48 protein-coding genes and 1 pseudogene (2 of these 49 cut by a window edge) are annotated in these 57,671 nt (G+C 60.0%); 24 read left to right on the top strand and 25 right to left on the bottom strand.

Translation table 11 applies throughout. The annotated features are described in order from the left end of the window. From BHC62_RS02515 to BHC62_RS27195, 6 genes and pseudogenes are all read left to right on the top strand, one after another. Positions 1–540 carry the 3' end of a DUF1631 domain-containing protein gene (locus BHC62_RS02515; protein WP_070994128.1) on the top strand. 1,620 nt of this gene lie to the left of the window's left edge, so only the last 540 of its 2,160 coding nucleotides appear in the window; its start codon lies beyond the left edge, outside the window; it ends in the stop codon at positions 538–540. Positions 541–602: 62 nt separating this feature from the next. After that, positions 603–1,166, top strand: a complete 564-nt coding sequence (gene ampD, locus BHC62_RS02510; RefSeq protein WP_029291979.1) for a 1,6-anhydro-N-acetylmuramyl-L-alanine amidase AmpD — start codon at positions 603–605, stop codon at positions 1,164–1,166. Beyond that, positions 1,163–1,999 carry a regulatory signaling modulator protein AmpE gene (gene ampE / locus BHC62_RS02505; protein ID WP_070994127.1) on the top strand — a complete coding sequence of 279 codons (837 nt, stop codon included), beginning with the start codon at positions 1,163–1,165 and terminating at the stop codon, positions 1,997–1,999. Before ampD ends, ampE begins: the two co-directional genes overlap by 4 nt. Positions 2,000–2,292: 293 nt before the next feature. Further along, positions 2,293–3,384 (top strand): annotated as a pseudogene (locus tag BHC62_RS29240) (methyl-accepting chemotaxis protein); the annotation flags it as partial. Further along, positions 3,361–4,290 carry a methyl-accepting chemotaxis protein gene (locus tag BHC62_RS29235; protein ID WP_371128902.1) on the top strand — a complete coding sequence of 310 codons (930 nt, stop codon included), beginning with the start codon at positions 3,361–3,363 and terminating at the stop codon, positions 4,288–4,290. The pseudogene BHC62_RS29240 and the gene BHC62_RS29235, both read left to right, overlap by 24 nt. A gap of 129 nt (positions 4,291–4,419) precedes the next feature. Beyond that, positions 4,420–4,860 (top strand): hypothetical protein, encoded by a 441-nt coding sequence (locus tag BHC62_RS27195; protein WP_029291972.1) that lies wholly within the window; start codon positions 4,420–4,422, stop codon positions 4,858–4,860. On the opposite strand, the gene BHC62_RS02495 is transcribed toward BHC62_RS27195, so the two are convergent. Both BHC62_RS02495 and cra read right to left on the bottom strand, forming a co-directional pair. Further along, positions 4,780–5,583, bottom strand: a complete 804-nt coding sequence (locus BHC62_RS02495) for a TatD family hydrolase (protein WP_070994125.1) — start codon at positions 5,581–5,583, stop codon at positions 4,780–4,782. The genes BHC62_RS27195 and BHC62_RS02495 overlap by 81 nt on opposite strands. Positions 5,584–5,585: 2 nt before the next feature. Further along, entirely contained in the window at positions 5,586–6,581 is a 996-nt protein-coding gene (cra, locus tag BHC62_RS02490) for a catabolite repressor/activator (protein WP_070994124.1), read from the bottom strand. Positions 6,582–6,875: 294 nt separating this feature from the next. On the opposite strand from cra, the gene ptsP reads away from it, so the two are divergent. From ptsP to BHC62_RS02475, 3 genes are read left to right on the top strand one after another with little or no spacing between them, the layout of a single operon-like run. Further along, entirely contained in the window at positions 6,876–9,734 is a 2,859-nt protein-coding gene (gene ptsP, locus BHC62_RS02485) for a phosphoenolpyruvate--protein phosphotransferase (protein ID WP_070994123.1), read from the top strand. After that, positions 9,735–10,676, top strand: a complete 942-nt coding sequence (gene pfkB / locus BHC62_RS02480) for a 1-phosphofructokinase (RefSeq protein WP_029291966.1) — start codon at positions 9,735–9,737, stop codon at positions 10,674–10,676. Between the two features lie 11 nt (positions 10,677–10,687). Further along, entirely contained in the window at positions 10,688–12,394 is a 1,707-nt protein-coding gene (locus tag BHC62_RS02475) for a PTS fructose-like transporter subunit IIB (RefSeq protein ID WP_070994122.1), read from the top strand. Between the two features lie 341 nt (positions 12,395–12,735). On the opposite strand, the gene BHC62_RS02470 is transcribed toward BHC62_RS02475, so the two are convergent. The 6 genes from BHC62_RS02470 to BHC62_RS02445 form a co-directional block, all read right to left on the bottom strand. Further along, the gene (locus tag BHC62_RS02470) at positions 12,736–15,261 is read right to left on the bottom strand and encodes a sulfite reductase flavoprotein subunit alpha (protein WP_083335406.1); all 2,526 of its coding nucleotides are present in this window, start codon (positions 15,259–15,261) and stop codon (positions 12,736–12,738) included. 313 nt (positions 15,262–15,574) lie between these two features. Continuing rightward, the gene (locus BHC62_RS02465; RefSeq protein WP_032861941.1) at positions 15,575–16,738 is read right to left on the bottom strand and encodes a type III PLP-dependent enzyme; all 1,164 of its coding nucleotides are present in this window, start codon (positions 16,736–16,738) and stop codon (positions 15,575–15,577) included. 425 nt (positions 16,739–17,163) lie between these two features. Continuing rightward, positions 17,164–18,321, bottom strand: coding sequence for a betaine/proline/choline family ABC transporter ATP-binding protein (locus BHC62_RS02460; protein ID WP_029291958.1), 1,158 nt, complete (start codon positions 18,319–18,321; stop codon positions 17,164–17,166). Then, positions 18,318–18,971, bottom strand: coding sequence for an ABC transporter permease (locus BHC62_RS02455; protein ID WP_027604864.1), 654 nt, complete (start codon positions 18,969–18,971; stop codon positions 18,318–18,320). Before BHC62_RS02455 ends, BHC62_RS02460 begins: the two co-directional genes overlap by 4 nt. A gap of 13 nt (positions 18,972–18,984) precedes the next feature. After that, a complete protein-coding gene (locus BHC62_RS02450; protein WP_029291956.1) occupies positions 18,985–19,878 on the bottom strand; it encodes a glycine betaine ABC transporter substrate-binding protein in 894 nt (297 codons plus the stop codon). A gap of 20 nt (positions 19,879–19,898) precedes the next feature. Beyond that, positions 19,899–20,651, bottom strand: a complete 753-nt coding sequence (locus BHC62_RS02445) for an ABC transporter permease (RefSeq protein ID WP_262375158.1) — start codon at positions 20,649–20,651, stop codon at positions 19,899–19,901. 295 nt (positions 20,652–20,946) lie between these two features. Between BHC62_RS02445 and BHC62_RS02440 the strand changes: the two genes are divergently transcribed. Then, complete coding sequence (locus BHC62_RS02440) at positions 20,947–22,530, top strand: peptide chain release factor 3 (protein WP_029291952.1); 1,584 nt, start codon at positions 20,947–20,949, stop codon at positions 22,528–22,530. A gap of 178 nt (positions 22,531–22,708) precedes the next feature. On the opposite strand, the gene BHC62_RS02435 is transcribed toward BHC62_RS02440, so the two are convergent. The 14 genes from BHC62_RS02435 to BHC62_RS02375 all read right to left on the bottom strand — a co-directional run bounded on the left by BHC62_RS02435 (position 22,709) and on the right by BHC62_RS02375 (position 42,441). Beyond that, positions 22,709–23,056: a hypothetical protein gene (locus BHC62_RS02435; RefSeq protein WP_029291949.1), complete on the bottom strand. Its 348-nt coding sequence runs from the start codon at positions 23,054–23,056 to the stop codon at positions 22,709–22,711. 251 nt (positions 23,057–23,307) lie between these two features. Beyond that, positions 23,308–25,566 carry a TonB-dependent siderophore receptor gene (locus tag BHC62_RS02430; protein WP_070994120.1) on the bottom strand — a complete coding sequence of 753 codons (2,259 nt, stop codon included), beginning with the start codon at positions 25,564–25,566 and terminating at the stop codon, positions 23,308–23,310. Between the two features lie 355 nt (positions 25,567–25,921). Then, the gene (locus BHC62_RS02425) at positions 25,922–26,893 is read right to left on the bottom strand and encodes a peptide ABC transporter ATP-binding protein (protein WP_029291946.1); all 972 of its coding nucleotides are present in this window, start codon (positions 26,891–26,893) and stop codon (positions 25,922–25,924) included. After that, entirely contained in the window at positions 26,893–27,861 is a 969-nt protein-coding gene (locus tag BHC62_RS02420; RefSeq protein ID WP_029291945.1) for an ABC transporter ATP-binding protein, read from the bottom strand. The genes BHC62_RS02425 and BHC62_RS02420 overlap by 1 nt, the downstream gene beginning before the upstream one ends. 10 nt (positions 27,862–27,871) lie before the next feature. After that, entirely contained in the window at positions 27,872–28,783 is a 912-nt protein-coding gene (locus tag BHC62_RS02415; protein ID WP_029291943.1) for an ABC transporter permease subunit, read from the bottom strand. A gap of 10 nt (positions 28,784–28,793) precedes the next feature. Beyond that, complete coding sequence (locus BHC62_RS02410; RefSeq protein WP_032860135.1) at positions 28,794–29,804, bottom strand: ABC transporter permease subunit; 1,011 nt, start codon at positions 29,802–29,804, stop codon at positions 28,794–28,796. Positions 29,805–29,877: 73 nt separating this feature from the next. Further along, positions 29,878–31,473 carry an ABC transporter substrate-binding protein gene (locus BHC62_RS02405; RefSeq protein ID WP_070994119.1) on the bottom strand — a complete coding sequence of 532 codons (1,596 nt, stop codon included), beginning with the start codon at positions 31,471–31,473 and terminating at the stop codon, positions 29,878–29,880. Between the two features lie 81 nt (positions 31,474–31,554). Further along, positions 31,555–32,958 (bottom strand): OprD family porin, encoded by a 1,404-nt coding sequence (locus tag BHC62_RS02400; protein WP_070994118.1) that lies wholly within the window; start codon positions 32,956–32,958, stop codon positions 31,555–31,557. Positions 32,959–33,127: 169 nt separating this feature from the next. Beyond that, positions 33,128–34,732 carry an ABC transporter substrate-binding protein gene (locus BHC62_RS02395; protein WP_070994117.1) on the bottom strand — a complete coding sequence of 535 codons (1,605 nt, stop codon included), beginning with the start codon at positions 34,730–34,732 and terminating at the stop codon, positions 33,128–33,130. A 305-nt stretch (positions 34,733–35,037) separates the two neighbouring features. Then, positions 35,038–36,663, bottom strand: coding sequence for an ABC transporter substrate-binding protein (locus BHC62_RS02390; RefSeq protein WP_070994116.1), 1,626 nt, complete (start codon positions 36,661–36,663; stop codon positions 35,038–35,040). 257 nt (positions 36,664–36,920) lie between these two features. After that, a complete protein-coding gene (locus BHC62_RS02385; RefSeq protein ID WP_070994115.1) occupies positions 36,921–38,522 on the bottom strand; it encodes an ABC transporter substrate-binding protein in 1,602 nt (533 codons plus the stop codon). A gap of 111 nt (positions 38,523–38,633) precedes the next feature. Beyond that, complete coding sequence (locus BHC62_RS28800; RefSeq protein WP_256324225.1) at positions 38,634–39,596, bottom strand: hypothetical protein; 963 nt, start codon at positions 39,594–39,596, stop codon at positions 38,634–38,636. Next, complete coding sequence (locus BHC62_RS28795) at positions 39,597–41,426, bottom strand: hypothetical protein (protein WP_371128900.1); 1,830 nt, start codon at positions 41,424–41,426, stop codon at positions 39,597–39,599. A 304-nt stretch (positions 41,427–41,730) separates the two neighbouring features. Continuing rightward, entirely contained in the window at positions 41,731–42,441 is a 711-nt protein-coding gene (locus BHC62_RS02375; RefSeq protein ID WP_029291927.1) for an SIMPL domain-containing protein, read from the bottom strand. Positions 42,442–42,666: 225 nt separating this feature from the next. On the opposite strand from BHC62_RS02375, the gene BHC62_RS02370 reads away from it, so the two are divergent. Together BHC62_RS02370 and BHC62_RS02365 are read left to right on the top strand one after the other, a co-directional pair. Further along, a complete protein-coding gene (locus BHC62_RS02370) occupies positions 42,667–43,929 on the top strand; it encodes an ATP-binding protein (RefSeq protein ID WP_029291925.1) in 1,263 nt (420 codons plus the stop codon). After that, positions 43,922–44,482, top strand: a complete 561-nt coding sequence (locus BHC62_RS02365) for a response regulator transcription factor (RefSeq protein WP_029291924.1) — start codon at positions 43,922–43,924, stop codon at positions 44,480–44,482. The genes BHC62_RS02370 and BHC62_RS02365 overlap by 8 nt, the downstream gene beginning before the upstream one ends. Before the next feature lie 121 nt (positions 44,483–44,603). On the opposite strand, the gene BHC62_RS02360 is transcribed toward BHC62_RS02365, so the two are convergent. Next, positions 44,604–45,041 carry a YhcB family protein gene (locus BHC62_RS02360; RefSeq protein ID WP_029291922.1) on the bottom strand — a complete coding sequence of 146 codons (438 nt, stop codon included), beginning with the start codon at positions 45,039–45,041 and terminating at the stop codon, positions 44,604–44,606. 147 nt (positions 45,042–45,188) lie between these two features. On the opposite strand from BHC62_RS02360, the gene BHC62_RS02355 reads away from it, so the two are divergent. From BHC62_RS02355 to zapE, 3 genes are all read left to right on the top strand, one after another. After that, complete coding sequence (locus tag BHC62_RS02355) at positions 45,189–45,818, top strand: alpha/beta hydrolase (protein ID WP_029291919.1); 630 nt, start codon at positions 45,189–45,191, stop codon at positions 45,816–45,818. Between the two features lie 24 nt (positions 45,819–45,842). Then, positions 45,843–47,198, top strand: a complete 1,356-nt coding sequence (locus tag BHC62_RS02350) for a tryptophan--tRNA ligase (protein ID WP_070994114.1) — start codon at positions 45,843–45,845, stop codon at positions 47,196–47,198. A gap of 79 nt (positions 47,199–47,277) precedes the next feature. Further along, a complete protein-coding gene (gene zapE / locus BHC62_RS02345) occupies positions 47,278–48,372 on the top strand; it encodes a cell division protein ZapE (RefSeq protein ID WP_029291916.1) in 1,095 nt (364 codons plus the stop codon). A 130-nt stretch (positions 48,373–48,502) separates the two neighbouring features. Here zapE and BHC62_RS02340 read toward each other — a convergent pair whose 3' ends face one another. Continuing rightward, positions 48,503–49,423: a GlxA family transcriptional regulator gene (locus BHC62_RS02340; RefSeq protein WP_169851207.1), complete on the bottom strand. Its 921-nt coding sequence runs from the start codon at positions 49,421–49,423 to the stop codon at positions 48,503–48,505. Between the two features lie 220 nt (positions 49,424–49,643). Here BHC62_RS02340 and BHC62_RS02335 point away from each other — a divergent pair, with 220 nt between their 5' ends. After that, on the top strand, positions 49,644–50,780 hold the full coding sequence (locus BHC62_RS02335) for an acyl-CoA dehydrogenase family protein (protein WP_029291912.1): 1,137 nt from the start codon (positions 49,644–49,646) through the stop codon (positions 50,778–50,780). Positions 50,781–50,893: 113 nt separating this feature from the next. On the opposite strand, the gene BHC62_RS02330 is transcribed toward BHC62_RS02335, so the two are convergent. Then, on the bottom strand, positions 50,894–51,934 hold the full coding sequence (locus BHC62_RS02330) for an NADP(H)-dependent aldo-keto reductase (RefSeq protein WP_029291910.1): 1,041 nt from the start codon (positions 51,932–51,934) through the stop codon (positions 50,894–50,896). A gap of 247 nt (positions 51,935–52,181) precedes the next feature. Between BHC62_RS02330 and rplM the strand changes: the two genes are divergently transcribed. From rplM to BHC62_RS02290, 8 genes are all read left to right on the top strand, one after another. Beyond that, complete coding sequence (gene rplM, locus BHC62_RS02325) at positions 52,182–52,610, top strand: 50S ribosomal protein L13 (RefSeq protein WP_029291908.1); 429 nt, start codon at positions 52,182–52,184, stop codon at positions 52,608–52,610. Between the two features lie 14 nt (positions 52,611–52,624). Then, a complete protein-coding gene (gene rpsI / locus BHC62_RS02320; RefSeq protein WP_003171743.1) occupies positions 52,625–53,017 on the top strand; it encodes a 30S ribosomal protein S9 in 393 nt (130 codons plus the stop codon). Positions 53,018–53,284: 267 nt separating this feature from the next. Continuing rightward, positions 53,285–53,878, top strand: coding sequence for a ubiquinol-cytochrome c reductase iron-sulfur subunit (gene petA, locus BHC62_RS02315; protein ID WP_029291905.1), 594 nt, complete (start codon positions 53,285–53,287; stop codon positions 53,876–53,878). Then, on the top strand, positions 53,878–55,089 hold the full coding sequence (locus BHC62_RS02310) for a cytochrome bc complex cytochrome b subunit (protein ID WP_003188526.1): 1,212 nt from the start codon (positions 53,878–53,880) through the stop codon (positions 55,087–55,089). The genes petA and BHC62_RS02310 overlap by 1 nt, the downstream gene beginning before the upstream one ends. Then, positions 55,089–55,868: a cytochrome c1 gene (locus tag BHC62_RS02305; protein WP_029291902.1), complete on the top strand. Its 780-nt coding sequence runs from the start codon at positions 55,089–55,091 to the stop codon at positions 55,866–55,868. The genes BHC62_RS02310 and BHC62_RS02305 overlap by 1 nt, the downstream gene beginning before the upstream one ends. A gap of 150 nt (positions 55,869–56,018) precedes the next feature. Next, positions 56,019–56,636, top strand: a complete 618-nt coding sequence (locus BHC62_RS02300) for a glutathione S-transferase N-terminal domain-containing protein (RefSeq protein WP_027604841.1) — start codon at positions 56,019–56,021, stop codon at positions 56,634–56,636. Positions 56,637–56,653: 17 nt separating this feature from the next. Next, positions 56,654–57,070, top strand: coding sequence for a ClpXP protease specificity-enhancing factor (locus BHC62_RS02295; RefSeq protein WP_029291899.1), 417 nt, complete (start codon positions 56,654–56,656; stop codon positions 57,068–57,070). A 150-nt stretch (positions 57,071–57,220) separates the two neighbouring features. Next, on the top strand, positions 57,221–57,671 hold the 5' portion of the coding sequence (locus BHC62_RS02290) for a FadR/GntR family transcriptional regulator (protein WP_029291897.1). Its footprint extends 299 nt past the window's final position; the window shows 451 of its 750 coding nt (coding positions 1–451); it begins with the start codon at positions 57,221–57,223; the stop codon falls past the right edge of the window.

The following is a 57,671-nucleotide window of genomic DNA, read 5'->3' as shown; positions in this document are numbered from 1 at the left end:
AGTGTCAGCCTGAGTGAGCACACCGAGGCCGGTCGTCGCTTGCTGGAGCAATTACCCGCGCTGCTCAAGGCCCTGCGTGAGGGGTTGAGCGAGGCGGCGTTCGACTCCTTTGTCACCCGGGAGTTTTTTATCCAGTTACAGGCGCTGCATACCCAGGCGTTCCAGGGCACGACGCCGCCCAGCGTGGCGCTGGTCGAAGTGCGCGGGGATGCGAGCGCCGAAATGCCTTCGCAGGCGCTCAGCCTGGCGGAGGATGATCCCGATCTGCTCAAGGTTCGGCAATTGCACATCGGCAGTTGGGTCGAGTTCCGCGAAGATGAAGAAAACACCCTGCGCTGCAAGCTGACGGCGATTATCGCCCCGGCCAACAGCTACATCTTCGTCAATCGCACGGGCCTTAAGGTCCTGGAAAAAACCTGCACGGAGTTGGCCCTGGAGTTCAAGCGTGGCGGGGTCCGTACCCTGGATGACGCGCTGTTGTTCGACCGCGCCCTGGCGTCGGTGATCGGCAATCTGCGGCAACTCAATCGCGCCAAGTGATCGCAACCACCAGGCTGATCACGGCATACTGAGTGCTCCTAAGTCTTGCGCAAGGAACCTGTATGCAGTTGGACCCCACCAGCGGTTGGTGCCAGGGCATTGCCCATTGCCCGTCGCCCAACTTTAATGAACGCCCAAACGGCGAGATTTCCCTGTTGGTGGTGCATAACATCAGCTTGCCACCGGCCCAGTTCGCCACGGGTAAAGTGCAAGAGTTTTTCCAGAATCGCCTGGATGTCACGGAACATCCCTACTTTGCAGGCATCGCTGACCTACGGGTATCCGCGCATTTTCTGATTGAGCGTGAGGGTGCGGTGACGCAATTTGTTTCCTGTCAGGACCGAGCCTGGCATGCGGGTGTCTCCTGTTTCGAGGGGCGCGAAACCTGCAATGACTTTTCCCTGGGCATCGAGCTGGAAGGGACCGACGACCAGCCCTTTACCGATGCCCAGTACCAATCCTTGATCGAACTGAGCCGCCAATTGCTGGTCGCCTACCCGGGCATCACGCTCCAGCGCATTTGCGGTCATAGTGACATCGCCCCAGGACGCAAGACCGATCCTGGACCGGCTTTTGATTGGGCGCGTTTTCGTGGCGCCTTGCAGGATGGAGGACATGCACAATGAGTTTCCTGGTGTTGGTGCTGGCGGTATGGATCGAGAAGTTCTCTGCCTTGCGTCAGCGGGTGCAGCGCGATGGCGGTTGGCTGCGCGAACTGGCCCGGCTTGAGTCGAGCGCTCGGTTGGGCAAGCAGCCTTGGTTGATCCTGGCGCTGCTGGTGTTGCTGCCGGTGGCGCTGCTGGGGCTGTTCTTGCTGGTCCTGGAACCGGTGGCTTATGGCTTGCTGGCGCTGCCGGTGCATTTGCTGGTGGTGATCTACAGCCTGGGGCGCGGTGATCTGCTCGGCCAGTTGGGACCGTTCCGCGATGCCTGGCGCCGGGGTGACCTGCAAGCGGCTGAACATGTTGCCGAACGTGACCTGGCCATTGGCGCCGACAGCGGCGAGCAACTGCTGGAGCGGGTCCAGGGACATTTGCTGTGGCAAGCCTACCAGAGCTTTTTTGCGGTGATTTTCTGGTACTTCCTCCTCGGCCCGGTGGTGGCACTGGCTTACCGCTTGCTGGCGCTGGCCAGTGAACACAGTCAGAACCCATTGGTGGCCGAGCGTGCCGGGCAATTGCGCCATGCGTTCGACTGGTTGCCGGTGCGGTTGCTGGCGGCGAGTTTTGCCTTGGTGGGCAACTTTGTCGCGGTCAGCCGGGTGATGCTGCATGAGCTGCTGAACTGGGATATCAGTGCAGCGCAACTGGTGGAAAAGGTTGGCCTGGTGGCCGGCGAGATTCCGACGCCGGTGGTCGGTGCCGAAGGCATCAACAGCCTGGATCGCTTGTGGGAACTGCTGCTGCGCGCTGCAGTGTTGTGGTATGCCGGGTTTGCGATCTGGACTGTTTTGCCCTGAGAAGCGCCCTTTGTAGGAGCAAGCTCGCTCCTACAGAAGGCGATGACCGCTTAACTGACTGGCAATTAGGGCAAGCCCGCTCCCACAGAGAATCTGTTGTGGCTTCAAAAAATCGGTTGGCGGCTAAGCTCCGCCGATCGCGTTAACCTTAAGTTACAAAACTCCCCGCCGATTTAAGCTATACAGACAGCGCGCCCAATAGTGGCTTTCTGCCGCTGCCCTGCGCCTTCAATAAAAATAAAAGAAAAGGGAGTTCATCTGTGAAGAGCTTGCTCTATCCCGCCATCGCGTTGATGAATCGCCTGAGCTTCGGCATGAAGTTCAGCCTGATCAGTGTGTTGTTTTTCCTGCCGATGCTGGTGACCAACTATTACCTGGTCCGGGATTCCTGGCGTGAGTTCCAGGGCACCCAGGTTGAGTTGCGGAGCCTGGACCTGCTGGGCAGCAGCCTGATCCTGCGCCGCGACCTGGAAACCCTGAACAATCAGGTACAAATCAACGCCACCCTCGGCCAGGCGGGCAAGGCGGGCGATATCGAAAGCCAGATCAGCACACTGGAACAGCGTGTCCTTGAACGCCTGCAAGGCTTCCAGGCGATGACGGTCGACCCCGAGCAGGTTGCGGTGTTCGAGGGCAAGCGCGACGAGATGATCGCGGCCTTCAAGGTCCAGCAAAGCGAATCCTCGTTGTTGAGCAAAAGTGCGCTGATCGGCAAATTGCTCAACAAGGCGCAGATGTTCAGCCAGATCATCGCCAGCCAGTCGGGGTTGAGCCGTGATGTGCAGGGCGATGTGCGCCAACTCAGCGAACTGGTGACCAGCGTCACCCCGCAAGTCACCCAGACCTTGGGCGAGGGCCGGGCCATGGGCGCGTACTCCCTGGGCCAGGGTTTTCTCAACTCATCGTCCAGCACGCGCTTTGACGAACTGCTGCAGCAATTGGAGAAGCTCCAGGCCGAATACGGCCTGAAAGTGCAGGACGCCCTGGGCTCCAGCAAGGCCGCCCATGGTTCCCTGGACGCTCTGGCCCAAGCCAGCCAGGCCAGTCTCAAGCAGGGCAGCGAACTGTTCGAGGAACAGGTAGTGATGGCCGAAACCCTGGAGACGCCGTGGCAGGCTTTCTATGATCAAGTGACTGCCTTGATGGCCAAGACCTACCAACTGGACGACGCGACCCTGTCCTTCCTCGACCAGCAATTACAACAACGCCTGGCCCAGAACCGTACGCACATGGTGCTGCTGGTGGCGGCGCTGGCGGCGGTGTTTTTGTTGATCTTCTATTTGTACGGCGGCTTCTATGCCTCGACGCGCACCACCCTGCGCCGCCTGGGGGCGATGATGGATAAGGTCGCCGCCGGGGATATGACGGTCAGCTTCAAGTCCCAGAGCCGCGATGAGCTGGGTGAGTTGGGTGAAGTGTTCAATGGCACCGTGGCCAAAATCCACGACCTGATCGAACGGGTCGGGCAGACCGTCCAGGAAGTCGAGCATCAGGCCGGGCAAGTGGAGTCGGTTTCGGCGCGCAGCAACCAGGCGGTGTCGGGCCAGCGCAGTCAGATCGAACAGGTGGCCACGGCCATGAACCAGATGTCGGCGACCGCCCACGAAGTGGCGCGCAGTGCGGCGGCGGCTGTCAGCAGTGCCCACAGCGTCAACGATGAAACCCTCAGCGGGCGTGGCCTGGTGCAATCCCAGCAGGGCAGCATCGCGCAACTGGCGTCGGAGATCGACCAGTCAGTGCTGGTGATCAATCAATTGGCCATCGACAGCCAATCCATCAGCAGCGTGCTGGAGGTGATCAAGAGCATTGCCGAACAAACCAACCTGCTGGCGTTGAACGCGGCCATCGAGGCGGCGCGGGCGGGTGAGCAAGGGCGCGGGTTTGCGGTGGTGGCCGATGAGGTGCGCACCCTGGCCCGGCGCACCCAGCACTCCACCGAAGAAATCGAGCAAATGATCGCCAAGCTGCACCAAGGCGTCGGCGCGGCCGTGAAGGCCATGGGCAGTAGCCATAAAATGGCCAGCGGTACGGTCGGCCAGTCGGAAAAAGTCCAGTTGGCCCTGGAGAACATCCTGGGCGCGGTAGGCATGATCGTCGATCAGAACCAGCAAATCGCCGCGGCGGTGGAGCAACAGACGGCGGTGGCCCACGACATTGACCAGAATATTGTCGAGATCAATCGGGCTGGCGAGCACGCGGCCCAGGGCGCGCACCAGACCGAAGAGGCCAGCCGGCAACTGTCCCTGCAGGTGATTGAACTGAAAAAGCTGATCGGTGCATTTCGCGTGTAGGACGCAGACGTAGGCTTTGTCTGTTGGATGTGTGGTGCATGTCCTGTTTTCCCGCGTGAGCTTCTCTCGCAACGAGATTGGGTGAGAATTTGTTTCACACCCCATCCAGCGCTCCCGGGAGGCAGGGTCATGACCGAGACTACCCTTGGCGTGAAAGGGCATTGCGCCCATTGCGATATCACCTTTGCACTCAAGCCCTGGCAGCTCAATGCCATTGCTCTGAACGAGCCTTTTGATTGTCCGTATTGCCACAAAGTCCTGCAGCTCAATTGCCCCCGGCAACTGCGCCAGTTGAAGTCCCTGGACAACCTGGCTTTGCTGCGCCCCAGCATGCTCGTGTTGACCTGCGTGGCTTTATTGGTGGCCCTGGTGGTCGAGTGGGTCGGCCTGATCAGCAGGGTCGGACAACTGAACGTGTCGCTGGTGGCGATCCTGATTCACTTCCTGACCCTGCGCCATGCCCGCCACCGGCATCGCATGACCCTGACGCTACAGGCGGTCAACCCCATCATCGAGCGGCCAGTTGAACAGTTCGCAGGCGTTGCGGGTGCTCGCTTCGGCCAACGCTGAAGGGCTGATGCCCATCCGCTCGGCCAGGGCAGTGCAGATGGCCGGCAGGTGCTGCGGGCTGTTGCGTTGGCCGGGGTACATGGCGGGCGCCATATCCGGCGAGTCGGTTTCCAGCACCACTGATTCCAGCGGCAGTTGGGCGATGACCTTGTGCATGCGCAAAGCCTGGGGCCAGGTCGGCGCGCCGCCCAGGCCCAGCTTGAACCCCAGCTTGATGTATTCGCGGGCTTCTTCGCGGCTGCCGGCGAAGGCATGGATAATCCCGCCCCGGGGCAAGCGGATGCGCTTGAGGGTGGCGATGACGGCCGCGTGGCTGCGCCGCACATGCAACAGCGCCGGCAGTTGGAAGTCCACGGCCAACTGCAATTGGGCTTCAAACAGGACTTGCTGGCGCTCGCGGTCCAGGTGCTCGAGAAAGTAATCCAGGCCGATCTCGCCGACGGCGCACAGCTGGCGATGCCCCTTGAGGCGTGTCAGCCAATCCCCCAGTTCGACCAGGTCTGTGGGGCGATGCTCATCCAGGTACACCGGATGCAGGCCAAATGCCCCGTACAGGTCCGGGTCCTGTTGGGTCAGGTCCCATAACCGTTGCCAATTACGCTGGTACACCCCCAACACCACCATGCGCCGCACGCCGAGCTGACGGCTGTGCTTGAGCACCTCGTCGCGATCTGCGTCGAAGTCCTCGAAGTCGAGGTGGGTGTGGCTGTCGACCAGCTCCATGCCTATATCTCGTGAATCCGCTGCTTGAAAGTCCGGCCGATGGCATGCACACCCGGCTGGTAGTGCTGCTCTTCAATCGCCGCCAGTGCCAGGCGCAGGGCCGTGTCGGCGATCAGCGCGTGTTGCTGGGCCATGGCGTTGACTGGCAGCGGCAGGAAGTCCAGTAATTGGGTGTCACCGAAAGTGCCGAGGCGTAGCGATCGGGACTTGAGCGGGAAGTCATGCAGCGCATCAAACACCCCTTGCAGTAGCACGTAGGAAGTGGTCACCAACGCATCGGGTAAATGCCCCAGGCGTTGCAGGAGTTCTTCCATCAACTGGCGGCCACAGTCGCGGCTGAAGGCATCGCCATGCTCGATCAGAATATCGCCCTTGAAGTCGTGCAGGGCTTGCTGGAAACCTGCCGCACGTTCCTGGCTGATGCTCAATTCGGGGTGGGCGCCGATCAACGCGATCTGCCGGGGCAGCGGTTGCAGCAGGCTGCTGGTCAATTGCTGGCAGGCCTGGCGGTCATCGCTGACCACCGAGCAGAACTGCTCAGGCGCCATCACCCGGTCGATGGCGATCACCGGCAGGCCCTTGGCTTGCAGCTCGCGATAACTGTCATCGCTGGCGGGCAGGCAACTGGCGACGAACAGGGCATCGCAACGCCGCGCGCGGAACAGTTGCAGCAACTGGCGCTCGCTGTTGGCATCATCGTCGGAACTGGCGATCAGCAACTGATAGCCACGGGCCCGTGCGCCTTGTTCCAACAGCTTGGCGATCCGTGCGTAACTGGGGTTTTCCAGGTCCGGCAGGATAAAACCCAAGGTGCGCGTGTGTCGGCTGCGCAACCCGGCGGCCTGGGGATTGGGGGTAAAGCCATGCTCCTCGACCACCGCGCGCACCCGTTCGACGGTGGCGCTGCTGATCCGTTGCTGTTCGGCCTTGCCATTGATGACGTAGCTGGCGGTGGTCACGGACACACCGGCTATACGTGCGATATCACTGAGTTTCAAACCGGGATTTCCTTGTTTTTTAGAGCTTGCCCCGACATTTTGTCCAATCGTAACCGATTACTGCAGGCGACCATTGTCGCAACTCAAGTGCCGAGTGGTGCTTCAAGAATGCAGAATTACCCAGTAATCTGCCAGAAAATCTAGATTAAACGTTTCAGCAAGGGTATTTTTACGATGTTCGCCGCTGAGTAGTCACTGCCAATTGACTGCTCAGTCAGTTTTTCATGAACAGATTTGCGCTGATTTATTCAAAACAATACCTAGTGCGCACACCGCACTAACTAGGAGAAAGGCATGCTTGAGCTCACCGTAGAGCAGATATCCATGGGCCAGGTGGCTGTGGATAAGTCTGCTGCCTTGCAACTGCTCGCCGAAAAACTGGTAGCCGACGGCCTGGTCGCCGAAGGCTACCTGAGCGGCCTGCAAGCCCGTGAAGCGCAAGGCTCGACCTTCCTCGGCCAAGGTATTGCGATCCCCCACGGCACCCCCGAAACCCGCGACCAGGTGTTCGCCACCGGCGTGCGCCTGTTGCAGTTTCCCCAAGGTGTGGATTGGGGCGATGGCCAGATCGTCTACCTGGCGATTGGCATTGCCGCCAAATCCGACGAACATCTGCGCCTGCTGCAACTGCTGACCCGCGCCCTCGGTGAAACCGACCTGGGCCAGGCCTTGTGCCGCGCCACCTCGGCCGATGCGCTGCTCAAACTGCTGCAAGGCGCGCCCCAGGAGTTGGCGCTGGATGCCCAGATGATCGGCCTGGGCGTATCCGCCGACGATTTTGAAGAGCTGGTGTGGCGCGGCGCCCGCCTGCTGCGCCAGGCCGACTGTGTGAGCAATGGTTTCGCGGCGGTCCTACAGCAAGTCGATGCACTGCCCCTGGGCGATGGCCTGTGGTGGTTGCACAGCGAACAAACGGTCAAGCGTCCAGGCCTGGCCTTCGTCACCCCGGACAAGCCCATGCGCTACCTGGGCCAACCCTTGAGCGGCCTGTTTTGCCTGGCCAGCCTCGGCGAAGCTCATCAGGCATTGCTCGAGCGCCTGTGCGCCTTGCTGATTGAAGGGCGCGGCCAGGAACTGGGACGTGCCACCAGCAGCCGCGCGGTTCTCGAAGTGCTGGGTGGCGAATTGCCCGCCGACTGGCCCAGCGCCCGGATCGCCCTGGCCAACGCCCATGGCCTGCATGCGCGGCCGGCCAAGGCCCTGGCCCAACTGGCGAAGAGCTTCGACGGTGAAATCCGCGTGCGGATCGTGGACGGGCAGGGCGGCGCCGTGTCGGTCAAGAGCTTGAGCAAACTGCTCAGCCTCGGCGCCCGGCGCGGTCAGGTGCTGGAATTTGTCGCCGAGCCCGGCATTGCCAACGACGCCCTGCCGGCGTTGTTGGCGGCAGTACAAGCCGGCCTGGGCGAAGAGGTCGAGCCGCTGCCGGCCGTCAGTGCGCGGGTCGAAGAGGTCGAGAGCGAGCCGCCATTGCGCGCGCCCGCTTCCGGCAGCCTGATCCAGGCCATCGCCGCCGCCCCCGGGATTGCCATCGGCCCGGCCCATATCCAGGTGTTGCAGCCTTTTGACTATCCACTGCGCGGCGAGTCGGCCAGTGCCGAGCGCGAGCGTTTATCCGCGGGGTTGCGCGAGGTGCGCGCTGATATCCAGGGTTTGATCGAGCGCAACACGTCCAAGGCGATCCGCGAAATTTTCATCACCCACCAGGAAATGCTCGACGACCCGGAACTGACCGACGAAGTCGACACCCGGCTCAAACAGGGCGAAAGCGCCGAAGCCGCGTGGATGAGTGTGATCGAAGCCGCCGCCAAACAGCAGGAGTCCTTGCAGGACGCGTTGCTCGCCGAACGCGCCGCCGACCTGCGGGATATTGGCCGGCGTGTGCTGGCGCAACTGTGTGGTGTCCAAACCCCACAGGAACCCGACGAGCCCTACATTCTGGTGATGGATGAAGTCGGTCCATCGGATGTGGCGCGCCTCGACCCGGTGCGAGTGGCCGGGATTCTTACCGCACGCGGTGGTGCTACGGCCCACAGCGCCATCGTCGCCCGCGCCCTGGGAATCCCGGCGCTGGTCGGCGCCGGGCCGGCGGTGTTGCTGCTGGCCTCGGGCACGCCTTTATTGCTCGACGGCCAGCGTGGGCGCCTGCATGTGGAGGCCGATGCCAGCACTTTGCAGCGCGCCATCCAGGAACGCGATACCCGCGAGCAACGTCTGCAGGCCGCTGCCGCACAGCGCCATGAACCGGCCTTGACCCGTGACGGGCATGCTGTGGAAGTGTTCGCCAATATCGGCGAAAGCGCCGGTGTGGCTGGCGCCGTCGAGCAGGGCGCCGAGGGTATTGGCCTGCTGCGTACCGAGTTGATTTTCATGGCCCATTCCCAGGCCCCGGACGAAGCCACCCAGGAAGCCGAATACCGCCGTGTGCTCGACGGCCTGGCCGGCCGTCCGCTGGTGGTGCGCACCTTGGATGTGGGCGGTGACAAGCCGCTGCCTTACTGGCCGATTGCCAAGGAAGAAAACCCGTTCCTCGGTGTGCGGGGCATCCGCCTGACCCTGCAACGCCCACAGATCATGGAAGCGCAACTGCGCGCACTGTTGCGCTCGGCGGACGGTCGCCCGCTGCGCATCATGTTTCCCATGGTCGGTAGCGTCGATGAATGGCGCCAGGCCCGGGACATGACCGAACGTTTGCGCGAGCAGATCCCGGTGGCGGACCTGCAATTGGGGATCATGATCGAAGTACCTTCGGCGGCGCTGCTGGCGCCGGTATTGGCCCAGGAAGTGGACTTCTTCAGCATCGGCACCAATGACCTGACCCAGTACACCTTGGCGATCGACCGTGGCCACCCAACCCTGTCGGCCCAGGCTGACGGCCTGCACCCGGCGGTGTTGCAACTGATCGACATCACGGTGCGTGCGGCTCATGCCCATGGCAAATGGGTGGGTGTGTGTGGCGAGTTGGCAGCGGATCCGCTGGCGGTGCCGGTGCTGGTGGGCCTGGGTGTGGATGAGTTGAGTGTGTCGGCGCGCAGTATTCCCGAGGTCAAGGCCCGGGTGCGTGAATTCAGTCTGAGCGAAGCCCGGGGCCTGGCGCAGCAGGCACTGGCGATGGGCTCCCCTGCCCAAGTGCGTACGCTTGTGGAGGCCGTGTAAATGGCGAAGATTCTGACCCTGACGCTGAACCCGGCGTTGGACCTGACGGTGCGTTTGGCGTGCCTGGAACCGGGTGAGGTCAACCGCAGCGAAACCCTGCTGACCCATGCCGCCGGCAAGGGCGTGAACGTGGCGCAGGTGCTGGCTGATTTGGGCCATTACGTGAGCGTCGGTGGATTTCTCGGCGCGCAAAACCCCGAGGCTTTCGAGGCCCTGATCGCCAGCCGCGGGTTTGGCGATGCGTTTATTCGTGTGCCGGGCGAAACCCGCAGCAATATCAAGATTGCCGAGCAGGATGGTCGGGTCACCGATATCAATGCACCGGGGCCGCTGGTGAGCGAAAAGGCGCAAGCGCAATTGCTCAAGCTGATCGCGGTGATCGGCCCCGAGTTCGATGCGGTGGTGGTCGCCGGCAGCTTGCCGCGGGGCGTCAGCCCGCAGTGGTTCCAGGGTTTGCTGGAGACGCTCAAAGACCTCGGTTTGAAAGTCGCCCTGGACACCAGTGGCCAAGCGCTGCGTGCTGGCTTGAAAGCCGCGCCGTGGTTGATCAAACCCAACACTGAAGAACTCGCTGAAGCGCTCGACTGCCCCACGCAAACCATCGCCCAACAAGCCCGCGCGGCTGCGCATTTGCACGCCCAAGGCGTGGAGCATGTGGTGGTGTCCCACGGGGCCGACGGTGTGAACTGGTTCAGCCCCAACGCAGCGTTGCACGCCACGCCGCCCAAGGTCAGCGTCGCCAGTACCGTGGGTGCCGGCGACTCCTTGCTGGCGGGCATGCTGCACGGCCTGCTCAGCGGCGAAGCGCCCGAGCAGACCCTGCGCCGCGCCACCGCGATTGCCGCCATGGCGGTCACGCAGATCGGTTTCGGCATCAGCGACGACGCGCAACTGGCGCGTCTGGAAAGCGGCGTGCACGTACGCCCGCTGACAGAACAATAAGAGGGTTTGTGATGAAATTAGCCATTGTTACCGCCTGCCCCAACGGCATGGTCACCAGTGTGCTGTGCGCCCGCTTGCTGGACGCCGCCGCGCAACGCCAGGGCTGGAGCACCAGCGTCGAAGTGGTGGATGCGAACCACCCCGAGCGCGCACTTTCCCAGGCCACAATTGACGCGGCCGAGTGGGTGTTGCTGGTCGCCAGCACGCCCGTGGACATGCAGCGCTTTGTCGGCAAACGCGTGTATCAGAGCACCCCGGCCCAGGCGTTGCAGGACGTTGAAGCGGTGCTGCAACGGGGCGCGCAAGAAGCCCAGTTGTACGTTGCCAGCGCCAGCGTGCCGACCGTAAAAAACGCACCGCGCATTGTCGCCATCACGGCCTGCCCTACCGGCGTGGCCCACACCTTTATGGCCGCCGAGGCATTGCAGCAGGCCGCCAAGGCCAAGGGCTATGACCTGCAGGTGGAAACCCAGGGCTCAGTGGGCGCACGTACACCCTTGAGCGAGCAAGCCATTCGCGATGCCGATGTGGTGCTGCTGGCCGCCGATATCGAAGTGGCCACGGAGCGCTTTGCCGGCAAGAAAATCTACCGTTGCGGCACCGGCATCGCGCTCAAGCAATCCGCCGCGATCCTCGATAAAGCCCTGGCCGAGGCCCAGCAGGAAAGCGCCGCCAGTGGCGCGGTAGCCAAGACGGAGAAAACCGGGGTCTACAAACACCTGCTGACCGGGGTGTCGTTCATGTTGCCGATGGTGGTGGCGGGGGGCTTGTTGATTGCCCTGTCCTACGTGTTCGGTATCCACGCTTACGAGCAGCCCGGTACCTTGGCGGCGGCCCTCAGGGCGGTCGGCGACCACGCCTTCACCCTGATGGTGCCGCTGCTCGCCGGCTACATCGCCTACTCGATCGCCGACCGTCCGGGGCTCGCGCCGGGGATGATCGGCGGGCTGTTGGCCAGTACCCTGGGCGCGGGCTTTATCGGCGGGATCTTCGCCGGTTTTCTCGCTGGCTACAGCGTCAAGCTGATCACCCGTGTGGTGCCGTTGCCGCAGAGCCTGGAGTCGCTCAAGCCGATCCTGATCATCCCGTTACTGGCGAGCCTGTTCACCGGCCTGGCGATGATCTACCTGATCGGCCCGCCCGTGGCGCAAATGCTGGCAGGCCTGACCGACTTCCTCAGCACCATGGGCACCACCAATGCGGTGCTGCTGGGTATCTTGTTGGGCGGGATGATGTGCGCCGACCTCGGCGGGCCGATCAACAAGGCGGCCTACGCGTTCTCCGTCGGCCTGCTGGCCTCCCAGAGCGGCGCGCCGATGGCCGCTACCATGGCGGCGGGCATGGTGCCGCCGATTGGCATGGCTATCGCTACGTTCCTGGCCCGGCGCAAGTTTGCCCAGACCGAACGCGAAGCCGGCAAGGCCGCGTTGATCCTGGGCATGTGCTTTATCTCGGAAGGCGCCATCCCGTTCGCTGCCAAGGACCCGCTGCGTGTTATCCCGGCCAGCATCGCGGGTGGCGCATTGACCGGTGCCTTGTCGATGTACTTCGGCTGCAAGTTGATGGCACCCCATGGAGGGCTGTTTGTGATGCTGATCCCGAACACGATCAACCATGCGCTGCTGTATCTGGCGGCGATCGTTGCCGGCAGCGTGCTCACCGGGTTGGTATACGCCGTGATCAAGCGCCCCGAGGCCGTCGAGCTGGCAGTCGCCTAACTAACCCCCGTAGGAGCCGGCTTGCCGGCGATGGCGGCCGCGAGGTTGACGCAAGGCTCAAGGGCCTCGTCGCTGCATCGGTATCTACACCACTTTCAGAAACTGACGATCTTCCCTGTGGCGAGCGGGCTTGTCGGAACGCCGCATCGCCCGCGCTGGGCTGCGAAGCAGCCCCAACAAGCCCGCCGCGTTTCTTCAGATAAACCGCGATAGGCGGGTTTAGGGCTGCTTCGCAGCCCAGCGCGGGGCAAGCCCGCTCGCCACGGGGGGGCGTCAGTTTCTAGATGTTGTGTAGATACTTATGCTCATCGCTGGCAAGCCAGCTGGAACCATCATGTTTGTCAGTAGACATCCCGGCGGTAACGGCCCTGTTCGATCAGCCGTTCCACGGCTTCACTTCCCAGGACCTCCACCAACACCTGATCGACCCCCGCCGCCATGCCCTGCAAACTCCCGCATACATAAATCACCGCGCCATCGGCCAGCCATTTACGCAGCACATCGGCGGATTCGCGCAGGCGATCCTGAACGTAGACCTTCTCTGCCTGGTCCCGCGAAAACGCCAGGTCCAGTAACGCCAGGTCGCCACTGGCCAGCCAGCCTTGCAGCTCGTCCTGGCAATGGTAGTCATGGGCGATGTTGCGTTCGCCAAACAGCAGCCAGTTACGTTGCTGACCGTCGGCGATGCGTGCCTTGAGCAAGCTGCGCAAGCCCGCCAGGCCGGTGCCGTTGCCCAGCAGAATCATCGGCACTGGGTCGACTGGAAGGTGGAAACCGCTGTTGCGCCGTACACGCAGGCTGATCGCCGAACCCAGTGGTGCGTGCTCGGTCAGCCAGCCGGATGCCAGGCCCAGGCTGCCGTCGCTATGACGCTCCTGGCGCACGATCAATTCCAGCACGCCATCGCTGGCAATCGAGGCGATGGAGTATTCGCGCATGGCCAACGGCACCAGTGCATCCACCAGGGCGCGCGCATGCAGGCCGACCAGGTGTACGCGATTGTCCGGCAGCTGACGGCCGGCAAGCACCTGTTCCAAGGGGCGCGCCAAGCCATCGATCAGTACTTCGTCCGTGCCGGCAATGCCCAGGCCATCGAGGAAATGTTCGACGGCCCACGGACAATTGCGCGGCACGACTTCCACCAGGTCGCCGGCCAGCCAGTCACGTGGTGCGGGCGGGTTGAGCCCCAACAGGTAGACACCCGAGCCGCTGCTGTCAGGGTTGAGCAGGGTGCGTTGGCTCAAGGTCCAGTTCTCGTAGCTGGCGCTGGCCCATGCAGCTGCCGGTGCGTGGCCGGTGATCTGGCCCAGTTGTTGTTGCCAGTGCAGCAGGGCTTCTTCGTCGCCGCTGTCGACCTCGACCGGGGCGAACAAGGCGTTGCCGCCCTGGTTGGTCAGCCAGAAGTGCAGGCGCCGGGCAAAGCCGCAGAAGTGTTGGTATTGACGATCGCCCAGGGCCAGCACTGAATAGTTCAGGCCCTTGAGACTAAGGTCGCCGCCCAGCACGCTGCGTTCGAAGCCGCGTGCGCTGTCCGGTGCTTCGCCGTCGCCGAAGGTACTGACCACAAACAGTGCATGTTCCGACTGGCGCAAGTCCTCTTCGCTGACGCTGCCCAGGGATCGCACCTTGACCGGCAACCCGGCGGCCTGCAATTGGCCGGCGGTCTGCCAGGCCAGCTGTTCGGCAAAGCCGCTCTGGCTGGCGAAACCGATCAGCCAGGCCGGTGCATCACTGCGGTTGCTGCCCAGGCTTTTGCGGGCATCGCGCACCTGGCGCTTTTTGCGACGGCGGTCGAGGTACAGCAGCCAGCCGGTAATAAAGAACAACGGCATGCACAGCGAAGTGATGGTGAGGATGATCCGCCCCGCCAGGCCGAAATAACTGCCCACATGCAGCGCATAGATGCTGGTCAGCAACTGCGCCTTGAGGCTTTTGTCGGCATAGCGCTCGACGCTTTTGACCACGCCGGTGGCCGGGTCCAGGTTGATCTGGTTCAACGCGCGGTCATGGGGAGAACTCTGCAACAGGTAGTAGACCGTGGCCGGTTGTCCGGCGACAGCTGGCATACGAATGTTGTAGGCGCTCAAGTGCGGGCCGGCGGTGCTGTAGATGCTGCTCCAGATGGCGTCGTAGTTGGCGACGGGAGCGGGCCCCGCAGGCGCTGGGCCACGGTTGCGCACCCGCTCGTTTTGCGGGGCATCGGACAACAATCGGGTCAGGCCTTTGCTGTACCACTCGTAGGACCAGTACAGGCCGGTGAGCGCCGCCAACAGATAGAACAGCAAGCACCACGTGCCGAACACCGAGTGCAGGTCCCAGTTGAAGCTGCGGCCTTTCTTGCGCCAGTCCAGGGTCAACCAGGCGCGCCAGCTCGCTACCTGGCGCGGCCAGCGCAGGTACAGGCCAGAGAGGCAGAAGAAAATCAGGATCAGCGTACAGGCACCGGTGATTTGCCGGCCGGTATCACCGATGGCCAGGAAGCGGTGCAGTTGCAACATCAAGCCGAAAAAATCCTGGCCGACGGCGTCGCCTAGGTAGTCGCCGGTGTACGGGTCGAAGTAGCGCATCTGCCCCCGGCGTTCGCCCGCTGGCGGCGTGAAGAAGACGCGGGCGGCGTTGCCACTTTCGCTTTCCACCCACAGCATGGACACGGTCTTGCCTTCGGTGGCTTCGAGTTTGCGCACCAGTTCGGCGGGTGGCAGCACACCGGCAGGTTGCTTCTCCACAGTCAGTACCGTCGGGTTGAGCGCCCGCAGGATCTCATCCTGGAACGAGCACGCAGCCCCGGTAATCCCCATCAATGCCAACACCAGCCCGGCGGTAATGCCGAAAAACCAGTGCAACTGGAATAGGGTCTTCTTCAACACGTCGGACGGCCTCGCTGAGCTGGATAGGAATTTTACGGCGCGCATTATGCCGTGAGTTGTCGAGAAAGATTCCTTTTTACATACAAAAGCCCCGGGCATCCGATGCACGGGGCTTTTGTATGTAACGTCCAGCCGCTTAGCAGTGGAGGCGGGTGGTCAACAGTGGCGTACGACCGGCTGCACAAGGCGCAGCTTGAAACCCTGTAGGAGCGAGCTTGCTCGCGAAGATCGCTAACGATAACGCGTACATTCAGAATGAACGCGTCGTTCTCGGGTTCTTCGCGAGCGAGCTCGCTCCTACAGTGGGCCTGTGTCAGACGTAGAAGGATTTCAGCGGTGGGAAACCGTTGAATTCAACTGCGCTGTAGCTGGTGGTGTACGCACCGGTGGACAACCAGTACAGGCGATCACCAATGGCCAGGTTCAGCGGCAGGCCGTACTTGTAGTTTTCGTACATGATATCGGCGCTGTCGCAGGTAGGACCGGCGATGACCACTTCTTCCATCTCGCCTTTTTTCTCGGTCCAGATCGGGAACTTGATGGCTTCGTCCATGGTTTCGATCAGGCCGGAGAACTTGCCCACATCCGTGTACACCCAACGCTCGACGGCGGTGCGCGATTTACGTGCAACCAACACTACTTCACTGACCAGGATCCCGGCGTTGGCGATCAACGAACGGCCTGGCTCCAGGATGATTTCCGGCAGTTCGTCACCGAAGTCTTCCTTGAGGAAGCGGATGATTTCCTCGGCGTAGGTTTCCAGGCTGTTGGTACGGGTGATGTAGTTGGCCGGGAAGCCGCCACCCATGTTGATCAGCTTGAGGTGGATGCCGTCTTCTTCTTTCAAGCGCTCGAAGATCACCTTGACCTTGGCGATGGCTGCGTCCCACACGCTGATATCACGCTGTTGCGAACCGACGTGGAACGAGATGCCGTAGGGCACCAGGCCCAGGTCGCGGGCGAGGATCAGCAGGTCCATGGCCATGTCGGTCTGGCAGCCGAATTTGCGCGACAAAGGCCAGTCGGCCGTGGTCGAGCCTTCGGTGAGGATACGCACATACACTTTCGAACCCGGCGCGGCCTTGGCGATGTTGCGCAGGTCGGCTTCGGAGTCGGTGGAGAACAGGCGCACGCCTTTCTCGTAGAAGTAGCGGATGTCCTTGGATTTCTTGATGGTGTTGCCGTAGCTGATACGGTCGGCGCTGACGCCACGGTCCATGACCTTGTCCAGCTCGTAGATCGAGGCGATGTCGAAGCTCGAGCCCTTGTCTTTCAACAGGTCGATGATCTCGACGGCAGGGTTGGCCTTGACGGCGTAGTACACCTTGGCGAATTCGAAACCGGCGCGCAGGTCGTCGTAGGCCTGGCTGATCATCGCGGTGTCGATCACCACGAACGGGGTTTCTTGCTTGTCGGCGAACGCCTTCATTTTGTCAAACGTGGCGCGCGCGAAATAGTCTTCGACATTGATCGACATGCTGGGAACTCCTAAGGGCAAACTGAAATTAACAATGGGTGCAAATGAACGTCCTCCGTATCCCCACTTTGGTTCGCCTACTTCCCAAGGCATGTCGCCGAAAGCAAAAAGGCCATGGGATAAGCTTCCCTTGGCCTTGCTGTCTCGTCGTCAGTACTTGAGCCGGATGGATCGTTTCCAGCATGGACGTTCGGCGCGAACTTTAGGGCGTGAGGGGCTTGAGATCAACTAAAAATGTCGCGTTTTTGCACGCGTTCGTCGCGAGGCGCAGTGCAGCTACTTATGTAACCGACCGGTGTGACGGATTGATGTTCCCCGGATGGGGCTGATCAGATGGATTTGCGGTGTATTCATCGCAGGCAAGCCAGCTCCTACAGGGATTGCATTCCAACTGTGGGAGCTGGCTTGCCTGCGATAGCGGTCTATCAGGCCAAGGCAGTCTCGGCAGGCGACACGATACTGGTCTTGCCCCCACGGGACTTGCCGGAGCTCAGGTACTCGGCAATCGACTCCTGGGTCACTTCACCCAAAAACACCCGCTCGGCATCCATCACCGGCAGCCACGAGCGGTTGAACTCGTACATGCGTGACAACAGGATGCGCAAGTGCTCGTCAAACGCTGCGGTGGCGTTGAACTCGCGCAGGTATTGGGCGCAGGTACCGGTCTGACGATGCAGGTCGCGACGTCGTACATACCCCAGCGCCTTGTTCTCGGCGCAAGTGACCACCACATAGCGGCGGTCATGCTCGTCCATCAATTCCAGGGCATCGGCTACCGGGGTTTCCGGGCTGACCGACGGGGCGTTGTCTGCCGCGTCTTCGGCCTTGACCAGCAGCAGGCGCTTGAGGGTGCTGTCCTGGCCGACAAAGTTGCTGACAAACTCGTCGGCAGGATGGGCCAGCAGGGTGTCCGGATGGTCGATCTGCAACAGCTTGCCGGCGCGGAAGATGGCGATCTTGTCGCCCAGCTTGATTGCTTCGTCGATGTCGTGGCTGACCATGATCACGGTCTTGTTCAGCGCGCGTTGCATCTCGAAGAACTCGTTCTGGATCATCTCGCGGTTGATCGGGTCGACCGCGCCGAACGGCTCATCCATCAGCAGCAGCGGTGCGTCGGCCGCCAGGGCACGGATCACGCCGATCCGCTGTTGCTGGCCGCCCGACAGTTCGCGCGGGTAGCGGTGCAGGTACTGCTTGGGTTCGAGCTTGATCATGCTCATCAACTCGCGGGCGCGGTCGTGGCATTTTTGCTTGTCCCAGCCCAGCAGCTTGGGCACGACCACGATGTTTTCCTCGATGGTCATGTTGGGGAACAGGCCGATCTGCTGGATCACGTAGCCGATGTTGCGGCGCAGGGTCACTTCGTCGAGGTCGGTGGTGTCTTCGCCGTTGATCAGGATCTTGCCCGAGGTGGGCTTGATCAGGCGGTTGATCATTTTCAGCGTGGTGCTCTTGCCACAGCCCGAGGGGCCGAGGAATACGCAAATCTCGCCTTCATTGACGGTCAGGCTTACATCGTTGACGGCGGTGACAGTCTTGCCGTTGCTTTGGAAGGTCTTGGACAGGTTTTGAAGTTCGATCATTTGAGCAATCCTTTTGGAGTCAGCGAGCGTTGCAGCCATTGCAGAAGCAGGTCGGCGAAGATGGCCAGGAGACTGACCAGCACGGCGCCAACGATCAGCATCGACATGTCGCTGCGGCTGATGGAAGCCAGAATAAGTACACCCAGACCACCGGCACCGATGGTGGCGGCAATGGTCATCACACCGATGTTCATCACGACGGCGGTGCGCACGCCGGCGAGGATCACCGGCACGGCGATGGGCAACTCGACCATGCGCAGGCGCTGGCCGAAGGTCATGCCGATGCCTTTGGCGGCTTCGCGAATGCCCGGTTCGACGCCGGTCAGGGCCAGGTAGGTGTTACGCATGATCGGCAGCAGGGAGTAGAGGAACACCGCGGTGATCGCCGGCATCGGCCCCAGGCCCTGGCCGAACTTGGAGTAGAACGGCAGCAGCAGGCCGAACAGCGCAATCGACGGCACGGTCAGCAACACCGTGGCGCTGGCCTGCAACGGGCCGGCCAAGGTCGGGAAGCGGGTCATCAGCACGCCCAGGGGCACGCCTACGACAATCGCGAGGATCACGGCGATACCGACCAGGGTGATGTGCTGCCAGGTCAGGTGCAGGACTTGGGCCCAATCAAGATGGGAAAAGGCGTTCAGGAATTCCATGTCTTCTCCTCTTTTAGTTGAGTGGGTGCTGGCGCAGGAAATCAGCGGCAACGGCGGATGGGCTTTCATGGTCGACGTCGACCCGCGCGTTCAGCTGGCGCATGGTTTCATCGTCGAACAGCGCCGCCAGTGGCTTGAGGTCGGCGGCCAGTTGCGGGTGAGCATCCAGATACACCTGACGCACCACAGGCGCTGCGGTGTAGTCCGGGAAGTAATGCAGATCGTCTTCCAGCAGCTTCAACTTGAAGGCGTTGAGGCGTCCGTCAGTGGTGTACACCAGCCCGGCAAACACTTGGCCATTACGCAGCGCGGTGTAGACCAGGCCTGCGTCCATCTGCCGGGTGTTCTTGCGGGTGAGGTTCATGTCGTACAGCTTGACCATGCCGGCCATGCCGTCGGAACGGTTGGCAAACTCTGTGTCCAGGGCCACCAGGCGGTTTTCCTTGGTGTCCTCGGCCAGGGCCTTGGTCAGGTCGCTGATGCTGTTGACCTGCGGGAATTCCTTGGCCACGTTTTCTGGCAGTGCCAGCGCGTAGGTGTTGCTGAACTTCGACGGCGACAGCCAGACCAGGCCTTTTTTCGCGTCGAGTTCTTTAACCCTTGCGTAGGACTGTTCGCTGTCGAGCTTCTCGTCCACATGGTTGTAGGCCACCAGGGACACGCCGGTGTATTCCCAGATCAGGTCCAGTTGCCCGCTTTCCTGGGCGCTGCGCGCCAGGTTGCTGCCCAGACCGCCGGTCACGCGGGTGTCATAGCCCTTGGTGCGCAGGTACTGGGAGGTGATTTCCGCCAGCAGGGTCTGCTCGGTAAATACCCGGGCACCGATGCGGATCACCGGTTTTTCGGCGGCTTGCGCAATGCCTGCAAACAGCAGGACGCAGCCTAATATCAAGCTCAATTTTTTCATGTCGATTCCTTTACCCAGCCTTAAGACGGACGCAACCCGCGTTCCAGCCAGAGGCGGCTGGCCATGGTCACCAGACCGTCAAGCAGCAAGGCCAGCAGCGCGGTACACGCGGCGCCGAGCAGCAATTGCGGCTGATTGTTCAGGGCGATGCCGGGGAAGATCAGGCTACCCAGGCTGTTGGCACCAATCAGGAACGCCAGCGGTGCGGTGCCGACGTTGATTGCCAGGGCCACGCGCACGCCACCGATGATGATCGGCACGGCGTTGGGCAGTTCGACGCGAAACAACACCTGGCGCGGGGTCATGCCGATGCCGACGGCGGCTTCCTTCAAGGAACCCTGCACGTTTTTCAGGCCTTCGTAGGTGTTGCGCACAATGGGCAGCAAGGAGGCGAGGAACAGGGCGAAGATCGCCGGGCCGCTGCCGATGCCGAGGACGCCGAGGGCGATGGCCAGTACGGCCAGGGGAGGGACGGTGTTGCCGATGTTGAAGATCTGCATGAAGCGTTCTGCACGCCCGACCATGTTCGGTCGGCTAAGCAGGATACCGGCGGGGATGCCCACAACGAGGGCGGCCAGCATGGAGACTAGAACCAGGATCAAATGAGCTTGCAGGTAAAACAACAAATCGTCGCGGTACAGTTCGATCGTGTTGATGCCGATCCAGTGGACCAGCAGGGCCAGGAGAGCGACGACAACCACTCCTCCTATCAGCCCTTTGCCATAGCGAATAGCCACAGGCGGACTCCTTTTTTCTTTTGTCGGCGAACACATTTCCGAGCGGCAATGCCATTCCTGGCTGTCGGCGAATATGGTCGCGAAAAGCAGCTCGCCAATACCGGCAACGCGGTATCAAATCGAGCCATGAGCGCAGCCTCGTCAGGCTAACTTGCTGATTTTTCAGCCCCTGTTACGAGTGCGGTAGCAGGGGAGTGGACGTCTCTACCTTTTAAAAGGTTCCATACTTGGCAGCAATTAGCCACCCCCAATGGGCTGAACGGTGGTCTGGCTCCCTGGGTTTGCGCTATACTCGCCGCCCTTTTTTGACTCACCTGCCAGGCGATTTCCCATGACCCACCAGGCCGCCGAAGTCGCGAAACGCCGCACTTTCGCCATTATTTCCCACCCCGATGCCGGTAAAACCACCATCACCGAAAAGCTCCTGCTGATGGGCAAGGCAATCGCGGTGGCCGGCACGGTGAAATCCCGCAAGTCCGATCGCCATGCCACCTCCGACTGGATGGAGATGGAGAAGCAGCGGGGTATTTCCATTACCACGTCGGTCATGCAGTTCCCCTATCGCGAACACATGATCAACCTGCTCGACACCCCGGGCCACGAAGACTTCTCCGAAGACACCTACCGCACCCTGACCGCGGTGGACTCGGCCTTGATGGTCCTCGACGGCGGTAAAGGCGTCGAGCCACGCACCATCGCCCTGATGGACGTGTGCCGCCTGCGTGATACGCCGATCGTCAGCTTCATCAACAAACTCGACCGGGATATCCGCGACCCTATCGAATTGTTGGATGAAATCGAAGCCGTCCTGAAAATCAAGGCCGCGCCGATCACCTGGCCGATTGGTTGCTACCGCGACTTCAAGGGCGTGTACCACCTGGCCGATGACTACATCATTGTCTACACCGCCGGCCATGGTCATGAGCGCACCGATGTGAAAATCATCGAGAAGCTCGACTCCGACGAAGCCCGCGCCCACCTGGGTGACGAGTACGACCGCTTTGTCGACCAGCTGGAACTGGTGCAGGGCGCCTGCCACGAATTCAACCAGCAGGAATTCCTCGACGGCCAGTTGACCCCGGTATTCTTCGGTACCGCACTGGGCAACTTTGGTGTCGATCACGTGCTTGATGCTGTCGTGAACTGGGCGCCGAAACCCCTGGCGCGAGTTGCCAATGAGCGCACCGTTGAGCCGGTCGAAGAAAAATTCAGCGGTTTCGTATTCAAGATCCAGGCGAACATGGATCCCAAGCACCGCGACCGTATCGCCTTTATGCGTATCTGCTCCGGCAAATACGAAAAAGGCATGAAGATGCGCCACGTGCGCACTGGCAAGGACGTGCGCATCGGCGACGCCCTGACGTTCTTCTCTTCCGAGCGTGAGCAACTGGAAGAAGCGTTTGCCGGCGACATCATCGGCCTGCACAACCACGGCACCATCCAGATCGGCGACACCTTCACTGAAGGCGAAGCACTGGGCTTCACCGGTATCCCGCACTTCGCCCCGGAACTGTTCCGCCGCGTGCGCCTGCGCGACCCGCTCAAGTCCAAGCAACTGCGCCAGGGCTTGCAGCAATTGGCCGAAGAGGGCGCCACTCAGGTGTTCTTCCCCGAGCGCAGCAACGACATCATCCTCGGCGCCGTCGGTGTGCTGCAGTTCGATGTGGTCGCCAGCCGCTTGAAAGAGGAATACAAGGTCGAATGCTCCTACGAGCCGATCACCGTGTACTCCGCGCGTTGGATCGATTGCAGCGATAAGAAGAAGTTGGAAGAGTTCTCCAACAAAGCGGTGGAAAACCTCGCCATCGACGGCGGCGGTCACCTGACCTACCTGGCGCCGACCCGGGTCAATCTGGCGCTGATGGAAGAGCGTTGGCCGGATGTGAAGTTCCGCGCTACCCGCGAACACCACTAAGGTACCGGGTGGTACTAAAAAGGGCGAAGCCGTGATGGCTTCGCCCTTTTTTGTCGCCGCTGTCCCGTCTTTTGTAGGAACAAGCTTGCTCGCGAAGAACGCAGGGGCATCGCGTTGAACCAGAATGCCCGCGTTATCGTTGACGCTTTTCGCGAGCAAGCTCGCTCCTACAAGTGGGTTATAAAGTGTTGGGGCCAACTTTAAGTTGCTTGAGGGAAAGTTCTGCGCCTGCGCGTATTGTTTCAACTTGTGCAACTATCGCATCTTTGACGATGGCTTCACCAAAGTCGGTGATTTCCTGGTTTTTTATATGGGTCACACTCAAGTACAGCAAGTGCATGGCAACATCCATGGCGCTCTGGAAAGAAACCAGGGTGTTGTTCTTGCCTAGCTCTTGCGTGACCGATTCCCAGCGGCGGTCCGACTCGGCTTGCAGGTTTTTGAACTCTTCAAAGCTGACGTCACCATCTTCATAGATTGTGCTCAGCAGATTTTCCAGTGAACGGGATATAGCGCGGTATTTCATAAAGTCTACCTGTGGGTGAAAAGCGGAGCGGCAGACTTTAATCTCGGGTTTTAGCCAGGGCAATATTAAAACGGGGTGGTGTTACATGTTTCGGAAGTTTCGGAGTTTGATAAGAGTTTAATGCTCTTGGGGTGTGGTTTGTTTCTGGACTTACTCTGTTGTTATGTCGGGACTACAGATAAGTCTGGATTAAGCCTAAGTAAAGTTCCGCCCGGCATGCCAGGCGGAGTAGGAGGTCTTGAGGTGTATCGTCAGAACGAAGCAGTCACCGACGCAAAGTAAGCACGCCCCGGCTCGTTATAGGTCTGTGCACCCGCGTCATCCGCGTTGCCTTTGCGATACAGGCGCTTGTCCAGCAGGTTTTCGATGCCCACGCGCACGCTCAGGTTCTTGGTGAACTCATAACCACTGCTCAAGCCCATCAAGCCGTACGGGTCGACATCCTGCTGGGCGGTGCGATCGTAATTGTTGGCGCTACGGGAGTTGAGGGTGGGCGCCTCTTGCTTGCCGTAGTAGGTGCCGCTGACCTGGAACGACAGCTTGTCGGTTGCCTGCCAGTCGAGTGTGGTGTTGACCGTGTACTTGGGGATGATGCTCAACGGCTCGCCGGTGTCTTTGTCCTTGGAGTCGATCATGTAGGTCAGGTTGGTGTTCCAGTCCAGGTCGTCGCGCAGGGTCATGAACAGGTTGCCCTCGATGCCCTGGACCAATGCCGCGCCGCTGTTTTCCCATTGCAGCACGCGCCGACCACCGTCCAGGCGGAAGGCGGCCTGGTTGCTGGCGTTGATTTTGTTCTTGTAGTCGTTGCGGAAATAGGTCGCGCTGGTGCGCCAGGTGCCTTTGTCGAAGGCCAGGCCGATTTCCTTGTTGACGCTGATTTCCGGTTTCAGGTCCGGGTTACCCACCAGGTAGCAGCCACCGGAGTTGGTTTCGCCGGCATTGCAGCCGTTGCCCCGGCTGTACAGCAAATAGTTGGGGTTGGACTGGTACAAGTTCGGGGTCTTGTAGGCCCGGGCGATACCACCCTTGAGGCTCAGTTCATCGGTCAACTGGTGTGAGGCGTTGAGGCTCGGGCTCCAGTTACCGCCGTACTCTTCATGGTTGTCGTAGCGCAGGCCGGGGGTAATGATGGTCTTGCTGCCGACTTCGATGTTGTCTTCGGCGAACAGCGCGTAACTCGACGCGGTGGTCTTGGTGCTGCTGCGGCTGACGCCCGGAATGCTGGGCACGCCGCCGGTGCCTGGGTCGTAGCTCTGGGGGCGCAGCGAGCCTGGGTCGTTCATCGACTCATAGAGGTATTCGCTGCCCAGGGTCAGGACTTGCTCAGTGCCCAAGCTCAGGGGCAGGTTGACCTCGGCGGTGGCGCGGGTGTTGCGCAACCGCGATTCGAAACGACCGGCCGTGGCTGACGGCGCGCCCTCGCCGGAGCCCGCCAGGCCTTCGTTGAGGCGCTCGTTGCGGGTCAGGTCGTGGCTCAGCGAGGCCATGGTCGAACCCCAATCAAACTCGCCGCGGTGGGTGGCGGAGAAGCTGCTGCGCTGGATCACGCTGGTTTCCTTGCCGACCAGGCTGTTAACGAAGGTGCCGCCGCCGTTGAGCATGGTGTCGCCGGCGAAGATATTGCCCTGGCGGCTGTAGCTGGCTTCCAGGTCCAAGGTTTGTTCGGGGGTGAATTGCCAGCTGAGCAGGCCGTTGACGTCCTTGTTGCGCACGCCTTCGCGGCCCGCTACCAACGAATCGGCGGTGGCCTGCTCGGCCTGGTTGATGTTGGAGTCGTCGGCATCGGTCTTGTTCAGGCCGCCGTAGACCCGGAACGCCAAGGTATCGCTCAACGGGCCGCTGAGGTTGAAGTTGGTGCGTTTGCTCATGCCTTCGGCGTCGTCTTCCGGCAGCGACACATAGGTGGTCAGCGAGCCGTGCAACTGGTCGGTCGGGCGCTTGGTGATGATGTTGACCACCCCGCCCATGGCGCCGGAGCCATAGCGCGCGGCAGCCGGGCCACGCAGGATTTCGATGCGTTCGACTTCCTCGGCCGGCACCCAGTTGGTTTCGCCACGGGTGTCGCGATCGCCGCTCCAGCCGTAGCGCACGGCGTTACGCGAGGTCGATGGCTTGCCATCGATCAGGATCAGGGTGTTTTCCGGGCCCATGCCGCGCAGGTCGATCTGGCGATTGTTGCCGCGGCTGCCGCTGGAGCTGTTGCCGGTCAGGTTGACACCTGGCTCACGGCGGATGATGTCCGACAGATCGTTGGTCGGTGGGCGCTTCTTGATGTCTTCGGCGGTGATGATCGACACGCCGGGAGCTTGTTTGAGCTCTTCGGCGGCGGTGCCCAGAATTCGTGTTTCGCTCAGTTCCAACGCTTGGGAGGTGCCATCGACTGGCAGGTCACTCGCTTGCACCGGCACTTTGCCGTGTTCTCTTTCCTGGGTGTCCGCGAGCAGTGCGGGGGAAGAAAGGGCGGCGATAAACGCCAGGGAGAAATGGCTGAGCCTGAATCGAGGTGACATGTCCGCAAAATCCTTTAAGGAAGGTGGCAACTGAGCGAGACGCACCAGAATTGCCTTCCAGCAGGATTCGGCGCGCTCTATGCGCCGGAATGCTATTCATTATCAAATACAAGTAAATGTCATTTACAACTTTTACACTTTGCCCAAGCCCCGATGCGGCCCCCAAAAACAAAAAAGCCCCTCCTGCCAGATTGATGCGCAATCTGGCGGGAGAGGCTGTACAACTCGGTATTACCGCGATTTCCTGTGGGAGCGGGCTTGCCCGCGAAGACGGTGGGTCAGCACCTCATTCAGTGGCTGAAACGCCGCCTTCGCGGGCAAGCCCGCTCCCACACAAGCCCGTCCCCACAGGGGTTTAGGCCACGAACTGCTCCGCGTGATGGCAAGCCACCTGGCGGTTGTCCAGTTCACGCAGCAGCGGCTCTTCACTGCTGCAGCGCTCGGTCGCGTACGGGCAGCGCTTGTGGAAGGCGCAGCCAGGTGGCGGGTTCAGCGGGTTGGGCAGTTCGCCGACGATCTTGATCTTCGGCTTGTTCGGGTCCGGATGGATGGTCGGGGTGGCCGACAACAGCGCCTGGGTGTACGGGTGCAGGGGGCGTGCGTAGATGTCTTCCTTGGGACCCACTTCCACCGGGCGGCCGAGGTACATCACCATCACGTCATCTGCCACGTGTTGCACCACCGCCAGGTTGTGGGAGATGAACACATAGGCGGTGTTGTACTGCTGCTGCAGATCCATGAACAGGTTGAGCACCTGGGCCTGGATCGACACGTCCAGCGCCGAGGTCGGCTCATCCGCCACCAACACCTTGGGCTGCAACATCATCGCCCGGGCCAGGGCGATCCGCTGGCGCTGACCACCGGAGAACATATGCGGGTAGCGCTGATAATGCTCAGGGCGCAAGCCCACTTGCTTCATCATCGCCTGGACTTTTTCCCGGCGCTCGGCGGCGGACAGGTTGGTGTTGATCAGCAGCGGCTCGCCCAGTTGGTCACCGACTTTCTGCCGTGGATTCAACGACGCGTAAGGGCTCTGGAACACCATCTGCACGTCTTTGCGCAGTTGTTTGCGCTGGGCCTTGTCGGCGCCGGCGACTTCCTGGCCGGCGATTTTCAAGGATCCGGACGATGGCTCTTCAATCAGCGTCAATGCCCGGGCCAGGGTGGATTTGCCGCAACCCGACTCACCCACAACCGCCAGGGTCTTGCCGGCCTCCAGCTCAAACGACACGCCATTGAGGGCGCGCACGGTGGCGTGGCCCTTGAACAGGCCGCGGGACACTTCGTAGTGACGGGTCAGGTCGCGGGCGGTAAGAACGACGGCCATTACGCCACCTCCTGGTTCAAGGGGTAGAAGCAGCGCACAAGGCTGTGGGCTTGCGGGTCCAGGGTCGGACGGGTCTGGCGGCAGCTGTCTTGCACGTACGGGCAGCGTGGCGACAACAGGCAACCTTGTGGGCGGTCATAGCGACCAGGGACGATACCCGGCAACGTTGCCAGGCGCTCGGCGCCCATGCTGTGTTCCGGGATCGCCGCCAGCAATGCTTCGCTGTACGGGTGCGCCGGTACGTCGAACAACCCCGGCACCTGGCCGACTTCCACCGCTTGGCCGGCATACATCACGCACACGCGCTGGGCGGTTTCTGCTACTACCGCGAGGTCGTGGGTGATCAGTACCAGGCCCATGTTCTGTTCTTTCTGCAGGGCCAGCAGCAGCTCCATGATCTGTGCCTGGATGGTTACGTCCAGCGCCGTGGTCGGTTCATCTGCGATCAGCAGTTTGGGCTCGCCGGCAATGGCCATGGCAATCGCCACACGCTGGCTCATACCGCCCGACAACTGGTGCGGGTAGGCGTCCATGCGGCTGGCAGCGCCGGGGATTTCGACTTTTTCCAGCAACTCGATGGCACGCTTGCGCGCTTGCTTGCCGGACATTTTCAGGTGCAGGCGCAGCACTTCTTCAATCTGAAAACCCACGGTATAGCTGGGGTTCAGCGCGGTCATCGGGTCCTGGAACACCATCGCCAGGTCTTTACCGACGATCTGGCGGCGCTGACGGTTGCTCAGCTTGAGCATGTCCTTGCCGTCGAAGGTCAGAGAGTCGGCGCTGACGATGCCGGGGTGCTCGATCAGGCCCATCAGCGCCATCATGGTCACGGATTTACCCGAGCCCGACTCGCCAACGATGGCCAGTACTTCGCCTTTGTCCACGGACAGATCAAGCCCGTCGACCACTGGCACGGCAGTCTTGTCGCCGAAGCGCACATTGAGATTCTTGATTTCTAGCAGTGACATGGGAATCTCCTCACGCGGCATTCTTGAGTTTCGGGTCTAGCGCATCGCGCAGTCCGTCGCCCATCAGGTTGATTGCCAGCACGCTGAGCAAAATGGTCAAGCCAGGCAGGCTCACGACCCACCAGGCGCGTTCGATGTAGTCACGGGCCGAAGCCAGCATGGTGCCCCACTCGGGGGTTGGCGGTTGGACACCAAGGCCGAGGAAGCCCAGGGCCGCGGCATCGAGAATCGCCGAGGAGAAGCTCAAGGTGGCCTGCACGATCAGGGGGGCCATGCAGTTGGGCAGCACCGTGACGAACATCAGGCGCGGCAGGCCGGCACCGGCCAGGCGCGCGGCCGTCACGTAGTCACGGTTGAGCTCGCCCATCACGGCGGCGCGGGTCAGGCGCACATAGGATGGCAGCGACACAATGGCAATCGCGATCACGGTGTTGATCAGGCCAGGGCCGAGGATGGCGACAATCGCCACGGCCAGCAGCAGCGATGGCAGGGCCAGCATGATGTCCATCAATCGCATGATGGTCGGGCCGAGCAGGCGCGGGAAGAACCCGGCGAACAGGCCCAGCAGGATCCCCGGAATCAGCGACATCACCACCGATGACAAGCCGATCAGCAACGACAGGCGCGAGCCCTGGATCAGGCGCGACAGCAAGTCACGGCCCAGTTCGTCGGTGCCCAGCAGGAACTGTATCTGCCCGCCTTCAAGCCACGACGGCGGGGTCAGCAGGAAGTCACGGTATTGCTCGCTGGGGTTATGGGGGGCAACCCACGGGGCAAAGATCGCACAGAACACGATCAGCAACATGAACAGCAGGCCGGCAACCGCGCCCTTGTTCTTGGAGAAGGCTTGCCAGAATTCTTTGTACGGCGACGGGTACAGCAGGCTTTGATCGACTGCTGACACTTGAGTAGGTGTGGTCATGGTCATGATCTCAGCGCTGGTGACGGATGCGTGGGTTGGCGAAGCCGTAGAGGATATCCACCACGAAGTTCACCAGGATCACCAGGCAGGCGATCAGCAGGATGCCGTTTTGCACCACCGGGTAGTCCCGTGCGCCAATGGCTTCGATCAGCCATTTGCCGATGCCGGGCCACGAGAAGATGGTTTCGGTCAGGACGGCACCGGCCAGCAGTGTGCCGACTTGCAGGCCGACCACGGTCAGCACCGGAATCAGCGCATTGCGCAGGCCGTGTACGAACACCACGCGTGCCGGCGACAGGCCTTTGGCCTTGGCGGTGCGGATGTAGTCTTCGCGCAGGACTTCCAGCATCGAGGAGCGGGTCATCCGCGCAATCACCGCCAGCGGGATGGTGCCGAGCACGATGGCTGGCAGGATCAGGTGGTGCAGGGCATCCCAGAACGCGTCCGGCTCGTCGGCCAGCAGGGTGTCGATCAGCATGAAGCCGGTGCGCGGCTCGATGTCGTAGAGCAGGTCGATACGCCCGGAAACCGGGGTCCAGCCCAGGCTCACCGAGAAGAACATGATCAGGATCAGGCCCCACCAGAAGATCGGCATCGAATATCCCGCCAGGGAGATGCCCATCACCCCGTGGTCGAACAGGGATCCTCGCTTCAAGGCCGCGATCACCCCGGCCAAGAGCCCGAGGATACCGGCGAACAACAGGGCGGCCATGGACAGTTCCAGGGTCGCGGGGAACAGGGCGCTGAACTCGGTCCAGACGCTGGTGCGGGTACGCAGGGATTCGCCGAGGTCGCCCTGGGCGAGCTTGCCGACGTAGTCCAGGTATTGCGCATACAAGGGTTTGTTCAAGCCAAGGCGTTCCATTGCCTGGGCGTGCATCTCGGGGTCGACCCGCCTTTCGCCCATCATGACTTCTACGGGGTCGCCAGGGATCATGCGAATCAACGCAAAAGTCAGCAACGTGATGCCGAAGAACGTTGGGATCAACAACCCCAATCGGCGGGCAATAAAACTAAACATCGTGGTATCTACCTCAATCAGCCGGTTAGGCAGGTCCGGCACCGTCAACGTCGACGGTGCCGGGCGTCTCTTATTACTTCACCTGGGTGGTGGCGAAGTTATTGTTGGTCAGGGGGCTTTGGGTATATCCCTCGACGTTTTTACGCATGGCGGTGAACATTTTCGGGTAGGCCATGGGGATCCATGGTTGGTCCTTGTCGAAAACGTCCAACGCTTGTTCATAGAGTGCGGCGCGCTCGGCGGGTTCAGCCACGGCGCGGGCCTTGTCGATCAAGCCCTGAAACTCTTCGTTACACCAGCGGGCGTAGTTTTCGCCGTTTTTGGCGGCATCGCAACTCAGGTTCGGCGTGAGGAAGTTGTCTGGATCGCCGTTATCCCCGGCCCAGCCGGCAGAGACCATGTCGTGCTCGCCAGCCTTGGCGCGCTTGAGCATTTCGCCCCACTCCATGACCTTGATATTGACCTTCAGGCCAATCTGCGCCAGATCCGCCTGCATGCGCTGGGCGCCAAGCATCGGGTTGGGGTTGGTCGGGCCGCCGCCGTTGCGGGTGAACAGGGTGAACTCGGTGCCTTCCGGCACGCCGGCTTCCTTGAGCAGGGCGCGGGCCTTGTCCAGGTCGCGGGCCGGGTTCTGCAATTTGTCGTTGAAGCCTAGCAGGGTCGGCGGGTACGGGCCGGTGGCGTCGATGGCATTGCCTTTGCCGTACAGGGATTGGTTATAGCCCTGTTTGTCGAACGCGATGTTGATCGCGTGGCGCACCCGCGCGTCGCTCATGTACTTGCGGGTGGTGTTCATCGCGGTGTAGGCGGTGGTCATTGCCGCCAGCTCCGTGACCTTGAGGTTTGGATCGGCCTTGATGCTCGGCAGGTCATCGGGTTTTGGATACAGGGCGATCTGGCACTCATTGGCCTTGAGCTTTTGCAGGCGCACGTTGTTATCTACCGCGATGGCCAGGATCAGCGGATCGGCGGGCGGCTTGCCACGGAAGTACTCCGGGTTGGCCTTGAAGCGCACCTGGGCGTCTTTCTGGTAGCGGGTGAAAATGAACGGGCCAGTGCCGATCGGCTTGCTGTTGAGCTCGCCGGTCTTGTTGGCGGCCAGCAGCTTGTCGGCGTATTCGGCGGAATGGATGGCGGTGAACGGCATTGCGACATCGGCCAGGAACGGCGCTTCGGGGCGGGTCAGGGTGAAGACCACGGTGTGGTCATCGGTCTTCTCGACGCTTTTGAGCAGTTCCTTGAAACCCATGCTTTCGAAATAGGGGAAGCCGGTGGTTGACTTGTCGTGCCACGGGTGTTTCGGGTCCAGTTGACGCTGGAAGCTCCAGAGCACGTCGTCGGCATTCAGGTTGCGCGTAGGCTTGAAGTAATCGGTGGTGTGGAACTTGACGTCATCACGCAGGTGGAAGGTATAGGTCAGGCCGTCCTCACTGATGTCCCACGATTTGGCGAGTGCGGGCACGATTTCAGTGGTGCCGGGCTTGAAGTCCACCAGGCGGTTGAACATGGTTTCGGCGGCGGCGTCGGCGGTGACAGCCGTGACGTACACGACCGGGTCGAAGCCTTCCGGACTGGCTTCGGTGCAGACCACCAGCGGCTTGGCCGAAATGCCCAACGCGACACTCAACAGTGCAGCGGTCATGGCAGCTTGTAACGGGAGCATTTTCATCGAAGAGCCCTCTGCAATCGATTCAACCACACAAATGTAGACGGCGGGCTCGTCCTGAGCCCGCCGCTTACCTGGCGCTAATTAAAGGATGTTGAACGGAATGGTGGTGACCACACGGAATTCTTTGACGCTGCCGTCGAACTGGTTCTCGCTACCGCGATGCTCAACGTAGGTTGCACGAATCGCCGTGGCTTTGAGCGGGCCGCTCTGGACCGCGTAGGCTGCGCCAACACCGTATTCCTGGTGTTTTTCGCCGTCTTGCTTTTCGATGCCGGTGTAGGCGTAAGCGCCGTTGCTGTTACCCGTGTAGTGAGTACCGTCGATGCCCCAGCCGCGTGCGGAGTAGACGTTGAACTTCAGGCCCGGCACGCCGTATTCAGCCATGTTGATAGCGTAGGCAACCTGGAAGGACTTCTCGTTCGGGCCGTTGAAGTCCGACGTCAGGGAGTTGGCCAGGTAGATGCCGTTGGTTTCGTGCAGGTAGTCGAAGTACTCGTTACCGTTCACTTGCTGGTAGGAGAAGGTCAGGCTGTGGGCCTGATGCGCCAGGCCGAGGGACAGGGAGAAGGTATCGTTGTCGATTTCCCCCATCAGCTTTTTGCCTTCGTCGACGGTTTTGTAGTAGTTGAAGCCAGTGGTCAGGGCCAGTTGCTGGCTGTCACCCAACTCGTGGGTCGCGCCAAAGTAGTACTGGTTCCAGAAGTCCTTGACGTTGGCGCCGAAGAAGCTGGTTTTCAGGCTTTTGAGCGGCTGGTAGTTGGCGCCCAGGGTGTAGACCTTGTCGGTTGTCGCGCTGCGTGCACCTTGTTGGCTGTACTCGCTGCGGAACTTCGACAGGCTCTGTTCGGAACGTGGGGAAACGCGGTCAAACACGCCGCCCTGGAACGACAGGTTGCTGAATTCTTCGCTGTTGAAACTCACACCTTGAAAGCTTGATGGCAGTGCGCGGTTGCCGATGGTATCGACAATCGGCGTGCTGAAGTTCTGGCGACCGGCGGTCAGCGTACTGTTCGAAACGCGGAACTGCACGTTAGCCAGGCCCAGCTTGCTCCACTGGTCTACGGGATCACCGTTGGAGTGAGCCAGGGTGCGGTTGGAGCCGCCCTTGACGTCACGTCGGCTGCGATCAAGGGCCACGATGTTGTAGAGCGCAACTTCAGCCTTGACGCCCACGGTACCTTCGGTGAAGCCCGAGCTGGCGTTGAGGATAGTGCCCTGTACCCAGTTGGTACGGTTGCGGTCGGTCAGGGTTCTACCATGCTTGGTGTAATTGAAGCTGCCGCCGCGGTACAGGCTCTCGTGGGAGTACCAGTTACGCGTCTGACCGCCCAGGCTGAAGTCTTCGATAAAGCCTTTGGCTTCGCTTTGGGCGCTGGCGCCGGCCAGTGTGGTTGGCACGAACTCCTGGCTTGCAGGTTCGGCGTAAGCGGTGGCGGTGATGCTGCTGATGGCCATGGCCAGTAGCACTTTGCTGCTCAATTTCATGGGTGGAGCTCCTTTGGTTCTCTTTTTTTATGCCGGCCTTATTAAGTGAGCCGGCTATTGGGTGTGTAACTCTTCAAGCTAGGGCAAACGTTTGCTGTAGGAAATTTCGCGAATTACAGCTGCACGTTTGCAGCAGAGCCAACTTCGCTCTGCGCATCCGGTTATTTTCTTATGGGGTAATACTGACGCCCGAGAACACGTTGCGGCCGAAGGGGCTCACTTTGAAACCTTCGACTTTGGTGCTTAACGGCTGGTTGACCGTCGAGTGGGCGACAGGCGTGATCGGCACCTGCTGTTTGAGCAGCTGCTGCGCCTGTTTGTACAGAACAGTCCGTTGTTCTCGGTCGGTGACGACCTTGGCTTGCTTGATCAGCTTGTCGTACGCCGGGTCACACCACATCGAGTAGTTGTTCCCGCCGATGGCGTCGCAGCTGTAGAGGGTGCCCAGCCAGTTGTCCGGGTCACCGTTGTCGCCGGTCCAGCCAATCAGGCTGATATCGTGTTCGCCGTTCTTGATGCGCTTGATGTACTCGCCCCACTCATAGCTGACGATCTTGACCTTGAGGCCGATCTTGGCCCAGTCGTTTTGCAGCATCTCGGCCATCAGCTTGGCGTTGGGGTTGTACGGGCGCTGTACCGGCATGGCCCACAGGGTGATCTCGGTGCCTTCCTTGACGCCCGCAGCCTTGAGCAGTTCCTTGGCTTTTTCCGGGTTGTAGGCGGCGTCCTTGATGCTGTCGTCGTAGGACCATTGGGTCGGCGGCATGGCATTGACTGCCAGTTGCCCCGCGCCCTGGTACACGGCGTTGAGGATGCTCTGCTTGTTCACCGCCATGTCCAGCGCCTGGCGCACTTCGAGCTGGTCGAAGGGTTTGTGCCGCACGTTGTAGGCGATGTAGCCGAGGTTGAAGCCCGGCTTGGTCAGCAGTTGCAGGTTCGGGTCGGCCTTGAGCGCGTCGACATCGGCGGGGCGTGGATGCAGGGTGACCTGGCATTCATTGGCCTTGAGCTTCTGTACCCGCACCGACGCGTCGGTGTTGATGGCGAAAATCAGTTGGTCGAGCTTGACCTTGCTCGGGTCCCAATACTGTTTATTGCCGGCGTAACGGATCTGCGAATCCTTCTGGTACCGCTGGAACACGAACGGCCCGGTGCCGATCGGCTTCTGGTTGATATCGCTGGGTTTGCCGGCCTTGAGCAGTTGCTCGGCGTATTCAGCGGAGAGGATCGCCGCGAAGCTCATGGCGATGTTCTGGACAAACGCCGCGTCGACCGTATTGAGGGTCATCACCACGGTGTGCGGGTCGGTTTTCTCGACCTTGGCGATGTTCTTGTTCAGGCTCATGCCGTTGAAGTACGGAAACTCCGTGGGGTAGGCCTTACGGAACGGATGGTTGGGATCAAGCATGCGGTTGAAGGTGAACAGCACGTCATCGGCATTGAAATCCCGTGTCGGCTTGAATTCCTTGTTGCTGTGGAACTTCACCCCTTCGCGCAGATGGAAGGTGTAGGTCAGGCCATCGGGCGAAATATCCCACTTGGTCGCCAAGCCTGGTACGACACCGGTCTCGCCCTTTTCAAACTCAACCAGGCGGTTGTAGATCGGCTCGGCCACATCGTTGTCGGTGGCGGTGGTGTATTGCGCGGTATCGAACCCGGCCGGGCTGCCTTCAGAGCAGAACACCAGGCTTTTTTTCTCGCCAGCCTGGCCCATCGAAGCGACGGCCAACAGGCTGGTACCCAATATTGCAGATAGAACGGTGGTATGGCGCATGACGGTCCCCAATCCATGTTTATCGTTTTCGTCAGTGAACAGTCACCACGCCTTACCTGGCATGGCGAAAGCACTGCTCCCATCCACAGCAAATGCCGTATCGGAACTGCGTGTTTGCCTACCTCGACGTTAGGGAACGCGGGCAAGGCAGTAAATGCGCAGAACCGGACAGACCTTGTAGGGATCGGACTTTACCCTTGCAGTCAGCTGCTGTAGGTCGGCAGCGCCTGCGAACGTAGTCCGATTCCTAAGGTCTTGGCGGATGCAATAACGGCGACGTTATGAAACGTCGCCGCCAAGGCGTCCTACTTGCTGACGCTCACCCCGTAGAAGGAATTCAAGCCAAATGGGCTGATCTTGAAGTCCTGCACGTTGTTGCGCATGGGTTGATACACCGTCGAGTGTGCGATAGGTGTCATGGGGACTGCACCTTTGAGGACGTGTTGCGCCTGTTTGTACAGTTCGGTGCGCTTGGCGACATCCGACGTGGCCTTGGCTTCTTTTACGATGCCGTCGAATTTCTTGTCACACCATTTGGAGAAGTTGTTGCCCGCCAGGGAGTCGCAGCCGAACAGCACGTTCAGCCAGTTGTCCGGGTCACCATTGTCACCGCTCCAGCCGATGATCATGGCCTGGTTTTCACCGCCCTTGGAGCGCTTGATGTACTCGCCCCACTCGTAGCTGACGATGTTGACCTTCAAGCCGATCTGCTTCCAGTCGTTCTGCAGCATCTCGGCCATCAGCTTGGCGTTGGGGTTGTACGGACGCTGGACCGGCATGGCCCACAGGGTGATTTCGGTGCCTTCCTTGACGCCGGCTTCCTTGAGCAACTCCTTGGCCTTGGCCACGTCGTGCGGGACGTCCTTGATGGTCTCGTCATAGGACCACTGGGTCGGCGGCATGGCGTTGACCGCCAGCTGGCCTGCGCCCTGGTAAACCGAGTCGATGATCTGCTGCTTGTTGACCGACATGTCCAGGGCCTGGCGTACGCGCAGGTCGGCCAGTGGGTTGGCCGCCGTCTGGCCCTTGAGCACAGGCATCACGTTGTAGGCGATGTAGCCCAGGTTGAAACCGGCCTGGTGTGGCAGTTTCAGGGTCTTGTCTTCGCCCAGGGCCTTGAGGTCGGCCGGACGTGGGAAGAGGGTGACCTGGCATTCGTTCTTCTTGAGTTTTTGCACACGCACCGATGGGTCGGTGGTGATGGCGAAGATCAGGTTATCGATCTTCACGTCTTCAGGCTTCCAGTAATCCTTGTTGCCGGTGAAGCGGATGTTGGAGTCTTTCTGGTAGCTCTTGAACACGAACGGGCCAGTGCCCACCGGCTTCTGGTTGATGTCCTGGGGCTTGCCATCCTTCAACAGTTTGGCGGCGTATTCGGCCGACTGCAGCGAGGCGAAGCTCATGGCCAGGTTCTGGATAAACGCGGCGTCCACGGTGCCAAGGGTGAACTTGACGGTGTGGTCGTCGATTTTCTCGATGTTCTTGATGTTGGTGTCCATCCCCATGTCCGTGAAGTACGGGAACTCGGTGGGGTAGGCCTTACGGAACGGATCGTCTTTGTTGATCATCCGGTTGAAGGTGAAAAGCACGTCGTCGGCGTTGAATTCACGAGTCGGCTTGAAGTACGGCGTGGTATGGAACTTGACCCCTTCGCGCAGGTGGAAGGTGTAGGTCAGGCCATCTTCGGAAACGTCCCACTTGGTGGCCAGGCCAGGAATCACGGCGGTGCCGCCACGCTCGAACTGGCTGAGACGGTTGAACATGGTTTCGGCCGAAGCATCGAAGTCTGTTCCGGTGGTGTACTGGCCTGGGTCGAAACCCGCCGGGCTCCCTTCGGAGCAGAACACCAGATTAGTCGCCGCCTGGGCGAAAGGTGCAGCGGCCATTAAACCGGCGCTGACTAAAAACGGAATGACTGCGTGTTTAAGCATGTTGGCCTCATGATTTGTTGTCATTTTTGGAATTGAGGGCGACCTCGTGAGTCGGCCTGCGGATACTTATGCAGGCCCCATACCCATTGCAAGACGTTGAGAGGCAACAAGCGGCAAAGAGTGGTACGAACGTACAAGAATGTCGCATTCATATAATTTTCGACACAAATCTGCATTTTCGAGGTTTTTTTCGGTGCGCGCAGTGCGCTAAATCGGCCCAACCGAGGTGTCTGGCGCACTCGGTTGGGGCGTGATTGTTACTTATTCAGACTTACGCCATAGAACGGCGTCAGCCCAAACGGGCTGATTTTGAAGTCCTGGACTTCCTTGCGCAGTGGCTGGAAAACCGTCGAGTTCGCAATAGGCGTTATAGGTACTTGATCCTTAAGTATTTTTTGCGCCTGTTGATACCACTTGATGCGCTCGTCACGGTTGCTGCTGAGCTTGGCCTTCTGCACCAGTTGGTCGTACTGCGGGTTACACCATTTTGCATAGTTGCTGCCCTTTACCGCCGCACAACTGTAGAGCACCCCAAGCCAGTTATCGGGGTCTCCGTTGTCGCCGGTCCAGCCGTAAATCATCACATCGTGCTCGCCGTTTTTCGCGCGCTTTATGTATTCGCCCCACTCATAGCTGACGATATTGGCGGTGATCCCGACCTTGGCCCAATCCTGCTGGATCATCTGCGCCGACATTCGCGCATTGGGATTGGAGGCGCGCTGCACGGTCATCGCCCACAAGTTGATGGTGGTACCTGGTGCAACCCCTGCTTCTTTTAGTAGCGCCCGGGCTTTGGCCGGATCGTGCGGCGCGTCCTTGATGTTGGGGTCATAAGACCACTGGGCCGGAGGTAGCGCGTTTTGCGCCAATTGCCCGGCACTTTGGTACACCGCCTGGATAATCGCCGGCTTATCGATGGCCATGTCCAGGGCCTGGCGCACTTTGAGTTGATCCAGCGGCGGATGGGTCACGTTATAGGCCAGGAAGCCCAGATTGAAGCCTGCCTGTTGCAGCACGCGCAGGTTGGGATCCTGCTTCATCACCTCTATATCCGAGGGGCGCGGATAGCCGCTGACCTGGCATTCGCCGGTCTTGAGCTTTTGCAGGCGCGACGCGGCGTCGGGGGTGATGGCGAATACCAGGTTGTCAAGCTTCACATCCTCAGGCTTCCAATACTGTTTATTGGCGACGTAGCGAATCTGCGAGTCCTTCTGGTAGCGCTTGAACACAAATGGCCCGGTACCGACCGGCTTCTGGTTGATATCGGCAGCCTTGCCTTGTTCAAGCAACTGCGCGGCGTACTCGGCCGATTGCACGGAAGCAAAGCTCATGGCCAGGTTCTGCACGAACGCGGCGTCGACGTTATTAAGGTTGAAGCGCACGCTGTGCTCGTCGAGCTTTTCCACGCTTTTGATCGTGGTGTTCAGGCCCATGTCGGTGAAGTACGGCGATTCGGACGGGTAGGCCTGGCGGAATGGGTGGTTGGCGTCCAACAGGCGTTGGAAGGTGAACAGCACATCGTCGGCATTAAAGTCGCGGGTCGGTGTGAAGTACTCGGTGGTGTGGAACTTGACCCCGTCGCGCAGGTGGAAGGTATAGGCCAGGCCATCCTCGGACACCTCCCAACGGGTCGCCAGTCCCGGCTCGACTTCGGTCCCGCCGCGCTTGAACTGGGTCAGGCGGTTGAACACGGTTTCGGCCGAGGCATCAAAGTCGGTGCCGCTGGTGTATTGGCTGGGGTCGAAACCGGCGGGGCTGGCTTCGGAGCAGTAGACCAGGGTACTGGCGGCATGGGCAATGGGCGTCAATGCCAACAACCCCGCAGCGAGGAACAGTGTTTTCAAGGCGTTTTTTTCCATGGAGACCCCTGAGATGGCAGGTATATAAGGCTGCCCATACGAAAAACGGCAGTCACCGAGGTTACCGCCGTTCAGGGGATCAGGTAAGTGGCCGTTGTAGCCGTGCCTTGGCTACGAGAGCGTCACGACCTCGATAGTGGTGGGCGCGTCCTTGTCGATGGTGTACAAGCTGTCGAGCTCATTACCTTCGCGTATCGTGAACGTTCTCTTGATGGTCACCTCCACACCCGGCACCCGGTTGATGTCTTTTTCCGGGTTGGACAGGTGTCCTTTGGATGTAATTTGGACCTTCGTCACTTTGCTCGATGGATCGTGCTCGATGTGAAACTGGGTATCGTCAGCGCCAAAGTAGTAGCCATCTTGCAGTACCGAGCCACCGTTCAAGTCAATGGTGGCGGGGGCTATTGAGCCTTGATGGGCGACTTCGGAAATACGCGCACGCAGGTCGCGGTCTGGAATTGTGCGCTCGAACTGCGCCAGCCTCGCTTGCCTGATGCCCTCGGCCGAGTTCGCTGTGGCGTCCAGTCGATGGGTGACGGATAGCCCTTTTTCTTTGGTGGTGACGGTGTAAGGGTTACGGTTTATATCCAAGACAAAGTTGGGTGAGTACTGGCTCGAACTGTGTTCCGTGGGCTGTGCCTTTTCTCCGGGCGCAACGGAAAAGCCAGTCTCGTCGATGTTCCAGGAAACCCTGAAGTTAGTTTTGATGACGCCTTTATCCTCGAAATTGCTGCTGGCGAACTCGTAGCTGGACCCGGCGTTGATTTTCAAGAATTCGTCGATCTTGGTGGCGCCTGTGATTGGTTTGCCTTCGAGGTCGACGAAATGATTGGCAAAAGACGCTGGGAGCTTCATGTCATCGCTGGGGGGTGGTGAGCCGCTGCGCTCCCAGAACCACTTGATGCCGCCTTTTCCATTGGCTGAGACCCACTCGCCATTGCCCGAAGAGTGGACAGTCATCACAGGGCGCCTGGTTTGCTGGTCAATGATCTGCACATAGCCGTTGCTCAGTTTGAAATCCCCTCGGATCTCATACACGTTGCTGATGCCGGTGGCGTCGGTGTAGCGGATCAACTAGCGATCTGCGTTGGTGGTTGCATCCTTGACCTGATAAATCCCCTTGGCGTTGGGCTTCACATTTCCAATCAACTGTTCGCCATTTGGCACTGCATGCTGGCTGATATGCCCGGCCTGGCTTGGGCGCAAGGGGTTGGCAGGCTGGGCCTGGCTTGGCACGGTGACTTCATCGGTATTCTTTGCGGGCTTGGGGGCGTGCACGAACTCAAAGTCGTTTGTCTGTGAGTTCTGCCTCCATTGGTAATCTTCGGCTCTTGGGACGCCAGGGACTTTGGCGGGTTCACCTAGCTCGGACTCGACGGCACCTGGCGCAAGTTCGTGGGCCAGTTGCAGGCCTGATATTACCGCCGCTGCATTGCCGCCCACACGGTCCTGCGCCGTCATGCCGTAGAGACTGTCATGGACGCCGAAGACGATATTGCCTGTGTTGCCAATCAAGGGCACGTAGCCGAATGTATTGCCCCAGAAGTCTTTCGCCGACTTCCAATCCTGCTGTGAGGAACCAAACACCTGGGTTTGGTCGGACCATAATGCATTCTTGGCATTCACCGCTTGGTACTGGTCGGCCACACCGTTGTAAAGATTGCCGAACTTCAACTGATACTCGCTGCCTCGGGCTCGGGTGTAATTGAACAGTTGTGACGCCGGTATTTCCTCATCTGAAACCAGGTTGTGATAGCCGGGGAAGTGAGCGTTGGCGCCGGAGATCAACGTTTCAAGCACATAACCCGCGCTGGGCCAGTGTGAATCCTTGCCGCCTTGTATATCTCGGGTGTTGAAGTTTCTCAGCAAGTTGTCCCGGTTGTCTTTGGCCCAGGTTGCAAAGTCGGCATCCCCACGTATTTCACGGACGGTGCCATTCTTCAGATCTAACATCAATCCTTGGTTGGGCCTGTTTTTATAATCTCCGTCATAGGGCGTGTACGGAATAAATGCATAGCCTGACAAGGGGTAGCCGTAGATATTTGGAATGATGACTTGCCCATTCTTATCCAGTGTCCGCGCGACGGCTTCCAGCCCTTCAGGGCTCAATTTTTTAAAACTCTGCGTATCACTGCGCAGGGTTTGCAAGGTTCCCCGTACTGCGTAGGCGTCCGCTTGTCCCGAGAGGGTTGCGAGTTGGCCAGAAGGGTCTCGCATGGGTTTGGATATTTCATGTTTCCAGTGGTTTTGAAGGTTTTTGCCCAACGACTCCAGGTCATCAACCTTAGTTTGATCTTTTGGATCTATCTCCATAAAGTTGAAGTTGAGCGGGCCGCCCCGTTGTACTTTGTCGTGCTCTAAAGCACCTGCAGCAATTTCCCAGGCAAAGTAAGTACGCTTTGAGGTACTGCTCAGATTTTCTGGTTTCCCCACCCCCGTGTAGGACGTGAACGTCACCGTGATTTTTTCATGGGGGTCATAGCCTGCGGCCAATAAACCACCGCTGAAGTAGCCTGCCGGCTCCATGAACAGGCGGGCGTTCTGGAACCTGACGGCCATTTCACCCTGGTTGATACTGGGTATTTCTTCAATCAGCATCGTTACGCGAAAAGCGTAGTCATCAATGCGCTGCTTGCGCTCTTGCAGGGTGTAGCCAGCCGAGGGTGCAGGCACGGTGTCTGAACCGTAGATAACTCTTTTTTGGATTGCTATTTCAGGGTTTGTAGTTTGCGGCGAGCCACTGTCCCCTCCTTGCGCAGCATTCTGTGGAGAGGATGTTGCGGTGGTTGCACGAGTCTGCCGCCGATGTGCGGGGGCGGTAGTATCTGCGGGCAATGGATTGACGGCGGATAATGAATGGGTTGTTGTCGAGTTCGGTAGAGCGGGCGCAGGATTTATATTCATGAACGTCTCGTTTTATTCGCGCTCCCATCCTCCCTGTGAGAATTCGAATGAAGTTGCCTATATGTCCGTGTCTTAGACATAGGTATTTGTCTGTGGGGATGTTTTATTAAATGTCTAGTTTGTTGGAGAAGTTTGGTTTAGCTAGGTGGCAGGGCGCCGGGGAAGGGTTCAATTTTTATGCTTGGGCTTTAGGTGCGGTTGATCGTTTAAGTAAACCCCTACATCGTTCGTCTTGTTATCGAACGGCAGGCCAAAAAAAACGGCACAAGCTATTAGGCTGTGCCGTCTTTGTAGATTGAAACGCTTACTGTAAGACTTCAATCACCCCGTCCGCACTCATGCTGACTTGGCTGGTGCCCGCCTCGACCTCAGGCGTCGGCGCTGAATCCATCGCCGCAGCCTTCATCATCATGCCGCCGCGGGCATAAGGCTGTGGATAACCATTAGTGTTGAAGTTCAGGTTGACGATCTTGTAACCCTTGCCACCGAGCGCATCAGTGGCCAATTGCGCGCGGGCCTTGAATGCAGCGACCGCTTCCTTGAGCAGCGCATCTTCGCTGGCCTTGCGGGTCGGGTTGGCGATGGCGAAGTCCATGCTGTCCATTTTCAGATTGGTCAGCATCTCGCCGGTGAGCTTGGACAGCGCCGCGAAGTCCGAGCTTTCCATGCGCAATTCGGCGCGTTCACGCCAGCCGGTGATCTTCTGGTTCTTGTTGTCGTAGATCGGGTAGCTGTTGCGGCTGCCCTGGCGCAGGGTGACGCCCTTGACTTCGCGGGCCTGGGCCAGCGCCTTGTTCATGGTGGTGGTGATCTCGGCGGCCAGCTTGGCCGGGTCGGTGTTCTGGGACTCGGTGTACAGGGTGACGATCATCTGGTCACGGGCCACTTCCTGGCTGACTTCGGCCCGCAGGGAAATCTGGTTGTAGTGCAGTTGATCGGCAGCCAGCACGGGCAGGCTGGCGACGCTGCCAACGCTGAGGGCAATAAGGGCGGCACTGCGAGTGAAACGTGACATGGAAGCTCCTTGAGGGTGATCGTGTTCGGTAAGACTGTAGACGGGGGATTCGGGTTCGGCGGGTTACAAATTCTCTACACCTTGGCGCAATGCCGACGAACGGTCATTTTGCGTCCGGCGTTCCTGATTGTGTGACCTGCGTCAAAGGGCCACACACACGCTGTCGATACCCTGGCTTCGTTTATACTCCTTGCGATCCGCCTGGAGCGCTCATCAGGAGAGCTCATGCTCGCCCCCGTACAACTGACTTCCGCCACTCGCCAGAACCTCTGGCGCCTGACGTTTATCCGCACCCTGGTCCTGGCCGCCCAAGCCGGTTCCGTGGGGCTTGCCTATTGGTTTGAGCTGCTGCCGTTGCCCTGGCTGCAACTGTGGGTGACTTTGGCTTTTTCCACGGTGTTGTGTGTGTTCACGGCCATCCGCCTGCGCACCACGTGGCCGGTGACAGAGCTGGAGTATGCCCTGCAACTGGCCTGTGACCTGTTTATCCACAGTGTGTTGCTGTATTTCTCCGGTGGCTCCACCAACCCGTTCGTTTCCTATTATCTGGTGCCGCTGACCATTGCCGCCGTGACGTTGCCGTGGCGCTACTCGGTGATCCTGTCGGGTATTGCCCTGGCGCTCTACACCTTGTTGCTGGCGCAGTTCTATCCCCTGGAAACCTTCCCGATCGCCCGGGAAAACCTGCAGATCTACGGCATGTGGCTGAGCTTCGCGCTGTCGGCGGCCGTGATCACGTTTTTCGCTGCGCGCATGGCCGAAGAGCTGCGGCGCCAGGAAGAACTGCGTGCTATCCGTCGCGAAGAAGGCTTGCGTGACCAGCAACTGTTGGCCGTGGCGACCCAGGCCGCCGGCGCGGCCCATGAGCTGGGTACGCCGCTGGCAACCATGAGCGTGCTGATCAAGGAAATGCGCCAGGACCATCACGACCCGGCGCTACAGGACGACCTCGGCGTGCTGCAGGAACAGGTCAAGCAGTGCAAGCAAACCTTGCAACAACTGGTGCGTGCCGCGGAAGCCAACCGGCGCCTGGCGGTGGATATGCAGGACGTCACCCAGTGGTTGGACGAAGCCTTGAACCGCTGGCACCTGATGCGCCCCGAAGCCAGTTACCGCTTCCACCTGTTGGGGCAGGGCGCAGTGCCTCGCATGGCGCCACCGCCGGATCTGACCCAGGCGTTGCTGAACCTGTTGAACAATGCAGCCGATGCCTGCCCGGAAGGGCTGGAAGTGCAGTTGGACTGGGATTCGGAAAACCTCACCATCAGCATTCGCGACCACGGTGCCGGCGTGCCGCTGGCGATTGCCGAACAGATCGGCAAGCCATTCTTTACCACCAAGGGCAAGGGCTTCGGCCTGGGCCTGTTCTTGAGCAAGGCCAGCGTGACCCGCGCTGGCGGCTCGGTGAAACTTTACCCCCATGAGGAAGGCGGCACGCTCACCGAGCTGCGCCTGCCCCGTGCTGCACGAGGAGACATCGATGAGTGACGAGATCCAAGTCGAAGGCGAAGAACTGCCGCACCTGTTGCTGGTAGATGATGACGCCACCTTTACCCGCGTAATGGCGCGAGCCATGAGCCGCCGCGGGTTTCGCGTCAGCACCGCAGGCTCCGCCGAAGAAGGCCTGACCATCGCCCAGGCCGACCTGCCGGACTACGCGGCACTGGACCTGAAAATGGACGGCGACTCCGGCCTGGTGCTGCTGCCCAAGCTGCTGGAACTGGACCCGGAAATGCGCGTGCTGATCCTTACCGGGTATTCCAGCATTGCCACCGCCGTCGAGGCGATCAAGCGCGGTGCCTGCAATTACCTGTGCAAGCCGGCCGATGCCGATGATGTACTGGCAGCGCTGCTCTCCGAACACGCCGACCTCGACACCCTGGTGCCGGAAAACCCGATGTCGGTGGACCGCCTGCAGTGGGAGCACATCCAGCGTGTGTTGACCGAGCATGAAGGCAACATCTCGGCTACCGCCCGAGCGTTGGGCATGCACCGTCGCACCTTGCAGCGCAAGTTGCAGAAGCGCCCGGTACGCCGCTGAGGGCCGCCAACGGTTAATGAAGGAGCCGGCTTGCCGGCTCCTACATGTTGAGTTGCGTGCATTCAACAAAAAGCCCGGCTGATCATCGATCAGCCGGGCTTTTTTTACGCTTGAAAACGACTTACTTCTTCAAACCGTAATGCTCATCCAGCATGCCGGGGGCGTTCGGCGTTTTTGGCGCGTAGTCCCGTGGCGGCTCCTGATTTTCCCTTGGCGGGGTCAGGCGCTCCCGCGGGGCTTGCGTGGCATCGGAATGCAGCGCGGCCAGCAGGCGCTGACGTGTGATGTCGTCCAGGGCCAGGCGGTTGGCGCCATCGGCGAGGTGATCCTGTACTTCCTGGTAGCTCTGGGTGAGCTTCTTGACCAGGGTCGCGGTGCTGTTGAAGTGGGTAACAACCTCGTTCTGATAACTGTCAAAACGTTCCTGAATGTCATCCAACTGACGCTGCGTGCGGTTAGGCGCGGCATTCGGCAGCAGGCGAGCAACCAGGAATCCAATGGCGACACCGGCAACCAGGGCAAGAGTCGGCAACAACCAAACTAAGAGCGAGTGTTCCACGAGTCCTTCCTCTATAAACGGCTTTGCTTTACGTTAACGGCTCGGACCTGCGCTGTATACCGCGATTAAGCTCGCAATGATGCCATGCACAGACTTTTAGCTAGACGAGTCGACCCCTTGAGAGGTCACGGAGTTCATTCCTTGCTCATGCGTGAAACCCCCGTTTTGATCGATGGCCCGGTAGGCCAATTGGAAGCCCTGTATCTGGATCACCCCGAGCCACGTGGCCTGGCGCTGATCTGCCACCCCAACCCGGTGCAGGGCGGCACCATGCTCAATAAAGTCGTATCGACCTTGCAGCGCACCGCCCGCGATGCCGGTTTGATCACTTTGCGTTTCAATTACCGTGGCGTGGGTGCCAGTGCCGGTACCCACGACATGAGCAGTGGTGAAGTGGACGACGCCGAAGCGGCGGCCGGTTGGCTGCGTGAAAAGCACCCGGGCCTGCCCATCACCTTGCTGGGTTTCTCGTTCGGTGGTTTTGTTGCTGCAAGCCTGGGCGGGCGCCTGGAAGCCAAGGGCGAAAAACTCGCGCACCTGTTCATGGTGGCTGCGGCGGTCATGCGTTTGCGTGATGAGGACGTGCTGCCACAGGACTGCCCGTTGACCCTGATCCAGCCGGAAACCGACGAAGTGGTCGACCCGCAGACCGTCTACGACTGGTCCGCGGCCCTGAAACGCCCCCATGAGCTGCTGAAAGTGGCAGAATGCGGGCACTTTTTTCATGGCAAGCTCACCGATCTCAAGGATCTGGTGCTGCCGCGCCTTTCGAATTGATAGCAGTCTGATAAGCGATTACCCATGACGACTCGTACCCGTATCCTCACCGGCATCACCACCACCGGCACCCCGCACCTGGGCAACTACGCCGGTGCCATCCGCCCGGCGATCCTCGCCAGCCAGGATGCCAATGCCGATTCGTTCTACTTCCTGGCCGACTACCACGCCCTGATCAAGTGCGATGACCCGCAGCGCATCCAGCGCTCGCGTATGGAAATCGCCGCGACCTGGCTGGCGGGTGGCCTGGATGTGAACCGGGTGACGTTCTATCGTCAGTCCGATATCCCGGAAATTCCCGAGCTGACCTGGCTGCTGACCTGCGTCGCGGCCAAGGGCCTGCTCAACCGCGCCCACGCCTACAAGGCCTCGGTGGACAAGAACCTGGAAAACGGCGAAGACCCGGACGCCGGGATCAGCATGGGCCTGTACAGCTACCCGGTGCTGATGGCCGCAGACATCCTGATGTTCAACGCGCACAAGGTGCCGGTCGGCCGTGACCAGATCCAGCACGTGGAAATGGCCCGTGATATCGGCCAGCGTTTCAACCACCTGTTTGGCAAGGGCCGTGAGTTCTTCACCATGCCCGAGGCGTTGATCGAAGAAAGCGTCGCCACCTTGCCGGGCCTGGATGGGCGCAAGATGTCGAAAAGCTACGACAACACCATCCCGTTGTTCACCACCGCCAAGGACATGAAGGACGCGATCTCGCGGATCGTCACCGACTCCCGCGCGCCGGGTGAGGCCAAGGATCCGGACAACTCGCACCTGTTCACCTTGTACCAGGCGTTCGCCACCCCTGAACAGGAACAGCAACTGCGCCGCGAACTGCTCGATGGCCTGGGTTGGGGCGAGGCGAAGAACCGTCTGTTCCAACTGCTGGACGGCCAGTTGGGCGAAGCCCGCGAGCGCTACCATCAATTGATGTCGCGCCCTTCGGACATGGAAGACCTGTTGCTGGTCGGCGCCAAGAAAGCCCGCGCCGTGGCCGCTCCATTCCTGCAAGAGCTGCGCGAAGCCGTGGGCCTGCGTTCGTTCGTCAACCAGGCGAGCGAAGCTGCCAGCGTCAAGAAGAAGGCAGTCAAGGCCGCGCGTTTTGTCAGCTTCCGTGAAGACGACGGCAGCTTCCGTTTCCGCCTGTTGGCGGCTGACGGCGAGCAACTGCTGTTGTCGCGCAACTTTGCCGACGGCAAGGCGGCGGGTGCTGCCACCAAGCAGTTGCAGTCCGGCCAGGCGCTGGATGTGCGCAGTGAGGCCCTGAGCTTCAGTGTGTGGCTCGAAGGCGCCTGTGTCGCCGACAGCCCGGCCTTTGCCGATGCGGCTGCGCGGGATGCCGCCATCGAAGCTGTGCGCGTGGCATTGACCCCCGTCGAGGACTGACCCGACCAAGGGTTGATTGCCATTATCCGGGGCCGTCGTTACAGTGACGGCCCGTTTTTGTTGCCTTGCTAACGAAATTATGACGCCCCTAGAACGATATCAAGCTGATCTGAAGCGCCCCGACTTCTTCCATGATGCGGCCCAGGAAACGGCGGTGCGCCATTTGCAGCGCCTGTACGAAGACCTGGTCGCGGCCTCGCAGAGCAAGCCCGGGATGCTCAGCAAGTTGTTTGGCAAGAAAGACCAGGTGCCGGTCAAGGGCCTGTATTTCTGGGGCGGCGTGGGCCGGGGCAAGACGTACCTGGTCGATACCTTCTTCGAAGCGCTGCCGTTCAAGGAAAAATCGCGCACGCACTTCCACCGCTTCATGAAGCGTGTGCACGAAGAGATGAAGACCCTGCACGGCGAGAAAAACCCGCTGACCATCATCGCCAAACGCTTCTCCCAAGAGGCGCGGGTGATCTGCTTCGATGAGTTCTTCGTGTCCGATATCACCGACGCGATGATCCTTGGCACCCTGATGGAAGAGTTGTTCAAGAACGGCGTGACCCTGGTCGCCACCTCGAACATCGTGCCCGACGGCCTGTACAAGGACGGCCTGCAACGCGCGCGCTTCCTGCCGGCCATCGCCCTGATCAAGCAGCACACCGATATCGTCAACGTCGACAGCGGCGTCGACTACCGTCTGCGTCACCTTGAGCAGGCGGAACTGTTCCACTTCCCCCTCGACGAAGCGGCCCATGAAAGCCTGCGCAAGAGCTTTCGCGCGCTGACGCCGGAATGCACCCAGGCGGTGGAAAACGATAAGTTGATCATCGAAAATCGCCAGATCATCGCCCTGCGCACCTGTGACGACGTGGCCTGGTTCGATTTCCGCGAACTGTGCGACGGCCCGCGCAGCCAGAACGACTACATCGAACTGGGCAAGATCTTCCATGCCGTGATCTTGAGTGGCGTGGAGCAAATGAGCGTCACCACCGACGACATCGCCCGGCGCTTTATCAACATGGTCGATGAGTTCTACGACCGTAACGTCAAGCTGATCATTTCAGCTGAAGTCGAACTCAAGGACCTCTACACCGGCGGTCGCTTGAACTTCGAATTCCAGCGCACCTTGAGTCGTTTGCTGGAAATGCAGTCCCACGAGTTCCTGGCGCGGGCGCACAAGCCTTAGGCAAACACCGAACACAAAATGTGGGAGCGGGCTTGCTCGCGAATGCGGTGTATCAGTCGACTTATTCGTTAACTGACACTCCGCATTCGCGAGCAAGCCCGCTCCCACATTTGATTGTGCTCGGCTTTAGTTAGGCGGCCTGCTGGAACTGCTGGCGATACTGGTTCGGCGACAACTCCGTGTGCTGCCTGAACAGCCGCGCAAAGAAGCTCGCATCGTCGTAACCCACCTCGTAGCTGATGGTCTTGATGCTCTTGCGGCTGCCCGACAACAAGCCCTTGGCGGTCTCGATCCGCAGGCGTTGCAGGTAGTGCAGCGGCTTGTCGCCGGTCGCGGTCTGGAACCTGCGCATAAAGTTGCGGATGCTCATGCCGTGTTCGCGGGCGACGTCTTCAAAGCGGAACTTGTCGGCGAAGTGCTCTTCGAGCCAATGCTGGATCTGCAGGATGATCACGTCCTGGTGCAGCTTCTGCCCGCCAAACCCGATGCGCCCCGGTGCGTAGCTGCGCTGCACTTCGTAGAGAATGTCGCGGGCCACGGCCTGGGCGATGTTGGCGCCGCAGAAACGCTCGATCAGATAGATATAAAGATCGCAGGCCGATGTCGTGCCACCGGCGCAGTACAGGTTGTCGGCGTCGGTCAGGTGCTTGTCCTGATTGAGCTGGACCTTGGGGAAGCGCTCGCTGAACGCATTGAAGAAGCGCCAGTAGGTGGTCGCCTCCTTGCCATCGAGCAGGCCGGCTTCGGCGAGCCAGAACACCCCGGTGGCCTCACCGCACAGCACCGCACCCCGGGCATGCTGCTCACGCAGCCATGGCAGGATCTGCGGGTAGCGTTTGCTCAGGGCGTCGAAGTCATCCCAGAAGGCTGGGAGCACAATGATGTCGGCGTTTTCCAGGCCGCCGTCCACCGGCATGATCACATCGCTGAAGCTACATACCGGTTGCCCGTCGGGGCTGACAAGGCGGGTTTCAAAGGCTGGCGTGAGGCCCAGGCCTTGCTGTTTGCCGTAACGCAGGCTGGCGAGGTGGAAAAAATCCTTGGCTTGCATGAGGGTTGAAGCAAACACCCGATCAATGGCCAAAATGCTGACGCGCCGCAGGGGCGTGGAGACGAGGCTAGACATAATTTCGATTATTCTTATAGGGGAAAGTGGTCAACTAACGGCTGGATCGTCTTATTTTTTGTCGCATGTGTCCAGTGTCCTGTGACGTCCGTGCAGCTTAGGCTCTGTGATCTTGTTTTTGTCTGACAATCGACGCAGGTGACCCATGATTCCCAGAACCTTGTTCAGCTCCGAGCACGAACTCTTCCGTCAGAGCGTGCGCACCTTCCTTGAAAAGGACGCGGTGCCGTTCCATGCGCAATGGGAAAAGCAGGGGCATATTGATCGCAATCTGTGGAGCAAGGCGGGGGAGGCGGGCATGCTCTGTTCCCATCTGCCGGAAGAATACGGCGGCCTGGGCGCCGACTTTCTCTATAGCACCGTGGTGATCGAAGAGATCGGCCGCCTGGGGCTGACCGGGATTGGCTTCTCCCTGCATTCGGACATTGTTGCGCCGTATATCCTGCATTACGGCAGTGAGGCACTGAAGCACAAGTACTTGCCCAAGTTGGTGTCCGGGGAAATGGTCACCGCGATTGCCATGACCGAGCCGGGCGCCGGCTCCGACCTGCAAGGGGTCAAGACCACCGCCGTGTTGGATGGCGACGAATATGTGATCAACGGCTCCAAGACCTTTATCACCAACGGCTTCCTGGCGGACCTGGTGATTGTGGTGGCCAAGACCGACCCCAAGGCTGGCGCCAAAGGCACCAGCCTGTTTCTGGTCGAGGCCAATACGCCGGGGTTCGACAAGGGCAAGCGCCTGGAAAAGGTCGGGATGAAGGCCCAGGACACCTCCGAGCTGTTCTTCCAGGATGTGCGCGTGCCCAAGGAGAACCTGCTGGGCCAGGCGGGGATGGGCTTTGCCTACCTGATGCAGGAATTGCCCCAGGAGCGCCTGACCGTGGCCATCGGCGCCCTGGCCTCGGCCGAAGCTGCATTGCAATGGACGTTGGACTACACCCGCGAGCGCAAGGCGTTTGGCAAGGCGATTGCGGACTTTCAGAACACCCGCTTCAAGCTGGCGGAGATTGCCACCGAGGTGCAGATCGGCCGGGTGTTTGTCGACAAGTGCCTGGAACAGCACCTGCAAGGCAAGCTGGACGTGCCCACGGCGGCGATGGCCAAGTATTGGACCACTGACCTGCAATGCAAGGTGCTCGACGAGTGCGTGCAGTTGCACGGCGGCTACGGCTTTATGTGGGAATATCCGATCGCCCGGGCCTGGGCGGATGCGCGCGTGCAGCGCATTTATGCGGGGACCAACGAGATCATGAAGGAGATCATTGCGCGGGCGCTTTGAATCTTTAGTGCTTTTGAGGGCGCTATCGCAGGCAAGCCCGCTCCCACATTTTGATGTGTGAACACATTCGAATGTGGGAGCGGGCTTGCTCGCGAAGGCGGCCTAAAGGTCAATCAAGGCGCAGGGTTGGGATGATCCTTCTGAATCGCCTCAATCCCCTCCAGTACCTCTTTCGACAGCTTCAGGTCGGCACTGGCGATGTTGCTATCCAACTGCGCAAGCGTCGTGGCGCCAATGATATTGCTGGTCACAAACGGCTGCTGCGTCACAAACGCCAGGGCCATCTGCGCCGGGTCCAGGCCGTGCTCGCGGGCCAGGGCCACGTAACGGCTGCACGCGGCTTCCGATTGTGGGTTGAAGTAGCGGCTGAAGCGGCTGTACAGGCTCAAGCGGCCCTTGGCCGGCCGTGCGCCGCCTTCGTACTTGCCGCTGAGCATGCCGAACGCCAGGGGCGAGTAAGCCAGCAAGCCACATTGCTCGCGGATGGCGATCTCCGCCAGGCCCACTTCAAAGCTGCGGTTGAGCAGGTTGTAGGGGTTCTGGATCGACACTGCGCGGGTCCAGCCACGGGCTTCGGCCAGGGCCAGGAACTTCATGGTGCCCCAAGGCGTTTCATTGGACAGGCCGATGTGGCGGATCTTGCCGGCCTTGACCTGCTCGTCGAGGGCTTCGAGGGTTTCTTCCAGGGGCGTCAGGTCGGGCTCTTCCTGGTGCTTGTAGCTCAGTTGGCCGAAGAAGTTGGTGCTGCGTTCCGGCCAGTGCAACTGGTACAGGTCGATCCAGTCAGTCTGCAGGCGCTTGAGGCTGGCATCCAGGGCGTCGACGATATGTTTGCGGTTGTGCTTGAGGTGGCCATCGCGGATGTAGTCGATGGTATTGCCGGGGCCGGCGATCTTGCTGGCGAGGATCCAGTCGGCGCGGTCGCCACGGCTCTTGAAGTAATTGCCGATGTAGCGCTCGGTGGTGGCATAGGTGTCGGCCTTGGGCGGCACCGGGTACATCTCTGCGGTATCGAGGAAGTTGATCCCCGCGCCTTTGGCCCGCTCAATCTGCGCGAAGGCCTCTGCCTCGGTGTTCTGCTCACCCCAGGTCATGGTCCCGAGGCAGATCTCGCTCACGTTCAGATCGGTCCGGCCCAGCTGTCGATACTTCATCGGGTGCTCCTTCGGGAAAACAATCATAAAAGCAGGTTGAATTTTTTTTCGCAATCTGCATAATTGCCCACCTCTTTCTGCAGTGGAAGTGATGCGCCGCCTGCCGAAGAATCTTGCCGTTGAACGGACGCGCTGACCCGAGCCCCCGATAGCGTCTGTATCCGGCTGCCTTTGACTTGTCAAAGTACGCACTATTCAGTAAGATCCGCCGTCTAATTTACAGGGCGGCCCCTGAGGCTATTAAAGAATGACAACTTTTACTGCAAAACCGGAAACAGTTCAGCGCGACTGGTTTGTCGTCGACGCCGCTGGTCAGACCCTGGGTCGTCTGGCCACTGAAGTCGCCAGCCGTCTGCGTGGCAAGCACAAGCCTGAGTACACCCCTCACGTTGATACCGGTGACTACATCGTAATCATCAACGCTGAGCAGGTTCGTGTAACCGGCAACAAAGCAAGCGACAAAATGTACTACCGTCACTCCGGTTTCCCAGGCGGTATCAAGTCTTCGAACTTCGAAGGCCTGATTGCCAAGAAGCCTGAAGCCCCGATCGAGATCGCGGTTAAAGGTATGCTGCCGAAGGGCCCACTGGGTCGCGACATGTATCGCAAGCTGAAAGTCTATGCGGGCGCTGCTCACCCTCATGCTGCTCAGCAGCCCCAAGAACTGAAGTTTTAACGGAATAGTTCATTATGTCGGCGACTCAAAATTACGGCACTGGCCGTCGCAAAACCGCAACCGCACGCGTTTTCCTGCGTCCGGGCACTGGTAACATCTCGATCAACAACCGCACTCTGGACAACTTCTTCGGCCGCGAAACTGCCCGCATGGTAGTTCGTCAGCCGCTGGAACTGACCGAGACCGTTGAAAAGTTCGACATCTACGTCACCGTTATCGGTGGCGGTGTAAGTGGTCAAGCTGGCGCAATCCGCCACGGTATCACTCGCGCTCTGATGCAGTACGACGAAACCCTGCGCGGCGCTCTGCGCAAAGCTGGCTTCGTGACTCGTGATGCCCGTGAAGTTGAACGTAAGAAAGTCGGTCTGCGTAAAGCGCGTAAGCGTCCGCAGTACTCGAAGCGTTAATTCGCTTTACGTTCCACAAAAACGCCCAGCCTCCTCACGGAGCTGGGCGTTTTTTATTGCCCGCGTTTTGTGCGGGTTTTTTCTGTGTGACAACTTGCCACATCCGTAGACCCCCTATACTACAAGGCTTGGGGCTTAGGCTCCGGGTAATTACCTTGTCAGAGGTGGGGCTTTTCATTACCATTCGGCAAAATTTTTATAAGTTCAGATTTAATACTTAGTAGACGCCTGATTTAACAGGCCAAAAAGCTGATGGGAGAGGACTGAATGAGCAATGACGGCGTGAATGCAGGCCGGCGTCGCTTCTTGGTAGCAGCCACATCCGTGGTGGGTGCTGCAGGAGCGGTGGGGGCTGCGGTCCCGTTCGTGGGGTCATGGTTTCCCAGTGCCAAGGCGAAAGCCGCAGGTGCACCGGTGAAGGTGAATGTCAGCAAGATCGAGCCAGGCCAGCAGATGATTGCTGAGTGGCGCGGCCAGCCAGTATTCATCGTTCGTCGTACCGAGGAAATCCTGGGGAATCTGAAGAAGATCGAGGGCCAGTTGTCTGACCCCGAGTCCAAGAATTCCGAACAACCCGCCTACGCCCAAAACGAAGTGCGTTCGATCAAGCCAGAGATCCTGCTGCTGGTCGGTCTTTGCACCCACCTGGGCTGCTCGCCGACCTTCCGCCCGGAAGTCGCGCCAGTGGACCTGGGCAAGGACTGGGTCGGCGGCTATTTCTGCCCTTGCCACGGTTCCCACTACGACCTGGCCGGTCGCGTCTACAAATCCCAGCCTGCCCCGTTGAACCTGCCGGTTCCGCCGCACAACTACGAATCTGACGACGTTATTGTCATTGGTGTCGATAAGGAGAGCGCGTAATGAGCAAGTTCATGGATTGGGTGGATGCGCGCTTCCCCGCCACCAAAATGTGGGAAGACCATCTCAGCAAGTATTACGCGCCGAAGAACTTCAACTTCTTCTATTTCTTTGGTTCCCTGGCATTGCTGGTACTGGTCAATCAGATCGTTACCGGTGTCTGGCTGACCATGAGCTACACCCCGTCGGCGGAAGAAGCATTCGCCTCCGTCGAATACATCATGCGTGACGTCGAGTACGGCTCGATCCTGCGTCTGCTGCACTCCACTGGCGCTTCGGCGTTCTTCATCGTGGTCTATCTGCACATGTTCCGTGGCTTGCTCTACGGGTCGTACCAGAAGCCACGTGAGCTGGTGTGGGTGTTTGGCATGCTGATCTACCTGGCGCTGATGGCAGAGGCCTTCATGGGCTACCTGCTGCCTTGGGGCCAGATGTCCTATTGGGGTGCCCAGGTGATCATCTCGCTGTTTGGCGCGATCCCGGTCATCGGCAATGACCTGACCCAGTGGATCCGTGGTGACTACCTGATCTCGGGCATCACCCTGAACCGCTTCTTTGCCTTGCATGTGGTGGCCTTGCCGATCGTGATTCTCGGCCTGGTAGTGCTGCACATCCTGGCGCTGCACGAAGTGGGTTCGAACAACCCGGACGGCGTGGACATCAAGAAGCACAAGGACGAGAACGGCATTCCGCTGGACGGCATTCCATTCCACCCTTACTACACCGTCAAGGATATCGTCGGCGTGGTGGTGTTCCTGTTTGTGTTCTGCTCGATCGTGTTCTTCTTCCCGGAAATGGGCGGCTATTTCCTTGAGAAGCCGAACTTCGAACAGGCGAACGCCTTCAAGACCCCGGAACACATTGCCCCGGTATGGTACTTCACGCCGTTCTACGCCATTTTGCGGGCGATCCCCGACAAGCTCATGGGCGTTATCGCCATGGGTGCAGCCATTGCCGTGCTGTTCGTGTTGCCGTGGCTTGACCGTAGCCCGGTCAAGTCCATGCGCTACAAAGGCTGGCTGAGCAAGATCTGGCTGTGGGTGTTCTGCATCTCGTTCGTGATCCTGGGCGTGCTGGGCGTATTGGCGCCAACCCCTGAGCGGACGTTGTTGTCGCAGGTCTGCACCTTCCTGTACTTCGCCTACTTCATTCTGATGCCGTTCTACACCCGGCTCGAGAAGACAAAACCGGTTCCGGAAAGGGTGACTGGCTGATGAAAAAATTATTTGCTGCATTGATTCTTGCTGCCCTGCCGGTATTGTCCTTCGCGGCCGAGCACGGCGCGGAACTGGAAAAAGTCGACATCGACGTTTCTGACAAGGCTGCCATGCAAGACGGCGCCCGTACGTTCGCCAACTACTGCATGGGCTGCCACAGCGCCAAGTTCCAGCGTTACGAGCGGGTTGCCGACGACCTGGGTATCCCCCATGAGCTGATGCTCAAGAACCTGGTGTTCACCGGCGCCAAGATTGGTGACCACATGAACATCGGCATGCAACCGGCCGACGCCAAGGCCTGGTTCGGGGCTGCACCGCCCGACCTGACCCTGGTAGCGCGCGTACGCGGCACCGACTGGCTGTATGGCTACCTGAAGTCGTTCTACGAAGACCCTACACGTCCATGGGGCGTGAACAACAAGGTGTTCCCGAACGTCGGTATGCCTAACGTGCTGGTCGGCCTGCAAGGGCGTCAGGTGGTAGGATGCAAGCAGGTTCAAGTCGTGGAAAACGGCAAGAAGCAATATGACCCGCTGACCGGCACACCGTTGACCCATGAGGCCTGTGATCAACTGACCATCGTGCCCAAGAGCGGTGCGCTGAACGAGGAGCAGTTCGACGAGAAGGTCAAGAACCTGGTGACCTTCCTGGCGTACTCCGCCAACCCGGTCAAACTGGAGCATCAACGCATCGGTACCTATGTGTTGCTGTACCTGGCTTTCTTCTTCGTATTCGCTTATTTGCTCAAGCGTGAATACTGGAAGGATGTGCATTGATCCAACCTTAGGCAATTGCTGTTAATCTTGCGCGCCCAGCGACGTCTCTGAACGGGTAACGCTCTGGTTGATCCAGGTGTTACGGGAGATGCTTTCTGGGCGCGCTCGTTTTTGAGCTTTCGATAATTTCAACAAGCGAGGAGGACCGCCATGGGCGTGACCAACCGGTTGGCCTGTTACTCCGACCCCGCCGACCACTATTCCCACCGAGTACGCATCGTGCTCGCAGAGAAGGGTGTCAGCGCCGAGATCATCAGTGTGGAGGTGGGTCGTCATCCGCCGAAACTGATCGAAGTGAACCCTTACGGCAGCTTGCCCACCCTGGTCGATCGTGACCTGGCGTTGTGGGAGTCAACCGTGGTGATGGAATATCTGGATGAGCGTTACCCCCATCCACCTTTGCTGCCGGTGTATCCGGTGGCGCGTGCCAACAGCCGCTTGCTGATCCATCGGATCCAGCGTGACTGGTGTGGGCTGGTGGATCTGATTCTGGATACACGCAGCAAAGAAGCGGCCCGTGTGCAGGCGCGCAAGGAATTGCGCGAGAGCCTGACCGGCGTTTCACCGTTGTTCGCCGACAAACCTTTTTTCCTCAGTGAGGAACAAAGCCTGGTGGATTGCTGCCTATTACCCATACTCTGGCGTTTGCCGATTTTGGGCATTGAATTGCCGCGGCCTGCCAAGCCGCTGCTTGATTACATGGAGCGCCAGTTTGCGCGTGAGGCTTTCCAGGCAAGTCTGTCTGGCGTCGAACGTGATATGCGCTAAGGCTTAAGGAGCCGTTGATGAACTCCAGTCGACCTTATCTGGTCCGCGCGCTCTATGAGTGGATTGTGGATAACGATTGCACCCCGCACATGCTGGTCAATTCCGAGTTTCCTGCGGTGCAGGTGCCACAAGGTTTTGCCAGTGACGGACAGATTGTCCTGAACGTTTCGCCCAGTGCCGTACGCCAACTGCACATGGACAATGAAGCGGTCAGCTTTGAAGGGCGTTTTGGTGGGGTACCCCATACGCTCTATGTGCCCATCGGCGCGATCCTGGGCATTTATGCCCGGGAAAATGGCCAGGGCATGGTGTTTGATCTGGAGTCGTCGCTTGACGACGACGAAGCGATCGAAGTTGAAGATGACGACCTGCCGCCGCCTGACTCCGAGCCGCCGCGCCCTACGGGCCGGCCGAGCTTGAAAGTGGTGAAGTGATGGAGCATGCGCCTGCGGGCACGTGCTGAAAAAGTGCCCCGGCTTTGGTCGGGGTATTTTTTTGCGCGCTACAAAGTCGCGGTGAGCGGTGATCGTACAACCTGCTTGGGCTATGATGCGCCTTCAGATCATCGAGATAATTGGTTACCCATGGAAAACCTCAGCACCGCCCCGCGTCTTCCCCGCAAGCGTCGCAGCCTTGCCCAGGAACTGGTCACGGTGTTGTCCGAGCAGATCCGCGACGGCCAGCTCAATCGTGGGGATAAGTTGCCCACCGAGTCGGCGATCATGGAAGCCCATGGGGTCAGCCGTACGGTGGTGCGCGAGGCGATCTCGCGCCTGCAGGCGGCCGGGCAGGTGGAGACCCGGCATGGCATCGGCACCTTTGTGCTGGATACGCCGAGCCCCAGCGGGTTCCGGATCGATCCGGCGACGGTGGTGACGTTGCGCGATGTGTTGGCGATTCTGGAACTGCGCATCAGCCTGGAAGTGGAATCCGCCGGCCTCGCGGCCCAGCGTCGCAGCGACGAACAGTTGGCCGCGATGCGCGCCGCCCTCGATGCCTTGAATGAAAGTGCGGCGCACGCCAGCGATGCAGTGG

The sequence above is a fragment of the Pseudomonas sp. 06C 126 genome (genome assembly GCF_001855215.1).
Taxonomy (GTDB): Bacteria; Pseudomonadota; Gammaproteobacteria; order Pseudomonadales; family Pseudomonadaceae; genus Aquipseudomonas; species Aquipseudomonas proteolytica.
This window is presented reverse-complemented; position numbering and strand designations above follow the sequence as displayed.

Coding starts and splice junctions, on each gene's coding strand:
- ampD (WP_029291979.1), top strand. CDS start 603: ATGCAGTTGGACCCCACCAGCGGTTGGTGCCAGGGCATTGCCCATTGC.
- ampE (WP_070994127.1), top strand. CDS start 1,163: ATGAGTTTCCTGGTGTTGGTGCTGGCGGTATGGATCGAGAAGTTCTCT.
- BHC62_RS29235 (WP_371128902.1), top strand. CDS start 3,361: ATGACGGTCAGCTTCAAGTCCCAGAGCCGCGATGAGCTGGGTGAGTTG.
- BHC62_RS27195 (WP_029291972.1), top strand. CDS start 4,420: ATGACCGAGACTACCCTTGGCGTGAAAGGGCATTGCGCCCATTGCGAT.
- BHC62_RS02495 (WP_070994125.1), bottom strand. CDS start 5,583: ATGGAGCTGGTCGACAGCCACACCCACCTCGACTTCGAGGACTTCGAC.
- ptsP (WP_070994123.1), top strand. CDS start 6,876: ATGCTTGAGCTCACCGTAGAGCAGATATCCATGGGCCAGGTGGCTGTG.
- pfkB (WP_029291966.1), top strand. CDS start 9,735: ATGGCGAAGATTCTGACCCTGACGCTGAACCCGGCGTTGGACCTGACG.
- BHC62_RS02475 (WP_070994122.1), top strand. CDS start 10,688: ATGAAATTAGCCATTGTTACCGCCTGCCCCAACGGCATGGTCACCAGT.
- BHC62_RS02465 (WP_032861941.1), bottom strand. CDS start 16,738: ATGTCGATCAATGTCGAAGACTATTTCGCGCGCGCCACGTTTGACAAA.
- BHC62_RS02460 (WP_029291958.1), bottom strand. CDS start 18,321: ATGATCGAACTTCAAAACCTGTCCAAGACCTTCCAAAGCAACGGCAAG.
- BHC62_RS02455 (WP_027604864.1), bottom strand. CDS start 18,971: ATGGAATTCCTGAACGCCTTTTCCCATCTTGATTGGGCCCAAGTCCTG.
- BHC62_RS02450 (WP_029291956.1), bottom strand. CDS start 19,878: ATGAAAAAATTGAGCTTGATATTAGGCTGCGTCCTGCTGTTTGCAGGC.
- BHC62_RS02445 (WP_262375158.1), bottom strand. CDS start 20,651: ATGTGTTCGCCGACAAAAGAAAAAAGGAGTCCGCCTGTGGCTATTCGC.
- BHC62_RS02440 (WP_029291952.1), top strand. CDS start 20,947: ATGACCCACCAGGCCGCCGAAGTCGCGAAACGCCGCACTTTCGCCATT.
- BHC62_RS02435 (WP_029291949.1), bottom strand. CDS start 23,056: ATGAAATACCGCGCTATATCCCGTTCACTGGAAAATCTGCTGAGCACA.
- BHC62_RS02430 (WP_070994120.1), bottom strand. CDS start 25,566: ATGTCACCTCGATTCAGGCTCAGCCATTTCTCCCTGGCGTTTATCGCC.
- BHC62_RS02425 (WP_029291946.1), bottom strand. CDS start 26,893: ATGGCCGTCGTTCTTACCGCCCGCGACCTGACCCGTCACTACGAAGTG.
- BHC62_RS02420 (WP_029291945.1), bottom strand. CDS start 27,861: ATGTCACTGCTAGAAATCAAGAATCTCAATGTGCGCTTCGGCGACAAG.
- BHC62_RS02415 (WP_029291943.1), bottom strand. CDS start 28,783: ATGACCACACCTACTCAAGTGTCAGCAGTCGATCAAAGCCTGCTGTAC.
- BHC62_RS02410 (WP_032860135.1), bottom strand. CDS start 29,804: ATGTTTAGTTTTATTGCCCGCCGATTGGGGTTGTTGATCCCAACGTTC.
- BHC62_RS02405 (WP_070994119.1), bottom strand. CDS start 31,473: ATGAAAATGCTCCCGTTACAAGCTGCCATGACCGCTGCACTGTTGAGT.
- BHC62_RS02400 (WP_070994118.1), bottom strand. CDS start 32,958: ATGAAATTGAGCAGCAAAGTGCTACTGGCCATGGCCATCAGCAGCATC.
- BHC62_RS02395 (WP_070994117.1), bottom strand. CDS start 34,732: ATGCGCCATACCACCGTTCTATCTGCAATATTGGGTACCAGCCTGTTG.
- BHC62_RS02390 (WP_070994116.1), bottom strand. CDS start 36,663: ATGCTTAAACACGCAGTCATTCCGTTTTTAGTCAGCGCCGGTTTAATG.
- BHC62_RS02385 (WP_070994115.1), bottom strand. CDS start 38,522: ATGGAAAAAAACGCCTTGAAAACACTGTTCCTCGCTGCGGGGTTGTTG.
- BHC62_RS28795 (WP_371128900.1), bottom strand. CDS start 41,426: ATGAATATAAATCCTGCGCCCGCTCTACCGAACTCGACAACAACCCAT.
- BHC62_RS02375 (WP_029291927.1), bottom strand. CDS start 42,441: ATGTCACGTTTCACTCGCAGTGCCGCCCTTATTGCCCTCAGCGTTGGC.
- BHC62_RS02370 (WP_029291925.1), top strand. CDS start 42,667: ATGCTCGCCCCCGTACAACTGACTTCCGCCACTCGCCAGAACCTCTGG.
- BHC62_RS02365 (WP_029291924.1), top strand. CDS start 43,922: ATGAGTGACGAGATCCAAGTCGAAGGCGAAGAACTGCCGCACCTGTTG.
- BHC62_RS02355 (WP_029291919.1), top strand. CDS start 45,189: ATGCGTGAAACCCCCGTTTTGATCGATGGCCCGGTAGGCCAATTGGAA.
- BHC62_RS02350 (WP_070994114.1), top strand. CDS start 45,843: ATGACGACTCGTACCCGTATCCTCACCGGCATCACCACCACCGGCACC.
- zapE (WP_029291916.1), top strand. CDS start 47,278: ATGACGCCCCTAGAACGATATCAAGCTGATCTGAAGCGCCCCGACTTC.
- BHC62_RS02340 (WP_169851207.1), bottom strand. CDS start 49,423: ATGCAAGCCAAGGATTTTTTCCACCTCGCCAGCCTGCGTTACGGCAAA.
- BHC62_RS02335 (WP_029291912.1), top strand. CDS start 49,644: ATGATTCCCAGAACCTTGTTCAGCTCCGAGCACGAACTCTTCCGTCAG.
- BHC62_RS02330 (WP_029291910.1), bottom strand. CDS start 51,934: ATGAAGTATCGACAGCTGGGCCGGACCGATCTGAACGTGAGCGAGATC.
- rplM (WP_029291908.1), top strand. CDS start 52,182: ATGACAACTTTTACTGCAAAACCGGAAACAGTTCAGCGCGACTGGTTT.
- rpsI (WP_003171743.1), top strand. CDS start 52,625: ATGTCGGCGACTCAAAATTACGGCACTGGCCGTCGCAAAACCGCAACC.
- petA (WP_029291905.1), top strand. CDS start 53,285: ATGAGCAATGACGGCGTGAATGCAGGCCGGCGTCGCTTCTTGGTAGCA.
- BHC62_RS02310 (WP_003188526.1), top strand. CDS start 53,878: ATGAGCAAGTTCATGGATTGGGTGGATGCGCGCTTCCCCGCCACCAAA.
- BHC62_RS02305 (WP_029291902.1), top strand. CDS start 55,089: ATGAAAAAATTATTTGCTGCATTGATTCTTGCTGCCCTGCCGGTATTG.
- BHC62_RS02300 (WP_027604841.1), top strand. CDS start 56,019: ATGGGCGTGACCAACCGGTTGGCCTGTTACTCCGACCCCGCCGACCAC.
- BHC62_RS02295 (WP_029291899.1), top strand. CDS start 56,654: ATGAACTCCAGTCGACCTTATCTGGTCCGCGCGCTCTATGAGTGGATT.